51 protein-coding genes (1 of these 51 only partly in view) are annotated in these 56,835 nt (G+C 69.0%); 19 read left to right on the plus strand and 32 right to left on the minus strand.

Translation table 11 applies throughout. The features are described from left to right. Positions 1–246: 246 nt before the first annotated feature. A complete protein-coding gene (locus ABIA71_RS19060; protein WP_354287346.1) occupies positions 247–1,071 on the minus strand; it encodes an alpha/beta fold hydrolase in 825 nt (274 codons plus the stop codon). 329 nt (positions 1,072–1,400) lie between these two features. Here ABIA71_RS19060 and ABIA71_RS19065 point away from each other — a divergent pair, with 329 nt between their 5' ends. After that, complete coding sequence (locus ABIA71_RS19065) at positions 1,401–2,174, plus strand: TspO-related membrane protein (protein ID WP_159496862.1); 774 nt, start codon at positions 1,401–1,403, stop codon at positions 2,172–2,174. Positions 2,175–2,263: 89 nt separating this feature from the next. Beyond that, positions 2,264–3,241, plus strand: coding sequence for a zinc-binding dehydrogenase (locus tag ABIA71_RS19070; RefSeq protein ID WP_354287348.1), 978 nt, complete (start codon positions 2,264–2,266; stop codon positions 3,239–3,241). A 157-nt stretch (positions 3,242–3,398) separates the two neighbouring features. Here the strand turns inward: ABIA71_RS19070 and ABIA71_RS19075 are convergent, their stop codons facing one another. After that, on the minus strand, positions 3,399–4,292 hold the full coding sequence (locus ABIA71_RS19075) for a LysR family transcriptional regulator (RefSeq protein ID WP_354287350.1): 894 nt from the start codon (positions 4,290–4,292) through the stop codon (positions 3,399–3,401). A 187-nt stretch (positions 4,293–4,479) separates the two neighbouring features. On the opposite strand from ABIA71_RS19075, the gene ABIA71_RS19080 reads away from it, so the two are divergent. The 4 genes from ABIA71_RS19080 (at position 4,480) to ABIA71_RS19095 (ending at position 7,378) form a co-directional block, all read left to right on the plus strand. Beyond that, entirely contained in the window at positions 4,480–4,944 is a 465-nt protein-coding gene (locus tag ABIA71_RS19080) for a (R)-mandelonitrile lyase (protein WP_354287352.1), read from the plus strand. A gap of 59 nt (positions 4,945–5,003) precedes the next feature. Beyond that, a complete protein-coding gene (locus ABIA71_RS19085) occupies positions 5,004–5,675 on the plus strand; it encodes a class I SAM-dependent methyltransferase (RefSeq protein WP_354287354.1) in 672 nt (223 codons plus the stop codon). 63 nt (positions 5,676–5,738) lie between these two features. Next, on the plus strand, positions 5,739–6,395 hold the full coding sequence (locus ABIA71_RS19090) for an SDR family oxidoreductase (protein WP_354287356.1): 657 nt from the start codon (positions 5,739–5,741) through the stop codon (positions 6,393–6,395). 65 nt (positions 6,396–6,460) lie between these two features. Further along, positions 6,461–7,378 carry a M14 family metallopeptidase gene (locus ABIA71_RS19095; protein ID WP_354287357.1) on the plus strand — a complete coding sequence of 306 codons (918 nt, stop codon included), beginning with the start codon at positions 6,461–6,463 and terminating at the stop codon, positions 7,376–7,378. A 167-nt stretch (positions 7,379–7,545) separates the two neighbouring features. On the opposite strand, the gene ABIA71_RS19100 is transcribed toward ABIA71_RS19095, so the two are convergent. Further along, the gene (locus ABIA71_RS19100) at positions 7,546–8,409 is read right to left on the minus strand and encodes a LysR family transcriptional regulator (RefSeq protein ID WP_354287359.1); all 864 of its coding nucleotides are present in this window, start codon (positions 8,407–8,409) and stop codon (positions 7,546–7,548) included. 213 nt (positions 8,410–8,622) lie between these two features. Here ABIA71_RS19100 and ABIA71_RS19105 point away from each other — a divergent pair, with 213 nt between their 5' ends. Then, positions 8,623–8,994: a DMT family transporter gene (locus ABIA71_RS19105; protein WP_354287361.1), complete on the plus strand. Its 372-nt coding sequence runs from the start codon at positions 8,623–8,625 to the stop codon at positions 8,992–8,994. Then, the gene (locus ABIA71_RS19110) at positions 8,991–9,311 is read left to right on the plus strand and encodes an SMR family transporter (RefSeq protein ID WP_354287363.1); all 321 of its coding nucleotides are present in this window, start codon (positions 8,991–8,993) and stop codon (positions 9,309–9,311) included. The genes ABIA71_RS19105 and ABIA71_RS19110 overlap by 4 nt, the downstream gene beginning before the upstream one ends. A gap of 6 nt (positions 9,312–9,317) precedes the next feature. On the opposite strand, the gene ABIA71_RS19115 is transcribed toward ABIA71_RS19110, so the two are convergent. The 5 genes from ABIA71_RS19115 to ABIA71_RS19135 form a co-directional block, all read right to left on the minus strand. Then, positions 9,318–10,145: an isocitrate lyase/PEP mutase family protein gene (locus ABIA71_RS19115; protein WP_354287365.1), complete on the minus strand. Its 828-nt coding sequence runs from the start codon at positions 10,143–10,145 to the stop codon at positions 9,318–9,320. 52 nt (positions 10,146–10,197) lie between these two features. Further along, on the minus strand, positions 10,198–12,288 hold the full coding sequence (locus ABIA71_RS19120) for a TonB-dependent receptor family protein (protein WP_354287367.1): 2,091 nt from the start codon (positions 12,286–12,288) through the stop codon (positions 10,198–10,200). Positions 12,289–12,480: 192 nt separating this feature from the next. Next, positions 12,481–13,629: an MFS transporter gene (locus ABIA71_RS19125; RefSeq protein WP_128097755.1), complete on the minus strand. Its 1,149-nt coding sequence runs from the start codon at positions 13,627–13,629 to the stop codon at positions 12,481–12,483. Positions 13,630–13,636: 7 nt separating this feature from the next. Then, on the minus strand, positions 13,637–14,413 hold the full coding sequence (locus ABIA71_RS19130; protein ID WP_354287369.1) for a DeoR/GlpR family DNA-binding transcription regulator: 777 nt from the start codon (positions 14,411–14,413) through the stop codon (positions 13,637–13,639). Between the two features lie 155 nt (positions 14,414–14,568). Beyond that, positions 14,569–15,480 (minus strand): LysR family transcriptional regulator, encoded by a 912-nt coding sequence (locus ABIA71_RS19135; RefSeq protein ID WP_354287370.1) that lies wholly within the window; start codon positions 15,478–15,480, stop codon positions 14,569–14,571. 102 nt (positions 15,481–15,582) lie between these two features. Between ABIA71_RS19135 and ABIA71_RS19140 the strand changes: the two genes are divergently transcribed. Next, the gene (locus tag ABIA71_RS19140) at positions 15,583–16,344 is read left to right on the plus strand and encodes an SDR family NAD(P)-dependent oxidoreductase (RefSeq protein WP_354287372.1); all 762 of its coding nucleotides are present in this window, start codon (positions 15,583–15,585) and stop codon (positions 16,342–16,344) included. Positions 16,345–16,479: 135 nt separating this feature from the next. Further along, positions 16,480–16,791, plus strand: a complete 312-nt coding sequence (locus tag ABIA71_RS19145) for a DUF3817 domain-containing protein (RefSeq protein WP_354287374.1) — start codon at positions 16,480–16,482, stop codon at positions 16,789–16,791. 169 nt (positions 16,792–16,960) lie between these two features. Here ABIA71_RS19145 and ABIA71_RS19150 read toward each other — a convergent pair whose 3' ends face one another. From ABIA71_RS19150 to atpC, 6 genes are all read right to left on the minus strand, one after another. Next, positions 16,961–17,293: a thioredoxin family protein gene (locus ABIA71_RS19150; protein ID WP_354287376.1), complete on the minus strand. Its 333-nt coding sequence runs from the start codon at positions 17,291–17,293 to the stop codon at positions 16,961–16,963. After that, positions 17,265–17,744: a flavodoxin gene (locus tag ABIA71_RS19155; protein WP_354287378.1), complete on the minus strand. Its 480-nt coding sequence runs from the start codon at positions 17,742–17,744 to the stop codon at positions 17,265–17,267. The genes ABIA71_RS19150 and ABIA71_RS19155 overlap by 29 nt, the downstream gene beginning before the upstream one ends. Positions 17,745–17,751: 7 nt before the next feature. Further along, positions 17,752–18,792, minus strand: a complete 1,041-nt coding sequence (locus ABIA71_RS19160) for a ribonucleotide-diphosphate reductase subunit beta (protein ID WP_354287379.1) — start codon at positions 18,790–18,792, stop codon at positions 17,752–17,754. Between the two features lie 56 nt (positions 18,793–18,848). Further along, positions 18,849–21,221, minus strand: a complete 2,373-nt coding sequence (locus ABIA71_RS19165) for a ribonucleoside-diphosphate reductase subunit alpha (RefSeq protein ID WP_502961284.1) — start codon at positions 21,219–21,221, stop codon at positions 18,849–18,851. 368 nt (positions 21,222–21,589) lie between these two features. Then, a complete protein-coding gene (locus ABIA71_RS19170; protein WP_354287383.1) occupies positions 21,590–23,095 on the minus strand; it encodes a DASS family sodium-coupled anion symporter in 1,506 nt (501 codons plus the stop codon). Between the two features lie 27 nt (positions 23,096–23,122). After that, on the minus strand, positions 23,123–23,584 hold the full coding sequence (gene atpC, locus ABIA71_RS19175) for an ATP synthase F1 subunit epsilon (protein WP_354287385.1): 462 nt from the start codon (positions 23,582–23,584) through the stop codon (positions 23,123–23,125). 267 nt (positions 23,585–23,851) lie between these two features. On the opposite strand from atpC, the gene ABIA71_RS19180 reads away from it, so the two are divergent. From ABIA71_RS19180 to ABIA71_RS19210, 7 genes are read left to right on the plus strand one after another with little or no spacing between them, the layout of a single operon-like run. After that, complete coding sequence (locus ABIA71_RS19180) at positions 23,852–25,051, plus strand: MFS transporter (protein ID WP_354287387.1); 1,200 nt, start codon at positions 23,852–23,854, stop codon at positions 25,049–25,051. Continuing rightward, the gene (locus tag ABIA71_RS19185) at positions 25,048–26,247 is read left to right on the plus strand and encodes an isochorismate synthase (protein WP_354287389.1); all 1,200 of its coding nucleotides are present in this window, start codon (positions 25,048–25,050) and stop codon (positions 26,245–26,247) included. Before ABIA71_RS19180 ends, ABIA71_RS19185 begins: the two co-directional genes overlap by 4 nt. Before the next feature lie 8 nt (positions 26,248–26,255). Beyond that, positions 26,256–27,899, plus strand: a complete 1,644-nt coding sequence (locus ABIA71_RS19190) for a (2,3-dihydroxybenzoyl)adenylate synthase (protein WP_502961285.1) — start codon at positions 26,256–26,258, stop codon at positions 27,897–27,899. Then, entirely contained in the window at positions 27,899–28,534 is a 636-nt protein-coding gene (locus ABIA71_RS19195) for an isochorismatase family protein (RefSeq protein WP_354287392.1), read from the plus strand. The genes ABIA71_RS19190 and ABIA71_RS19195 overlap by 1 nt, the downstream gene beginning before the upstream one ends. Continuing rightward, positions 28,531–28,797: a phosphopantetheine-binding protein gene (locus tag ABIA71_RS19200; RefSeq protein ID WP_159496836.1), complete on the plus strand. Its 267-nt coding sequence runs from the start codon at positions 28,531–28,533 to the stop codon at positions 28,795–28,797. The genes ABIA71_RS19195 and ABIA71_RS19200 overlap by 4 nt, the downstream gene beginning before the upstream one ends. Further along, positions 28,794–32,741: a non-ribosomal peptide synthetase gene (locus tag ABIA71_RS19205; RefSeq protein WP_354287394.1), complete on the plus strand. Its 3,948-nt coding sequence runs from the start codon at positions 28,794–28,796 to the stop codon at positions 32,739–32,741. The genes ABIA71_RS19200 and ABIA71_RS19205 overlap by 4 nt, the downstream gene beginning before the upstream one ends. Then, complete coding sequence (locus tag ABIA71_RS19210; protein ID WP_354287396.1) at positions 32,738–33,499, plus strand: 2,3-dihydro-2,3-dihydroxybenzoate dehydrogenase; 762 nt, start codon at positions 32,738–32,740, stop codon at positions 33,497–33,499. The genes ABIA71_RS19205 and ABIA71_RS19210 overlap by 4 nt, the downstream gene beginning before the upstream one ends. Positions 33,500–34,368: 869 nt before the next feature. Here ABIA71_RS19210 and ABIA71_RS19215 read toward each other — a convergent pair. The 14 genes from ABIA71_RS19215 to pip form a co-directional block, all read right to left on the minus strand. Continuing rightward, positions 34,369–35,937, minus strand: coding sequence for a thioredoxin family protein (locus ABIA71_RS19215; protein ID WP_354287398.1), 1,569 nt, complete (start codon positions 35,935–35,937; stop codon positions 34,369–34,371). A gap of 143 nt (positions 35,938–36,080) precedes the next feature. After that, positions 36,081–36,716 carry a response regulator transcription factor gene (locus ABIA71_RS19220; RefSeq protein ID WP_354287400.1) on the minus strand — a complete coding sequence of 212 codons (636 nt, stop codon included), beginning with the start codon at positions 36,714–36,716 and terminating at the stop codon, positions 36,081–36,083. Beyond that, positions 36,709–37,767 (minus strand): sensor histidine kinase, encoded by a 1,059-nt coding sequence (locus ABIA71_RS19225; protein ID WP_354287401.1) that lies wholly within the window; start codon positions 37,765–37,767, stop codon positions 36,709–36,711. The genes ABIA71_RS19220 and ABIA71_RS19225 overlap by 8 nt, the downstream gene beginning before the upstream one ends. An 84-nt stretch (positions 37,768–37,851) precedes the next feature. Then, positions 37,852–38,589, minus strand: coding sequence for an MgtC/SapB family protein (locus ABIA71_RS19230; RefSeq protein WP_354287403.1), 738 nt, complete (start codon positions 38,587–38,589; stop codon positions 37,852–37,854). After that, positions 38,589–41,339, minus strand: coding sequence for a magnesium-translocating P-type ATPase (mgtA, locus tag ABIA71_RS19235; protein ID WP_354287405.1), 2,751 nt, complete (start codon positions 41,337–41,339; stop codon positions 38,589–38,591). Before mgtA ends, ABIA71_RS19230 begins: the two co-directional genes overlap by 1 nt. Before the next feature lie 97 nt (positions 41,340–41,436). After that, positions 41,437–41,736: a hypothetical protein gene (locus ABIA71_RS19240; protein ID WP_354287406.1), complete on the minus strand. Its 300-nt coding sequence runs from the start codon at positions 41,734–41,736 to the stop codon at positions 41,437–41,439. Positions 41,737–42,042: 306 nt separating this feature from the next. After that, entirely contained in the window at positions 42,043–42,702 is a 660-nt protein-coding gene (locus ABIA71_RS19245; RefSeq protein ID WP_354287407.1) for a DUF2894 domain-containing protein, read from the minus strand. Then, positions 42,692–43,339: an OmpA family protein gene (locus tag ABIA71_RS19250; protein ID WP_354287409.1), complete on the minus strand. Its 648-nt coding sequence runs from the start codon at positions 43,337–43,339 to the stop codon at positions 42,692–42,694. Before ABIA71_RS19250 ends, ABIA71_RS19245 begins: the two co-directional genes overlap by 11 nt. Continuing rightward, on the minus strand, positions 43,336–45,897 hold the full coding sequence (locus ABIA71_RS19255) for a DUF802 domain-containing protein (protein ID WP_354287451.1): 2,562 nt from the start codon (positions 45,895–45,897) through the stop codon (positions 43,336–43,338). The genes ABIA71_RS19250 and ABIA71_RS19255 overlap by 4 nt, the downstream gene beginning before the upstream one ends. Positions 45,898–45,907: 10 nt before the next feature. After that, positions 45,908–46,606, minus strand: a complete 699-nt coding sequence (locus ABIA71_RS19260; protein ID WP_354287411.1) for a DUF3348 domain-containing protein — start codon at positions 46,604–46,606, stop codon at positions 45,908–45,910. 67 nt (positions 46,607–46,673) lie between these two features. Further along, entirely contained in the window at positions 46,674–48,338 is a 1,665-nt protein-coding gene (locus tag ABIA71_RS19265) for a hypothetical protein (RefSeq protein ID WP_354287413.1), read from the minus strand. 111 nt (positions 48,339–48,449) lie between these two features. Beyond that, positions 48,450–49,049, minus strand: coding sequence for a DNA-3-methyladenine glycosylase (locus tag ABIA71_RS19270; protein ID WP_354287415.1), 600 nt, complete (start codon positions 49,047–49,049; stop codon positions 48,450–48,452). A 99-nt stretch (positions 49,050–49,148) separates the two neighbouring features. After that, a complete protein-coding gene (locus ABIA71_RS19275) occupies positions 49,149–49,850 on the minus strand; it encodes a hypothetical protein (protein ID WP_354287417.1) in 702 nt (233 codons plus the stop codon). 122 nt (positions 49,851–49,972) lie between these two features. Next, positions 49,973–50,938, minus strand: coding sequence for a prolyl aminopeptidase (gene pip / locus ABIA71_RS19280; protein WP_354287419.1), 966 nt, complete (start codon positions 50,936–50,938; stop codon positions 49,973–49,975). A 136-nt stretch (positions 50,939–51,074) separates the two neighbouring features. Here pip and ABIA71_RS19285 point away from each other — a divergent pair, with 136 nt between their 5' ends. Then, positions 51,075–51,506 (plus strand): GFA family protein, encoded by a 432-nt coding sequence (locus ABIA71_RS19285; protein WP_354287421.1) that lies wholly within the window; start codon positions 51,075–51,077, stop codon positions 51,504–51,506. Between the two features lie 78 nt (positions 51,507–51,584). Here ABIA71_RS19285 and ABIA71_RS19290 read toward each other — a convergent pair whose 3' ends face one another. From ABIA71_RS19290 to ABIA71_RS19305, 4 genes are all read right to left on the minus strand, one after another. Further along, positions 51,585–53,237 (minus strand): tyrosinase family protein, encoded by a 1,653-nt coding sequence (locus ABIA71_RS19290; RefSeq protein WP_354287423.1) that lies wholly within the window; start codon positions 53,235–53,237, stop codon positions 51,585–51,587. Positions 53,238–53,507: 270 nt separating this feature from the next. Continuing rightward, positions 53,508–53,759, minus strand: coding sequence for a hypothetical protein (locus tag ABIA71_RS19295; protein ID WP_038688229.1), 252 nt, complete (start codon positions 53,757–53,759; stop codon positions 53,508–53,510). Beyond that, positions 53,756–55,096: a TFIIB-type zinc ribbon-containing protein gene (locus tag ABIA71_RS19300; protein ID WP_354287425.1), complete on the minus strand. Its 1,341-nt coding sequence runs from the start codon at positions 55,094–55,096 to the stop codon at positions 53,756–53,758. The genes ABIA71_RS19295 and ABIA71_RS19300 overlap by 4 nt, the downstream gene beginning before the upstream one ends. A 21-nt stretch (positions 55,097–55,117) precedes the next feature. Further along, positions 55,118–56,266, minus strand: coding sequence for an SPFH domain-containing protein (locus tag ABIA71_RS19305; RefSeq protein WP_128096904.1), 1,149 nt, complete (start codon positions 56,264–56,266; stop codon positions 55,118–55,120). Between the two features lie 254 nt (positions 56,267–56,520). On the opposite strand from ABIA71_RS19305, the gene ABIA71_RS19310 reads away from it, so the two are divergent. Beyond that, a protein-coding gene (locus ABIA71_RS19310) for a hypothetical protein (protein ID WP_354287427.1) crosses the window boundary here: on the plus strand, positions 56,521–56,835 show its 5' portion. The gene runs 276 nt beyond the window's last position; the window shows 315 of its 591 coding nt (coding positions 1–315); it begins with the start codon at positions 56,521–56,523; its stop codon lies off the right edge, out of view.

Below are 56,835 nucleotides of genomic sequence, written 5' to 3' on the forward strand. Positions count from 1 at the left end.
CGCGCCCCCCGCCCCCCGCGCCCCCCCCCCCCCGCCCCCCCCCCGCCCCCCCCCCCCCCCCCCCCCCCCCCCCCCCCCCCCCCCCCCCCCCCCCCCCCCCCCCCCCCCCCCCCCCCCCCCGACTCCAGCGTGCGTCGTGCTGGCTTTGCGGCGCCCCTTGCGACAAGACGCTGCCCTCAGAGGGGAGAAGAGCCAAAAAAGCGCCGGGTAGAACCCGGCGCCATGTGCGGCCATGGTGGCATCGCGTTACGCCTTGGCGAAAGCCAGCAGGTCCTGGTTGAACTGATCGGCATGGGTCACCGTCAGGCCATGCGGCGCGCCCGGGTACACCTTCAACGTGGCGTTGGCCACGATCTTCGCCGACAGCCGGCCCGACGCATCGATCGGCACGATCTGGTCGTCGTCGCCATGCACCACCAGCGTAGGCACGTCGATCTTCTTCAGGTCCTGCGTGTAGTCCACCTCGGAAAACTCGCGGATGCAGTCGTACTGCCCCTTGTGACCGCCCTGCATGCCCTGCAGCCAGAAGGCGTCACGCATACCCTGGCTGACCTTGTGGCCGTCACGGTTGGCGCCGAAGAACGGCGTGGTCAGGTCCTGGTAGAACTGCGAGCGGTCGGCAGCAACCCCGGCGCGGATGCCGTCGAACACGCTCATCGGCAGGCCGCCGGGGTTGGAGGCGCTGACCACCATCTGCGGCGGCACGGCACCCACCAGCACGGCCTTCGCCACGCGCTTGCTGCCGTGGCGGCCGATGTAGTGGGCGATCTCGCCGCCACCGGTGGAGTGGCCCACCAGGATGGCGTCCTTCAGGTCCAGCGCTTCGATCAGCGAGGCCAGGTCGTCGGCGTAAGTGTCCATGGTGTTGCCGTCCCAGGTCTGGGTGGAACGACCATGGCTGCGGCGATCATGCGCGATCACGCGGTAGCCGTGCTGGCCCATGAACAGCATCTGCGGGTCCCAGGCGTCGCTGCTGAGCGGCCAGCCATGGGCGAACACGACCGGCTGGCCGTGGCCCCAGTCTTTGTAGAAGATGCGGGTGCCGTCTTTGACGGTGTGGTAGCTGCTCATCTGGGTATCTCCGGTGGAGTGGGGGTAGGGGTGGGAACGAGCGGGTGCCGCGGCAGGCGCCGGGCTCGGCAGGGCAGGCAGCATCAGCGCTGCCGACACGGCCATGCCGGTGGCCAGGAACTGCCGCCGGGCGGGATCGCCAGGGCGATCGGGAAGAAATGACGACATCGGATCGGTCCAGTGGGGGCCGCGGCGAAACGCCCGGCCACGCCAGTAAAGCGCTGGCGCGCCCCTCGCGATTGCACCGGTGTGCCCGATCATCGCGGGCCATGCCACCGCCTTAACCGGTAACCGCGTATCGTCAGCGCTCTTTGAGTGGGAGTGGATGCATGCGTTGGATCGTGTTGTTGGCCGCATTGGCCATGCCGGTGGTGTCGTGGTTCTCGCAATCCGGCGCATTCGGCCCGACCAATGGCGCGATCTCCGACCGCTATCCGACCCTGCTCGTCGCCGCCGGTTACGCGTTCGCGATCTGGGGCGTGATCTTCCTGTGGGACGTGATCTTCGGACTGTGGCAGCTGCGCCGACGCCGTCCGGACCTGCCCGGCGTGCGTGGCTGGGCGGCGGCCGGGTTCGCGCTGACGGCGGCATGGATGCCGGTGTTTTCCAACCAGTGGTTCCTGCCCGCGCTGGCGATCATCTGGGCCGCGCTGGTGTGCCTGCTGATGGCCGCCGTGCGCGCCGCGCCCACCGACGCCACCGCCGGCCAGCGCGCCTGGGCGGCGTATCCGCTGGCGTTGCATGCCGGCTGGCTGACGATGGCGGCCTTCCTCAATACGGCCCAGGTGATCGTGGCCTACCAGTGGTTGCCCACCGGCGACATGTTCGGCTGGAGCGTGGTGTTGCTGGCCCTGGCGACACTGCTGGCCTGGGCAATGAACCAGCGCCTGCGCGGGCATTTCGCCTATCCGGCTGCCGTGGTGTGGGCGCTGGTGGGTGTGTACGTGAAGCAGTCCGGCTGGCGCCTTCCGGGCGCCGATACGGTGTCGGTGCTGGCGCTGGCAGTGGCCGCGCTGCTGGTGCTGCAGACGCTGATGCTGCGCACGCGGGCGTGGCGTCATCCGACCGTGCCGGTGGTGGCCGCGCACCGCCATCGGCGTTGAAGTCACGCACCTCCGGGCACCGTGTGTGCCCATGCAGGGCCGGGTGCTGCCCGGCAATCCCCCATTGAACTGGCAACAGGAGAATTCCCATGCGCGTTGCATTGCATGACACCTTTGGCGATCCCACCGTCGTGCTGCACGGTGGTGAGGTATCCACCCCGGAACCGGGCGCGGGCGAGGTGCGTATCCGCACCGTGCTGGCCCCCATCCACAACCATGACCTGTGGACCGTGCGCGGCAGGTACGGCTACAAGCCCACGTTGCCGGCGGTCGGCGGCAGTGAAGCGACCGGCGTGATCGACGCGCTGGGCGAAGGCGTGCAGGGCCTGACGGTAGGCCAGCGGGTCAGCGCCGCATCCGTGCATGGCACCTGGGCCGAGCAGTTCATCGCACAGGCGAAGATGGTCATTCCGATGCCGGACGCGATCGATGATGAAACCGCGGCGCAGCTGATCGCGATGCCGCTGAGCGCGCTGATGCTGCTGGAGTTCCTGCAGGTGCGCGAGGGCCAGTGGATCCTGCAGAACGCGGCCAATGGCGCGGTCGGCAAGGCGCTGGCGATGTTGTCCAAGGCACGCGGCGTGCACTGCGTGAACCTGGTGCGGCGCGATGCCGGCGTGGCGGAAATGGAGGCGCTGGGCATCGACAACACGATCTCCACCGCGCAGTCGGACTGGATGGCGCAGGTGCAGGCGCGGGTGGCCGGCGGATCGATCGCCGCGGCGGTGGACTCGGTGGGCGGGCGTGCCAGCAGCGAGCTGATGACCCTGCTGGGCGACGGCGGCACGCTGGTGTCGTTCGGCTCGATGACCGGCGAGCCGATGCAGCTCAACTCGGGTGACGTGATCTTCAAGCAGGCCACGGTAAAGGGGTTCTGGGGCAGCAAGGTGAGCCAGGCGATGGCCGCGGACGACAAGCGCCGGCTGGTCGGCGAGCTGCTGCAACTGGCCGCACGTGGCGGGCTGAGTCTGCCGGTGGACGGTGTGTACGGCCTGGATGAGGTGGCGGCCGCCGCCAAGGCCAGCCTGGAGCCGGGCCGTAACGGCAAGGTGCTGCTGCGTCCGTAAGGTGTTAACGGCGGTAGAGCAGACCGTTGGTCGGCTGCCGTCGATCGGGCACCGCGACAGCCGACCAACGGTCGGCTCTACCCGGCTGGACCTGCGATAGCCGACCAACGGTCGGCTCTACCCGGCTGGACCCGCGATAGCCGACCAACGGTCGGCTCTACCGGTCTGCGCGCAGGGCGTCGATGACCACGCGCAGTGCGCTGGAGGATTGGCGGCGGCTGGGGTAGTAGGCGTAGTACCCGTCGAACACGTCGCACCAGTCGTCCATGACGCGGCGCAGGCGACCGGCCTGCAGGTGGTCCAGCACCATGTCTTCGGGCAGGTAGGCCAGGCCCGCGCCGGCCAGGGCGGCGCGCAGGATGGCGCTGCTGCCGTTGAACGTCCATTGCCCGTCCACGCGCACGTTGGCGTCCTGGCCGTCCTTCTGCAGGTCCCACACCATCAGCCCGCCATGGGTGGGCAGGCGCAGTCCGATGCAGTTGTGCTCGGCCAGGTCCGCCGGCACCTGCGGTGCGACGTGGTGGACGAAGTAGACCGGGCTGGCCACGATCGCCATGCGCTGCGGGCCGCTGATCGGCACCGCGATCATGTCGTTGGCGACGCGTCCGCCCAGGCGGATGCCGATGTCGTACCGCTGCGCCACGATGTCGGCCAGGCCGTAGTCGACGGTGAGCTCCACGCGCAGGTCGGGGTAGGCCGGCAGTATCGCGCTCAGGCGTGGCCAAAGGATGCTGTTGGCCGCGTGCTCGGCGGTGGTGATGCGGATGGTGCCGGCCGGATGGTCACGGTAGTCGCTGATGGCCACCAGCTCGGCCTCGATCTCCTGCATGCGCGGGGCGACGGTGTCGTACAGGCGTTCACCGGCCTCGGTCATCGCCACGCTGCGCGTGGTGCGGGTGAGCAGGCGCACGCCCAGGCGCTCTTCCAGCCCGCGCACGGTGTGGCTCAGCGCGGACTGCGAGACGCCGAGCTGGGCGGCGGCCCGGGTGAAACTGCGCTCGCGGGCCACGGCGACGAACACCTGCAGGTCGTTGAAGTTTTCGCGGGCCATGGCGGTGTCCGGCGCGCATGCGATTCATGCGGGTCCATCATGGGCGCGCGCCACTGGTGAGCACAAGGCGTTCCTTGGTGGAGATTGATGATTGCGGCTCATGGCTGCATGCGCGCCGGGGCAGGCAGTGACGGCTGCGACAGGGACTACAGTGGGTCGGTCCGTTTTCCACGTCGAGGAGTTCCGCATGAACCTGTTGAGCAGTTCGCTGCTGTCGATGGTGGCCGCCACGGCACCGGCCGACGCGGCCCCGATCCAGATCGCCCGCGCCGGGAGTACCGCATCGGCGGCCGGCCCGGCCGACTATTTCACCGGCACGGTGCGCATCGATGCGCCGTTCCAGCGTGCCGCACCGGCCCGCGTGGGTGGCGCCACGGTGACCTTCGAGCCCGGGGCGCGCACGGCGTGGCACACCCATCCGCTCGGGCAGACCCTGATCGTCACCGCCGGGGTGGGCAGCGTGCAGGAGTGGGGCAAGCCGGTGCAGGAGATCCGGCCCGGCGACGTGGTGTGGATCGCGCCGGGGGTGAAGCACTGGCACGGTGCCACGGCGACGGTGGCCATGACCCATATCGCCATCGCCGAAGCAGTCGATGGCTCACCGGTGACCTGGATGGAGCAGGTCAGCGAAACGCAGTACACCGGCGGGTGACATGGCGAGCGACCGGCGTTAATGTAACTGCACCAGTTACATGAAATAAGGTACGCCTAATGGATGCCTACGCCGACCCCGATGCCGTAGCCCGCTACGCAGAACGCCCACCCCGGCTGGTGCCGGGGTTCGGCGACCTGCAGCGGATGTGCACGCAGTTGCTGGCCGAAACGGTGCCGGCCGATGCCCGCGTGCTGGTGCTGGGTGCCGGCGGTGGCCTGGAGCTGCGCACCTTCGCGCAGGCGCAGCCGCACTGGCGGTTCGATGGCGTGGATCCTTCGGCGGCGATGCTGGCGCTGGCGGCCCGCACGATGGGCGAGGATGCGCACCGCGCGCACCTGCACCACGGCTACATCGACGTGGCGCCCGACGGGCCGTTCGATGCGGCGGCCTGCCTGCTCACCCTGCATTTCGTGCCGCCGCAGGAACGCGTGCCGACGCTGGGTGCGTTGCATCGGCGCTTGCGTCCGGGCGCGCCGCTGGTGGTGGCGCACATGAGCTTCGACCAGGATGGCGGTGCGCGTGCGCGCTGGCTGCGACGCTACGCTGCCTTTGCGGTGTCCTCCGGGATCACGCCGGAACAGGCCGAGCACGGTCGCGCCGCCGTCGCCGAGCACGTGCATATCTTGTCGCCGGCGCAGGACGAGGCACTGCTGCGCGAGGCCGGTTTCAGCCGGGTCGAGAGTTTCTACCAAGGCTTGGGATTCCGCGGCTGGCTCGCGCTGGCGTAAGCGCCACGGCATGGTCACGCCGCGGTGGCTACGCTGGGTGCTGGTACGTATCAGGAGAACAGCATGGCCCAGGTGTTCATCATCGGCGCCGCCGGCAAGGTGGGGCGTCATCTCGTCAAGCAACTGGCCGACAAACAGCATCGCGTGCTGGCCCTGCATCGTCGTGCCGAGCAGGGCGCTGAACTGGGCGCCCTTGGCGCAACGCCGGTCACCGGTGATCTCACCGCCACCGACGTGGGCACCCTGGCGGGGCAGATGGCGGGAAGTGACGTCGTCGTCTTCACCGCCGGTGCGGGCGGTGCCGGTGTTGAAGTAACCAACGCCATCGACGGCCGCGGTCTGGAACTGGCCGTCGATGCCGCCCGACAGGCCGGCGTGCGCCGCTTCCTACTGGTGTCGGCGTTCCCGGAAGCCGGCCGCAACAAGGCGATGGGCGAGGGTTTCGAGAATTACATGACGGTCAAGAAGCGCGCGGATGTGTATCTGGCCGCGACCGATCTGGACTGGGTGATCCTGCGCCCGGGCACCTTGAACGATGCGTCGGGCACCGGACGCGTCACCGCGGGCCTGGCGATCGCATATGGCGAGGTCCCGCGCGCCGATGTCGCCGCCACGCTGGTCGCGCTGGTGGAACACCCCGACGTGCGTCGCACGATCATCGAGCTGACCGAAGGCGACCAGCCTGTCGGTGAGGTGATCGCGCGGCTTGCCCGGCCGTAAGCGGGGCCGCCCGGTGCGGCAGTGATAAAATCGCGCTTCCACATCGCACCACAGACGAGCACGCCATGAACGACGCCCCCTTCTATCCCATCGGCACCCCCGGCCAGCCCTGGGGCGCAGCGGAGAAGGCGCAGTGGCGTGCTCGCCAGGTACCGCAGCGGCGCTATGCCGACGACGTGGTGCCGGCCGTCGAGGCGCTGCGCGACGCCTTCGACGTGACCCAGTACGGCACGCTGGCATACGCCCCGGACCAATACCCGCTGTTCGCCGTGCGCAGCCGCGACTGGAACCCGGCGCTGCCAACAATGCTGGTCACCGGTGGCATCCACGGCTACGAAACCAGTGGCGTGCAGGGCGCGCTGCAGTTCCTGCGGACCCGTGCGGCCGACTACGCCGGGCGCGCCAATCTGCTGGTGGTGCCCTGCGTCAGCCCGTGGGGCTACGAGCGCATCCAGCGCTGGAACGCCGATGCGATTGATCCGAACCGCTCCTTCATGGCCAACAGCCCGGCCGCCGAATCGGCCGCGCTGATCGCCCTGGTCGCGCCGCTGCGCGGCAGCATCGCCATGCATATCGATCTGCACGAAACCACCGACAGCGATGAAACCGAGTTCCGCCCGGCCTTGGCCGCGCGCGACGGCAAGCCGTTCGCGCCTGGGCTGATTCCGGATGGCTTCTATCTGGTGGATGACAGCGAAAACCCGCAGCCGGCGCTCCAGACCGCCGTCAATGCCGCGGTCGAGCGGGTGACCCACATCGCCCCGGCCGACGACAAGGGCGAGATCATCGGTTCGCCGGTGGTGGCCCCTGGCGTGATCGAGTACCCGCTGGAGAAGCTGGGCCTGTGCGCCAGCGTCAGTGGTGCCAGGTACACCACCACCACCGAGGTGTACCCGGACAGCCCGCGCGCCACCCCGCAGCAGTGCAACGATGCGCAGGTGGCGGCGATCTGCGCGGCCATCGAGTACGCGCTGGCGCATTGAACGAGCGTAGCGGGTGACCGCGACCGCGAAGCGCAGCACGTAGTGCCGGGCTCTGGCCGGCAAGCGTCAGATCCGGCGCGTAGTGCCGGGCTCTGCCCGGCAAGCGCGGCAGCGGGGCAGAGCCCCCGCTCTACGGGGCAAGCGCGGCAGCGGGGCAGAGCCCCGCTCTACGTGGTGCGGTGCAGGAATTCGTCCAGCAGCCACAGCGCGGCCGGCCCCAGTGTTCCGCCCTTGCGCCACACCGCGTCGCACGCCACCAGCTTCGGCCAGCCGGGTAGGGCCAGTTCCACCAGTTGCCCGCGCCCGTAGCGGGCGACCAGGGTGCGCGGCAGTTCGGCCCAGCCGAAGCCGTCTTCGGCCATCTCCAGCACCATCAGGTAATCCGTCGCCGACCAGCTGCGCCCACGGGCGGGGCCGCTGCGCTGATCGTCGCCGCTCAGGCAGATCCGGCGATGGCTGGCCAGGTGCGATTCGTCCGGGGCAGCGATCTGCGCCAGCGCGTGCTGCTTCGCCACGAACACCGCCATTTCCGCGCGCAGCGGCAGCGCACGCACCGTCAGGTCGGACGGGTACTGCGCCTGCTGCGGCACCAGCCCCAGGTGCGCGCGGTCCCGCTGCACGACCTCCAGTACGTCGCTGCCTTCGGCGTCCAGCCATTCGAGCTCGATGTCGGGAAACCGCTGTTCGAAGCGCTGCAACAGGTGGTGGTCGGGGTTGAGCTGGTAAATGTCGGAGAACACCACGCTCAGCCGGGGCTCGACCGCGTCGCCCAGGCGGATGCTCAGCTGTTCCAGGCGCTCGGCGGCGGCAAGAATCTCCTGCACGTGGCCCAGCACCTTGCGGCCGTCTTCGGTGAGGACCGGGTAGCGGCCGCTGCGGTCGAACAGGGTGAGGCCAAGGTCGGCCTCCAGGGTCGCCACCGCCGTGCTGATCGTCGACTGGGTTTTCTTCAGGCGGCGTGCCGCGGCGGAGAAAGAGCCAAGTGCCGCAGCTTCCACGAAGGCGTGCAGGGATTCGGGGCCATAGCGCATGGATGTATCGCCTTTTGGGATGGGTTCCATCTTTGGTCTGATGGAAAAGGCGATGATAATCGCCGCGTCGCTCGGGTGCCATCGGCCGGCCGCGTTCCGACCACGTGGGTGTGGCCACCCACGTTCACCCGGCCAGCAGCGACGCACGCGCATCCGCCATCCCGGCCGGTGCCCCGGTGCCCGCGCGCACCGGCCGCAATCAAGGAGCTTTCCATGCACACACAGGTGCATTCGCAACCCCGTGCCCGTGGCGGCCTGATCGCCTGGGCCTGCCTGACCGTGGCGATCGTCGCCGAAGTGGTCGGCACCTCGTTCATGGCCGATGCCGCCCGGCACGGCGGCTACGCCGGTTATGTCGTCATGGCCGTGGCCCTGGCTATTTCGTACTACTTCCTCGCCTTGTCGGTGCGCGCCATCGCCGTCGGGGTCGCCTACGCGGTGTGGGAAGGCCTCGGCCTGACCCTGCTGACCCTGGTCGGCATGTTCGTGTTCAAGGAGAGCCTGTCGGTGCAGCAGATGATCGGCCTGGGGATGGCGGCAGCCGGCATCGTCTGCGTCACCCTGGGCGAGGAGCACGCGGCATGAACCTCACCGCCTTCCTGTTCGTGGTCTGCTCGGCCTTGATCGACATCGCGGCCAACATGATGGTCGCCAAGTCCGACGGTTTCCGTAAACCGGGCTGGGGCATCGCCGCCATCATGATGGTGTGGGTGGCGTTCGCGCTACTCGGCCAGGCGGTCAAGAGCATGGACCTGGCCACCGCCTATGCGATGTGGGGCGCGATCGGCGTGATCGGCACGGCCCTCTGCGGGCGCGTGCTGTTCGGCAACCGGCTGCGTCCAATCGGCTGGATCGGCATCGCGCTGGTCACCGGCGCGGTGGTGGTGCTGTCCAGCCACTGAAGGCGCTCAGCGGAACAGCTGGTTCAGCGCCGCCCCGGACGCCGCATCGGCAAAGCCATCGAAACGCCCTTCGTCGGCCAGCAGTGTCGAGGCGCGCATCATCCCGCCCCACGCGCTGCGCGCCATCGCGCCGCCCACGCTGACCCGGCGCACGCCCATGGCGGCGATATCCTGCAGCGTGAACGGCACGGCGCTGCCCACCAGCAGGTTCACCGGCTTCGGGGCTACCGCGGCAACCACCGCGTCGATCTGCTCACGGGTGCTGATGCCCGGCGCATACAGGCAGTCCGCGCCGGCCGCGGCGTAGGCGCGCAGCCGCGCGATGGCATCGTCGAGGTCGGGGCGGCCGACAAAGAAATTCTCGGCCCGGCCGATCAGCAGCACGTCTTCGCCACTGCGGTCGATGGCGGCGCGTGCGGCGCGCACCCGTGCCACCGCCTCGTCGAGCGGACGCAGCGGCGCAGCGGCATCGCCACTGGCGTCTTCAATGGACAGCCCGGCCACGCCGGTGGCGATGGCCTGTTCCACGGCACGCTCCACCGCTGCGGCATCCGCGCCGAAGCCGTCGCCGAAATCGGCATTCACCGGCAGTGGCGTGGCGGCGGCCAGTTCGCGCAGGTGGGCCAGCGTCTCATCCAGTGAGAGCTGCCCATCCGGCTTGCCCTGGCTCCATGCCACGCCGGAACTGGTGCTGGCCAGCGCAGCGAACCCGAGCCCGTGCAGATAGCGCGCACTGCCCACGTCCCACGGGTTGGGCAACACGAAACAGCCGGCCGCATGCAGGGCGCGGAAGGCCGCGCGGCGGGGGCGGGGATCGAAGGGCAGGGTGGTCATGGCGCGGACCCGGTGGGCGGTTCGACGATGGTACCGCCCTTGCGGGGGCCGCTCAGAACCCGATCGTGCCCTGCAGGTACACGGTGCGTGGCTGGCCGACGAACTTGCCGCCGTTGTTGTCGGTGGAGCGGGTGTAGTAGCGGCGGTCCAGCACGTTTTTCACCCCGATGGCCAGCTTCAGGTCATGCAGTGCCGGCCCGAAGTCGTACCCGGCGCGGACCGCCAGGGTGGAATAGCCCGGGATGTCGCCGAGGCGGCCGGTCGGATCTTCGGCGGTCACGTAGGCCGCGCCTTCGGTCGGGGTGCCGGGCGAGCGCTGCCCGGACTGGGCGAACAGGTCGGCATTGAAGGTCCAGCGGTCGATCGCGTAGCGGGCGCCGAACGAGCCCACCTGGCGGGAGTAGAGCGGCAGGTCGCGGCCGGCGAACACACCGGCGCGGGCGGTAGCCTCGGTCCAGGTGTAGGTCATCGACAGCTGCAGGCCCGCCAGTGCGTCACTGAGCTGGCCCATTTCCACCCGCAGTGCCGATTCGGCGCCGCGGTGGCGGGTGGCGCCCAGGTCGGTCCACATGCCTTCGCCGACGATCGAGCGTGCCAGCTGCAGCTCCTTGTCGAAATCGACATTGAACAGGGTGAACTCGCCACTCAGCAGCGCACCGTTGAAATGGGTGCCCAGCTCATAGGTCGTCGCCGATTCCGGATGCAGGCCTTCGGTGGTCGAGGCCAGCTGGCTGTACTGCTGCGGCCCGAACGACTTGCCGCCGTTGGCGAACAGCGACCAGGCATCATTCAGCCGGTACAGCACCGACAGCGTCGGCAGGGTTTCCCGCGAGGTGATGCTCGGGGTCAGCACGCTGGTGACCGCGCCACTGGTGGCCAGGTTGGTCACGGTATTGAAGGTGCGGATGTCTTCCACGCGCACGCCCGGGGTGAGTGTCCAGTTGCCGATATCGATCCGGTCGTCGATGTAGAACGCGTTGGCAGTCGTACCGCCGCGGCTGGTCTGGTACGGCAGCAGCGGCAGGTCGAAACCGGCCACGGCTGCGGCGGGCCGGTAATAGCCGGTGCGCGAGGCCACTTCGCTGCTGGCTTCCTTGAGGTAGCGGTAGCCCACGCTGATTTCCTGCACCACCGTGCCGGTGGTGAACAGGCGCGAATACCGCGGCTCCACGCCCAGGTAGTGGTAGCTGCGCGGCGCGGCGGTGAGCCGGCGCTGGCCGTTGCTGGCACCGCTGCCGTCCTGTTCGATATAGCTGCCGCGGAACGAATCGACGTAGTAGCCCAGCACCTCGACGTTGTTGCTGCCGTCGGTCCAGGTGTATTTCAGCGACCCGTCGCTACGGCGGCCATTGAACACGTCGTAGGGGCGGGTGGACTGGAACGGGTCGGCCGCGTACTGAGCGCTGGTCAGCCCGCCCGGCATGCGGCCGCTGCCTTCAAAATGATGCAGCGACAGCGCCAGGTCGCCGGCGTTACCCAGCGCGTAGGACGCCTTGAGCAGCACATCGTCGATGTCGGTGCTGTCGTTGCTGCTGCGCCAGCCCTCGCCATGGGTGCCAGAATACAGCAGCGCCATGCCCAGGCCGCCATCGGTGGTGCCGCCCACGAACAGGCTGGGCACGGTCTTCAGGTGGCCGCTGCGGCCGTACAGTTCGCTGCTGAAACCCAGCGTGCCGGCGAATTCGGTCGGAATGGCGCGGGTCACGAAGTTGATGATGCCGCCCACGTTCTGTGGCCCGTAGCGCACCGAGCCGGCGCCGCGCACCACGTCCACCGATTCCAGGTTGCCCAGCGCTACCGGGGCCAGCGACAGCTGCGGCTGGCCGTAGGGTGCATACGACATCGGCACGCCGTCCATCAGCACATAGGAGCGCGGCGACAGGCGCGAGGTCAGACCGCGCACGCCGACGTTGAGCGAAACATCGCTGCCGCCGGTGCCGTTGCTTTCCTGCACCTGCACGCCGGGGATCTGGCGCAGCACGTCGCGCACGCTGGTCGCGCCGCTTTCGGCGATGCGTTGGGATTCAACGATGCTGCGCGCGCCGGGGTGGTCGAGCAGCTTGGCCTCGGTCGGGTTGTCCAGCCAGTTGCCGGTGACGGTGACCGCATCCAGGTCGGTCGGGGTGGCCGATTGCGCACTCACCACACACGGCAGGGCGGCGAGGGCAGCAACAAGCGCGCACGCGATCGGCGACGGTCGCGGGCAGGACGAACGGGGCAACATGGGCACGACACTTCCGGTAGTGGGGGCGAACGCCGGCGGATCCTACCGGAAATGCGAATCATGCGCATCGCACGGGGCGTTCAGCGTCGCCCCGCGGCGGTGCGGTGTCGGCTAGGCCCGTACCCAGCGTGCGGCGATGCCGATGCCAGCCAACGCAACAGCCACCAAGCAGAAGGCGAACACCAGGCTGCTGGCCTGCGCCACGAACCCGATGAAGGCGGGGCCTGCCAGTACACCGGCGTAACCGAGCGTGGTGATCGCCGGAATCGCCAGGCTTTCCGGCATCGCCTTCTGGTTGCCGGCCATCGAGAACAGCGCCGGCACGATGTTGGCGCAGCCGAGCCCGATCAGCGCATAGCCCAGCAACGCCAGCGGCAGCAGCGTGGCAAAGGTGACCAGCGCGAAACCACCGGCGGCCACCAGGCTGCCGAGCAGGATGGCGCGGTGCCGCCCCAGCGCGGCCACCACGCCGTCGCCGACCAGGCGGGTCACCGTCATGGCGATGGCGAACGTCATGAAGCCCAGCCCGGCGTGCGACGGCGGCACCTGCTGAACCTCGTGCAGGAATACCGCGCTCCAGTCCAGCATGGCGCCCTCGGCCAGGAAGGCCACGAAACACAGCACGCCGATGCCCAGCACCACCCCATGCGGCACCGCGAACACCGGGGCACCGGCCGGCGCCTTGTCGCGCCGCCAGTACGGCAGCGACAGGGCCAGCAGCGCAGCCATCACCGCGACGGCCAGCAGGCACACCAGCCACGGCGGCAGGTGCAGCGCGAGCAGCCCGGTCATCGCCGCGGCGCCAACCGCGCCGCCGATGCTGTAGAAGGCGTGGAAGCCGGACATCATCGGCCGGCCGCTGTCACGCTCGACCATGACCGCCTGGATGTTCATCGTGCAGTCGCACGCGCCCACCCCGGCGCCGAACACGAACAGGGCCAGGCCCAGCGTCCAGGGCGAGGGGGCGATGGCCAGCAGCGGCAGGCTGGCGATCACCATCAACAGGGTGCCGATCATCACCGCGCGGCACCCATGGCGGGCAGCGAAGATGCCGGCCAACGGCATCGCCAGCAGGGAGCCTGCGCCCAGGCACAGCAGCACCAGGCCCAGCGAGCCCTCGTCCAGCCCGGTGCGGGTCTTGGCGAACGGTACCAGCGGCGCCCAGGCGGCAGTGGCGAAGCCGGGTAGGAAGAAGGCGGCGCGGGTGGCGTGTTGTTCGACGCGGGTACCGGCCAGGGATGCGTGGGTCAGCGTGGACATATCGGGCTCACTCCGCCGCGGCGTGGTGGATGTCGACGCCGCGGCGCGCGAACGCCTCGGCCTGCGCGGGCGGGGCATCGGCCTCCAGCACCAGCACGTCGATCTGGTCGACCGCGCCGATCCGGTGCGAAGCCTGCGCGCCCAGCTTTTCGTTGCTGGCCACCACCACGCAGCGGCTGCTGGCACCGAGCATGGCCCGCTTCAACGCGGCCTCCTCGCCATCCACGGCCCACAACCCGGCGTCGGCATCCACCGCACAGGTGCCGATGAAGCACACATCCACGCGCAACGCGGCGATCGCTTCCAGCGCCTGCGCGCCCACGGCCGCGCCGATCCGCGGATCCAGCCGGCCGCCGATCAGGGTGACCTCGAACCCGCTGCGCGCCATCAGCAGCAGCGCAATGTCCGGGGCATTGGTGATCACTCGCAGGCCCTGGTTGTCGGGCAGGCACGCGGCGATGGCACTGTTGGTGGAACCGGCATCCAGCAGCACCTGCTCACCCGGACGCACATGCAGGGCGGCCGCACGCGCCAACGCCTGCTTCTGTTCGCGCTGCAGGGCATGGCGGTCGGCCAGCGGCGGGAACTCCGGGGCCGCCGGCAGCGCGCCGCCGTATACCTTGCGGCACAGACCCTGGCTGGCCAGATCGCGCAGGTCGCGGCGAATCGAGTCCTCGGAGACGCCCATCTGCAGCGCAAGCTGGGCCGAGAACACGCGGCCCTGCTCGCGTAGCAGGCGGAGGATGGTCTGTTGGCGTTCGCCGGGGAGGGCTTCAGGATTCATGCGGGTTCTCGAGGCGTTGTGTACAAAACCGGAGAACCATGCATGAACGCGCGGAGGATCACCCGATTTGTAGGGTGAATATACACGAAGGCGCAGAACAGTGCGCAATAACGCGCACAAATGTATGCGTGATTGTGCGCGATTGCGGTGCGGTGTCAGTCCGCGCGGAGCAGTTCCGGCTGGATCACTCCGGCCACCCAGTCCATGAACGCGGTGACCCGGTGGGGCAGGTGGCGGCGCTGCGCGTACAACAACGTTACCGGCATCGGCTCGGCGGCGAGCTGGGGCAGCACCTCCACCAGGGTGCCGGCCGCCAATGCCTGGCGCACGCCCAGCCGCGGCACCTGGATGATGCCCAGGCCCGCCAGTGCGGCGGCGTTGTAGCCCTCGCCACTGTTGACCGTGACCGCCCCGCGCATCGGCAGGCTGCGGTAGCCGCCCTGGTCATCGGGGTACTCGAAGCCCGGCGAGCGCTGGCCCAGCGTGCCTACGTAGTGGATCAGCGCGTGATCGTGCAGGTCGGCGAGCGTGTGTGGGGTGCCGCGCGCGGCGAGATACGCCGGGCTGGCGCAGTTGACGATCTGCATGTTGCCCAGTGGTCGGGCCACCAGCGTGTTGTCGTCCAGGCTGCCTACCCGCAGCACGCAGTCGAAGCCTTCGCGAATGAGGTCGACGCGGCGGTCGGTGCCGCTGAGCTCGATCTCCAGCCCCGGATGCTGCGCAAGGAAGCCGGGCAGGTGCGGGATCACCAGCTGACGGGCCAGGCCGCTGGACATGTCCACCCGCAGCCGACCCTTGAGCTGGCTGGTGTCGCGGCGGAACATGCCCTGCAGCTCTTCCATGTCGTCCAGCAGGTCACGGGCGCGCTGCTGGAACTGCAGGCCGTCGGCGCTCAGCCGTACCCGGCGGGTGGTCCGGTGCAGCAACTGCACGCCCACCTCCGCCTCCAATCGCTGCACGGCCAACGACACGCTGGCCTTGGGCAGGCCCAGGCTGTCGGCCGCGCCGGTGAACGAGCCCAGTTCGGCGACGCGCAGGAAGCTGCGCAGTTGGTCCAGGCGATCCATGGATTGTTCGTCGTTGGTGAACAGTCAAATCAGGATCGCGCGGTTTATGCGGCTACGCAAGATCAATAGTCTGTGCCCACACCCTACCGCTGGAGAAACATCATGAGCAGCTCCTCCCGTATCGTCCTGGTCACTGGCGGCAGCCGCGGTCTGGGCCGCAACGCCGCACTCGCGCTGGCGGCCGATGGCGCCGATATCGTGATCACCTACCGCAGCCAGGCCGACGCCGCCCGGCAGGTGGTCGCTCAGATCGAAGCGCTCGGTCGCCGTGCCACGGCCTTGCCGCTGGATGTCGCCGACAGCGGCAGCTTCCCCGCGTTCGCCGACCAGCTGCGCGACACCCTGCAGGGGTGGGGCGCCACGCAGTTGCAGGGCCTGCTCAACAACGCCGGCGAAGGCTTGTACGCGAGCATCGCCGAGACCACGCACGAACAGTTCGACCACGCCGTGGCGGTACATCTGAAGGGGCCGTACTTCCTCACCCAGGCGCTGCTGCCGCTGATCGCCGATGGCGGGCGCATCCTCAACGTGTCCAGCGGGCTGGCGCGGTTCTCGCTGCCGGGCAGTTCGGCCTACGCGATGATGAAGGGCGGCATCGAGGTGTTCACCCGCTACCTGGCCAAGGAGCTGGGCGCGCGCGGGATCAGCGCCAACACGCTCGCGCCGGGCGCGATCGCCACCGATTTCGGCGGCGGCCGTGTGCGCGACGACGAGCATGTCAACGGCATGGTGGCCTCGATTACCGCGCTGGGACGTGCCGGCCAGCCGGATGACATCGGGCCGGTGGCCGCGGCGCTGTTGTCGCCGTCCACGGCATGGATCAATGCGCAGCGGGTGGAAGCGTCGGGCGGCATGTTCGTCTGAGTGGCGGGGCGTGTGCCATCGTGCGCACGCCTTTTGGACGTCGATCGGCTGCAAACGGGTCGCATTCGCAGTTCGCGGCTATCATGGCGCTCCTGATTCCCGCGTGCCGAGCCTGATTTGAACGCCACTCCACCAATGACCCCCATGGGTCGCGTTTTCGCCACCGTTGCCTTCATCGAAGCGCTCACCTGGGCCGGCCTGTTGATCGGCATGTACTTCAAGTACCACGCCGCCGATCCCACTCCGATCGGCGTGCGCGTGTTCGGCCCGGTGCACGGGTTCGCCTTCATGGCCTACGTTGTGGTGACGGTACTGGCCGCGGTGCGGCTGCGTTGGCCGTGGTGGGCGGCAGGGCTGGCCCTGCTGGCCGCGGTGCCGCCGCTGGTGACCTTGCCGCTGGAGTGGTGGTTCAAGCGGCGCGGGCTGCTGGGCCGTCGGCCGGCGTAGCTCTGTAGCGCGGTAGAGCCGACCGTTGGTCGGCTGCACGTATCGGTCCATCATTGGTGACCGCAGCCGCGACGCCGTTTCGGGGTCATGCGTGCAATGCGCGTAGCACCGTTATCGGCAGTCGTTTGGGAACCGACCCTACCGGGGTGGCGAGCGTGTTTTCACGACGTCAGGGTGCCATGGCTGCGGCCAGTGCTTCGCCGATCTGTTTCGGCGACTGATACCCCGCCCGTCGCGCCACTTCGTGACCGTCACGGACCAGTAGAAGGGTCGGTGTCTGGCGCAGGCCCAGGCTGCGGAAGAACACCTCGCCGATGGTTTCCAGGTGCACCTTGAGCAGCACGATGCCCGACGTACTGGGCGAATCGGCGATGCTGGCCAACGACATGTCCAGCATGCGGCAGCCGGGGCAGTTGTCCTTGTGGAAATCTACCAGCACGGTGGGATGGTCGCGCAGGGCGGCGTGGTAGGCGTCAGGCGTGGCGGCGTGCAGGGTCTGCATGGGTTGAGGTCTCGATGCGGGCCAACACGGTGTCGGTCCAGTGGTGGATGGCGTGGGTGTCGGCCTGCCCGTGCGGCATCTGCTCGATTTCCAGCACCGGGTGCGGCGAGCCGAAGAAGCGCGCCAGCCGGTGCGCGGCGCCGCAGTAGTACTCCGGGCCCCATTGGGTCTCGCCGGTGCCGAACACGGCCACGCCCGGGCCGGGCGGCAGCCCGGCGGTGTCGCGCAGCGTGGCCACGAAGGCCTTCATCTCCGCCGGGGTACGGCCCGCATTGTCGGTCCAGCAGCCGAGCAGCAGTGCATCGCGTGGCTGCTCGAGCGCGGCAGCGGTAGCGCCGTCCACGTCCAGCAACTGCAGCCAATGACCGAGCGCCTGGCAGCGTGCCGCGACCAGCCGCGCCAGCTCGCGCGTGTTGCCGCTCAGCGATGCATAGGCAAGCAGGATGCGCATGGGCGGCTTACAGGTCGTCGAAGCCGTTGTCCGCGTTGGTCTTCTTGTAGCTGGCGTTGCGCATTTCGAAGAAGTCCGTCTTGGTCTCGGTGAAGTTGTCGGCGTAGGCCTTGATCCACGGCATCACGTTGACGTGGGTGTCGCTGTACAGCTTCTCGATGCCGAGCATGCCGGCCATCTTGTTGGCGCGGTATTTCACGTAGCGGATCATTTCGTCCACGTCGATGCCGTCGATACCGTCCAGCACCTCGCCGGTCCAGCGCGTTTCCAGTGCGATGGCATGCTCGAACGCATCGTGTACGTAGGCGGTGAGCTGGTCGCCCTGAAGCTGCTGGTTCTCGCCGATGATGGCGCGGATCAATTCGCTGATGAACTTGGTGTGGGCCAGTTCGTCGCGGTTGATGAAGCTGATGATCTTGCCGGTACCGGTCATGCGGTTCTGGCGGACCAGGTTGTAGAAGAAGGCGAACCCGGAATAGAAGTTGATCCCCTCCAGGATCGACGACTGGATCAGCGACCGGATCAGGGTCTCGGCGGTCTTTTCGCGCATGAAGTCGTCGTAGGACTGCATGATCGGCTGGTTGCGCGCCAGGATGGTGGGATGGGTGCGGGCGATCTCGAACACGCGGTTCTGGTCGGCCAGCCCGGCGATGGAGGCCAGCACGTAGCTGTAGCTCTCGTTATGGATCACTTCCTGCTGGCCGATGATCGCCGCGTTGGCATGCGCGGCCGGGTCGGTGATGTACTCGGCCACGTTGTAGATGAAGCGGGTCTGCGGGGAGTCGAGCGTGGCCAGCAGGCCGATGATCGAATCGTAGGCGTTCTTTTCGCGCGCGTTGAGCTCGCCGTAGCCGCGCGCGTCGCCCTTCATGTCCACTTCGTCGGGGATCCAGAAGTTGGTCGACAGCTCCTTGTAGGCCCGGTAGAAGGACGGGTAGGGGATGTCGTTCCAGTTCAGGATGCCGCTGGTGCGGCCGTTGATGATGCCGGTGGAGCGGTTGGGGTGGCGCGGTTCGAGAATCTTGATGCGTTCGAGCGGTGTTGCCATGGGGGTGTCCTGGTTGTCGGGTTGCGCATGTAGGCAGGGTTGACGACCCGCGGGCGTCAGCTACCGCACCATTCGCACTCGTCGATGTCGATGTCGTTGGAGCGGACGTAATAGGTGGTTTTCAGGCCTTCGCGCCAGGCGCTCATGTGCAGGGCGAGCAGGGTGCTGGCGCGGATGGTGCTGGGCACGTACAGGTTGAAGCTGATCGACTGGTCCACGTGGCGCTGGCGGCGCGCGTTCTGGCGGATGCTGGCGAACTGATCCAGCCGGTAGGCGCCCTTTTCGTAGTACGGGTAGGTCTCCAGCGACAGCCCGGGCGCGGCCACGGGGCGGCGGAAGTCCTTCTTTTCCTCGTAGTAGAACGCGCCGTACACCGGGTCGATGGAGGCGCTGGAGCCGGCGATCTGCGCGGTGCTCATGTTCGGCGCCACCGCCAGCAGCCAGCCGTTGCGCAGTCCGTGCACGCTGACCTGCGCGGCCAGTTCCTGCCAGGCCGGGCTGTCGTAGCCACGCGCACGGAAGTACTCGCCGTTCTGCCAGTCGCTGCCCACGAAGGTGGCGTAGCGACCCTTCTCCTCGGCCAGGCGCATGCTGGCCTGGATGGCCAGGTAGTTGATGCGCTCGTACAGGCTGTCGGCATAGTCTTCGGCCTGGGGGTCGTTCCAGTCGATCTGCTTCAGCGCCAGCAGGTGGTGCCAGCCGAACGTGCCCAGGCCGATCGCGCGGTACTTGCGGTTGGTGATGGTGGCCTGCGGTACGGGCAGCTGGTTGAGGTCGATCACGTTGTCGAGCATGCGTACCTGGATCGGCACCAGCCGCTCCAGCACATCGCTGGACAGCAGGTCCGGCGCCGCGGTGACCGCGCGGCCCAGGTTGATCGAGGACAGGTTGCACACCACGAAATCGCCGGCCTGGCGGGTGGTGACGATCTGGTCGCCACTGATCATCTCCTGCATCAGCCGGGTGGGGCTCATGTTCTGCAGGATCTCGGTGCACAGGTTGCTGGAATACACCTTGCCGACGTGCTTGTTCGGGTTCATCCGGTTCACTTCGTCCCGGTAGAACATGAAGGGATTGCCGGTCTCCAGCTGGCTGACCATGATCCGCTTGAACAGGTCGATGGCCTTGATCGTGCGGCGGCTGATGCGTTCGTCGGCTACCACCTCGGCATAGCGCTCGCGGAAGCTGCCCTGGCCGCGCTGCTCGTCGTGGAAATCCTGCAGGTACCAGCCCTTGATCCGCTTCACCTCATACGGGTCGAACAGATACCAGTCCCCGCGCCGCTCCACTGCCTCCATGAACAGGTCGGGCAGGCACACCGAGGTGAACACATCGTGCGCGCGCAGGCGCTGGTCGCCATTGTTCAGGCGCAGATCCAGGAAGCTCTCGATGTCGCGGTGCCACACGTCCAGATACACCGCGATGGCGCCCTTGCGCTGGCCCAGCTGGTCCACGCTCACGGCGGTGTTGTTGAGCTGCTTGATCCACGGCACCACGCCGCCGGACGAATTGGCCACGCCGCGGATCGCCGCACCGGCCGAGCGCACATAGCCCAGGTAGGCGCCCACGCCGCCACCGTGTTTGGACACGCGGGCCACGTCGGTGTTGGAGTCGTAGATGCCCTGCAGGCTGTCGTCCACGGTGTCGATGAAGCACGACGACAGCTGCCCGCCGGTCTTGCCGGCATTGGCCAGGGTGGGCGTGGCCACCGTCATGTACAGGTTTGAGAGGGCCCAGTAGGCCTCGCGCACCAGACGCATGCGCCGCGCCCGGGTGCGGTCGCCGCTGAGGTGTTCGTTCTGCATCAGGTACAGCGCGATGGTGAGCCAGCGCTCCTGCGGCAGTTCGTACACCGCCCGCGACGGGTCGGTGGCCAGGTAGCGGGTGGCCAGCAGGTACAGGCCGTTGTACGCGAACAGCAGGTCGCGCTCGGGCTCGATCATCGCCCCGGCTTCCTCCAGTTCTTCCTTGGAGTAGGCCTTAAGGATGTCGATCGAGTACACGTTGCGGTCGGCCAGGCTTTCCTGCAGTCCCACGTAGGAGCCGTATTTGAGGCTGGCGTCGTAGAAGCGGTTCTTGCTGGCGCGCTTGTACAGGCGGCGCAGGTACAGCCGCGCGGCGAAGTGCTCCCAGTCCGGCGCCACCAGGTCGATGCGCGACTCGGCCTCGCGGATCAGCAGGTCCACCAGGTCGTCGGCGCTGAGCTGTTCCCGCCGCTGCACCAGCGCCAGCACGGCGCGCTGGTAATCGGCCAGATCGAGCTGTGGAAACTCGGCATGCACGGCCTGGATCGAGCGCACCAGGCGGGCCTGCTCGAACGGCATGCGCCGGTTGCCGCCTTCCTTGCTGATCCACAGGCCATCGCTGCTGCTGGCGGTGGTGTCGTGTACGGGGGAGGTGGGGGTGAGGGTGCTGTCTTCAGTGCTCATCGTCAGTCCATGCAGTGCGCAGGTGTCGCGTCGCGATGCAGGCATCGCGACGACCGGGCGGGCGTCATGGAGGCAGGGGGATCATCCCCGGAGAGGTCCGGGTAATTCGCTCGCTTCCAGGCGCTGTTCGGGTGGTCATGCCGCGTGGCCAGCAAGGCCTGCAGGGGCATGACGGGGAACCGGGCCTGGCGGAAGCGGGGAGCCGATGAACACAACATAGTGTGGGTCTGCCTCATCGTCAACATCATATGTTGGGGTGAGGCGGCCACGAATGTGACCAAACGCCGCAGCCGATCGGCGGGGCGAGGCGTGTGGCGGCCGTGTGTCGATCAACGATCAGGCGGAAGGCAGCCGAACCACGGCCGGCTCTACCAGTACCCCAGCACCTTCCACCACGCGCCACCCACCACGGCAAACACCACCAGCTCGAACACGCACATCACAAACCCGACGCGCCACCACGTGCCCAGGCTGACGTAGCCGCTGCCGAAGATGATCGGCGAGGTGCCGGTGGCGTAGTGGGTGAGCGTCATCATGATTGCCGAGCCGGCGGTCATCATCAGCATGAAGGGCACCACGTACTCGGCCGGAATCAACAAGGCGCCCACGCCGAGGAAGGCCAGCAGCATCGCGCTGATGTGCGCGGTGGTGCTGGCGAACAGATAGTGCGAGAACACGAACGCCAGCACCAGCACCGCGGCGATGGCTTCCCAGCCCATGCCGCTGGCGACGATGGCCCCCTTCATGCCCTCGGAGAACCAGCCGATGACGCCGAGCTTGTTGAGCTGCTCGGCCATCATCACCAGCGCGCCGAACCACACCAGCGTGTCCCAGGCGCTCTTTTCCGACAGCACGTCGTCCCAGTCGATGGTGCCGGTGATGATCAGCACGAACAGGCCGAGGAAGGCGACCACGGTGGGATCCAGCGTCCACGCCGGCCCGAACAGCATCGCCGGCACGTTCGCCCACAGCACCAGCAGCAGGCCGAAGGTGCCCATCATCACCTTCTCCTTCGGTGCCAGCGGCCCCATCCGCGCCAGTTCGGCGCGCGCGTAGTCCACCGCGTTCGGCGTGGCCTTCAGTTGTGGCGGCGAAAGCAGGTAGATCACCAGCGGCATCAGCAGCAGGCACACCAGCCCCGGCACCAGCATGCACAGCGCCCAGGTGGTCCAGGTGAGGTGGAACTGTTGGCCGGTCGCCTTGGCCACGTAATCCACCACCAGCGGATTGGGCGCGGTGGCGGTGAGGAACATCGCCGAGGTGATCGGGTTGGCGTGGTAGTTCACCAGCGCCAGGTAGGTGCCAACCTTGCCCTCGGTGCCTTTTGCCGGGTCCGAATCGAACGCGTTGGCGATCGAGCGCATCACCGGGTGCACGATGCCGCCGCCGCGGGCGGTGTTGCTGGGCGTGAACGGGGCCAGCACCAGCTCGCACACCGCCAGCCCATACCCCACGCCGAGCGTGCGCTTGCCGAGCAGGGCGATGAACATCAGGCCGATGCGGCTGCCCAACCCGGTCTTCTTCAGGCCGCGCGAGATCAGGATCGCCACCACGATCAGCCAGATCAGCGGGCTGGCAAAACTGCTGAGCGCATCGGTGATGGCGCCCTTGGACGAGGTCGAGGTGACCTGCGACAACGACACGATGACGATCGCCATCATCGCCATCACCCCGATCGGCATCACCTTGAGGATGATCGCCACGATGGTGGTCAGGAAGATCGCCACCAGCCCCCAGGCCTTGGGCGTGAGTCCGGCCGGGCAGGGCAGCAGCAACAGGGTGACCAGCACCGTCGTGGCGATCAGCGCCGGCACCAGCCGGAACGGCACCGCCCCGTTGAAGTAGCGGAACAGGTCCTGCAGTCGCTTGAGCATCGCGGGGTCCTTGCGGCGGGTGCGGAATTACTTGAACGGCAGTGAGCGCAACTGCTGCAGGCGTTGCAGCGCCAGCTCGGCATGCACCTTGGCGTTGTCGGGGTCGGTCAGTTCGGTGGCCATCGGCGATGCGGCGGCCTCACGCGCGGCACGGGCGCGGGCGTCGTCCAGGTTTTCGCTGCGCAGGCCGAGGTCGGCCAGCACGATCACCTTGCCCGGCTGCACCTCCACATGCCCGCCCGACACGTACACGTGCAGCGGCGGCTCGGCCCCGACCGGAAACACCGACACCATGCCTTCGCGCAAGGTGGCCAGCAGCGGCGCATGCTGCGCCAGCACGCCAAAACGCCCCTCGCTGCCCGGCAGGCTGATCTCGCGCACGTCGCCGCTCCAGATCTCGCCGGTCAGGCTGATGATCTGCACCGGCAGGCCGTGGGCGATGTCGGCCACGATGCCGGGCAGGGCGGTTGCGGGAGGAAGTGACGCCATTGCAAAGACCGTGAGGGGGCTGGAGCCAGCTTAGTCGGGTCGGTGTGTGCACGGGTTGATCGACATCAATGTCCCGCGCGTAGGGACGCATCCGCGCTGTCCATCGCACGCGGATGAATGCCGCACCACCGCAAGCAGGAAACTGCGAATGCGACCTGTTATCATTTGACTGGATAGCCACGGCGATCCTCGCATCGTCGAAGCCGATCGATCCGACGCGCCGCCTTGCTGCGCTGCGCGCCCTATTCCCTGATTGGCAGTGGTGTTATGCATGAGCGTTCGGTAGTACCCGGCTTGCCGGCCCTGGTGTTCGCAGCCTTGACCGGCACCATGGCGATGATGGCCTTCGTGGCGGTAGTGGGGCCGGTGGTGCGCCTGCTGGGGCTGGCCGAATGGCATGCCGGCCTGTCGGTCACTGCCGCCGGCGTGCTGTGGATGCTGTCCGCGCGCCGCTGGGGCAGCCTGAGCGACCGCATCGGGCGCAAGCGCGTGCTGCTGATCGCACTGGCGGCCTATGTGCTGATCTACGTCGCGATGGCGGTCTTTGTCGACGCCGCGTTGGCCCGCCCACCGGCGCTGTGGCTGTCGGTGCTGGTACTGGTGGGCACGCGGGCGCTGGTGGGGCTGTTCTACGCCGCCGTGCCCCCCACCGCTGCCGCGCTGGTGGCTGACGGTGCCGCGCCGGGGCAACGCGCCTCGGCCATGGCCAAGCTCGGCACCGCCAACGCGCTGGGCATGGTGGTCGGGCCGGCCGCCGCCGGGTGGATCGCTTTCCACCAGTTGTCGCTCACCCTCTATATCGCGGCGTTCCTGCCGTTGCTGTCGCTCGCTGCCATCGCCTGGCGGCTGCCGCCGGATGCGCCGCTGCGCACGGCCGCCACCGGCCCGCGCGCGCGGCTGGGCTGGACCGATGCACGGCTTCGGCTGCCGATCCTGGCGGTGTTTGCAGCCATGGTGTCGGTCACCATCGCGCAGGTCACGGTCGGCTTCTTCGCCATCGACCGCCTGCACCTGTCGCCGGCCGACGGCGCGCGTGCGGCTGGTCTGGCGCTCACCGCGGTGGGTGTCGGGCTGATCCTGGCGCAGGTGCTGGTGATGAAGCTGGTCGGCGTGCCGCCGCGCCGCTGGATCGCGATCGGCGCGCTGGTGTCGGGCATTGGTTTCGCCTCGGTGGCGCTGGTCGATGCGCGGTGGGAACTGCTGCTGGCCTACGCGGTGGCGGCGTTCGGGATGGGCTTCGTGTTTCCGTCATTCCAGGCGCTGGCCGCTGATTCGGTGCAGGCCCATGAGCAGGGCGCTGCCGCAGGCACCGTGGCCTCGGTGCAGGGCCTGGGCATGGTGATCGGACCAATGCTCGGCACGCTGCTGTACCAGTGGCGGCCGAGCGCGCCGTACCTGTTGGTGGGGGCGCTGCTGCTGGTGCTCTCGGTGGCCGCGGCGCGCCACCGCGCCGGAGCGCCGGCATGAACGACAGCACGCAGGTGCGCGTGGTGCGCGACGACGACAGTGCTGTGGCTGGCGATGCTGCCGCGGCCACGCCGTTCCTGCTGCGGGCGCCGTTGCGCTCGCTGCACACCCAGGGGTGCCGGGCGCGGCTGCCGTCCGGCGGCACCGCCACCCTGGCCGCGCGTGTAGCGGCCTTCTTCGCTACGCCGCGCGCCGGCCTGCCGCTGCTGGTCGGCGCGTTGCCGTTCGATCCTGACAGTGACGACGCGCTGCACCAGCCGCAGGCCGTTTCGAACACGGCGCTGCCGTCGGCGTCGCCTGCGGCGCCCTTCACCGGTCGCATTGCTGCCGAACCCAGTGCCGCGCAGTACGCAGATGCGGTGGGCGCGGCGCTGCAGCACCTGCAGCAGCCGGCGCCGGCGCTGCACAAGGTGGTGCTGGCCCGCAGCCTGCTGCTGCACGGTGCGCATGACGTTGATCCGCACGCGCTGGCCGCGCGCCTGGGCCACGATCCCAGCGTGGCCACCTATCTGGTGTCACTCCCCGGTGAGGCGCAGGAATCGCCGGCATGGCTGGTGGGCGCAACCCCCGAACTGCTGGTGTCGCGTCGTGGCAACCGCGTGCTGTCGCATCCGCTGGCCGGTTCGGCCCGGCGCCATCCCGACCCGGACGAAGACGCACGGGTCGCGCAGGCGCTGCTGGGCTCGGCCAAGGACCACGACGAACACCGCCATGTCGTGGAGGCGATCGTGGCGGCACTGGCGCCGTGGTGCAGTCACATCGATGCCGAACCGCGGCCCTCGCTGCATGCCACCGCCACCATGTGGCACCTGGGCACGCGGATCGAGGCCACGCTGGCCGATGCCCGCACGCCGGTTGCCACGCTGGTGGCGGCGCTGCATCCCACCCCGGCGGTGTGCGGTACGCCGCGCACGCTTGCGCTGGCCACCATCCGTGCGCTGGAGCCGGTGCCGCGCGGCTTCTATGCCGGTGCAGTTGGCTGGACCGATGCCGACGGCGATGGCGACTGGTACGTGGCGATCCGCTGCGCCCGCGTGCAGGGCCCGCAGGTGCGCGTGTACGCCGGTGCGGGCATTGTGGCCGGCTCCCAGCCAGCGCTGGAAGTGGCCGAAACCGACGCCAAATTCGGCGCCGTGTTGAATGCCCTGGGCGTCGATACGTTGTCTTCTACGCGTGTTACCGGAGTTGCTTCCTGATGAATGACATGGCTTCCCCCGCACGGGTACCGCTTCGCCAGAGCTGGCCGCCGGCGCTGGTGGCGCGCTACCGCGCCGCAGGGTACTGGCGCGGCGAAACACTGCCTGGCGTGCTGCGCGAGCGCGCCGTGCAGTTCGCCGATGATATCGCCGTGGTCGGCGGCGAGGTACGGCTGAGTTACGCAGCCCTCTGGCAGGAGGCCGGCCGGATCGGTGCGGGGTTGCTGGCGCGCGGTCTGGTACCCGGCGATCGGGTGGTGGTGCAGCTGGGCAATACGCCGGCCTTCGTGACGGTGGTCTGCGGGTTGTTCCGGGCCGGGTTGATCCCCGTGTACGCGCTGCCGGCACACCGCATCACCGAGGTGAGCCATGTGATGCACAAGGCGCAGGCGCGCGGGTACATCGCCGCCGACAGGCAGGACGGCTTCGACTACCGCATGCTGGCGCGCGAACTGCAGGCGCTGCTGCCAGCGCTGCAGCACGTGCTGATCGTCGGCGACGCCGCCGAGTTCGGCGCGGTGGACAGCCTGCAGGGCGATGCGGCGCTGTTGCCGCCCGATCCGGATCCGCAATCGGTGGCGTTCCTGCAGCTGTCTGGCGGCAGTACCGGCTTGTCCAAACTCATTCCGCGCACCCACGACGACTACATCTATTCGTTCCGCGCCAGCAACGAGATCTGCGCCATCACCCGCGACAGCGTGTACATGGTCGCGCTGCCGGCGGCGCACAACTTCCCGATGAGCTCGCCCGGGTTCCTGGGTGCGCTGTATGCCGGTGCGCGCGTGGTGATGAGCCCGGGCCCCGGACCCGACGCGGCCTTCCCGCTGATCGCGCGCGAGCGCGTCACCTGCGTGGGCCTGGTGCCGCCGCTGGCCTTGTTGTGGGCGCAGGCCGCAGCCACTACGACGCACGACCTGACTAGCCTGCAGGTACTGCAGGTGGGCGGCGCCAAGCTGGTGCCCGAAGCGGCGCGACGGGTGATCGACAGCCTGGGCTGCCGCCTGCAGCAGGTGTTCGGCATGGCCGAAGGCCTGGTCAACTACACCCGCCTGCACGATCCGCTGGAGGTGGTGGTGGGCACGCAGGGCCGACCGATCTCGCCCGACGACGAGGTGCTGGTGGTGGACGACCACGGCCATCCGGTCGCCGAAGGCGGCATCGGCCACCTGCTCACGCGGGGCCCGTACACCATCCGCGCATACCACAACGACCCGGCCGCCAACGCACGGTCCTTCACCGAAGATGGGTACTACCGCACCGGCGACATGGTGCAGCAGCTGCCCGGGGGCTACCTGGTGGTGCAGGGCAGGGCGGGGGACCATATCAACCGGGCCGGCGAAAAGATCTCCGCCGAGGAGATCGAAGACCATCTGCTGGCCCACGCCGACGTATTCGATGCCGCCGTGGTGTCCATGCCGGATGCCTTCCTGGGGGAACGCAGCTGCGCGTTCGTCATTGCGCACGGCACCCCGCCCACCGCCGCCAGCCTCAAGGCCTGGGTGCGCGGGCGCGGCCTGGCCGCGTTCAAGGTGCCCGACCAGGTGGTATTCGTGGCGGCCTTCGGCACCACCGCGGTGGGCAAGATCAGCCGCCGCGAACTGCGCGCGCAGTTGCGCGCGCGTTACCTTGAACAGACAGGAGACCCGCGCTGATGGCGCTGCCGAAGATTGCCCCGTATCCGTTGCCGCTGGCCGGTGAACTGCCCCCGCCGCGCGGCCCCTGGGTGCCGCGCACCGAGCGCATGGCGCTGCTGGTGCATGACATGCAGCAGTATTTCCTGGCCGCATTCGCCGCCGACGCGGCACCGCTTGCGCCGGCCGTGGCCAACATCGCCCGCCTGCTGGCGCACTGCCGTGCGCGCGATATCCCGGTGTTCTACACGGCCCAGCGCGGCAACCAGGACCGCCGCGACCGCGGGCTGCAGGCCGACCTGTGGGGCCCGGGCATGAGCGCCACCGCCGAGCACGAAACCATCGTTGCCGCCTTGGCGCCGGCTCCCGGCGACCACGTGCTGGTGAAGCACCGCTACAGCGCGTTCCAGCGCAGCAACCTCGACACGATGCTGCGTGCCCGTGGCCGCGACCAGCTGCTGGTGACCGGTGTGTATGCGCACATCGGCTGCGCGGCGACCGTGACCGAGGCGTTCCAGCGCGACATCGAGGCGTTCATCGCCGCCGATGCAGTGGCCGATTTCTCGCGCGCCGACCATGACCTGGCGCTGCACCTGATCGCGCGCACCTGTGGCGTGCCCCTGACCACCGACCAGCTGTTGAAGGCCCTGGCATGAACACTCCCGTACACGACCTCCCGCTTGACCTGGCGCGCATGCGTGCCGACGTGGCCGGCATGCTGGGCGAATCGCCCGAGACCATCGGTGACGACGACAACCTGATCGACCTGGGCCTGGACTCGATGCGGGTGCTGGGCCTGGTGCTGGCCTGGAGCAACACCGGCATCGCGCTGGAATTCAGCCACCTGGCCGAGCACGCCACGCTGGCCGGCTGGTGGGGCGTGGTGCAGCGGCTGCAGGGCAGCGCTGCCCGCGCATGAAGGCAGGGCAGGGCGCGGACGCAACCGACGCACACGCGCAGACGCACCCCCAGGGCCTGAGCGAAGCGCAGACCGGGCTGTGGTATGCGCAGCGACTGGCCGCTGCGCCGGCGGCATTCAACACCGCCCATGCGTTGTGGATCGACGGCGCGTTGGACGTCCCACGCTTCGTAGCCGCAGCCAACGCCGCCGCGCACGAGGCCGAGGCGCTGGCGCTGCGGATTGCCGACAGCGCCGACGGCGTGCCGCAGCAATGGCCTGTGCCCGCGCATGTGCCACTGCTGGAGGTGGTGGACCTGTCCGCGCTGCCGGACCCGGCGGCGGCCGCGCGCACCGCGATGGACCAGGACCGCCTGCGCGCGGTGGATCCGGCGCGCGACCGGCTGGCCCAGCAGCGCCTGTTCGTGCTGGGCGACGCGCGGCATCTCTGGTACCTGCGCGTGCACCACCTGGCCACCGATGGCTACGGCATGGCGCTGTTCAGCGAACGGGTCAGCGCACTGTATGCCGGCGGGGATGCCGATGCGGCAGCGCTTGCCCCGTTGGCGCCGGTCCTGGCCGATGATCTGGACTACCGCCACGGCGAACGCCGCGCCACCGATGCCGCCTACTGGCAGCAGTACATGGCCGGTGCACCGGCCGCCGAATGCCTGGCGGGCACGACGGCGCCGGCGGCTGCCGATGCGCTGCGCCACGTCTGCGACCTGCCTGCGGCGCTGCGCCGCCGGCTGCTCGCGGTGGCCACGCAGATCGGCCAGCCGTGGCCGGACCTGCTGACCACGCTGGCTGCCGAGTATTGCCGCCGCTTCAGTGCACTGGATGAAGTGGTGCTGGGCGTGCCGTTCATGGGGCGGCTGGGCAATGCCTCCGCACGCGTGCCGGCGATGGTGATGAACGTGCTGCCGCTGCGCGTGGCCGCCCGCGACGTCGGCTTGGCCGAGGCGGTGCAGGCCACCGCACGCGACCTGCTGCGCGCCCGCCGCCACGGCCGCTACCGTGGTGAACAGCTGCGCCGCGACCTGGGTCTGGTGGGCAGCCAGCACCGCCTGCACGGGCCGATGATCAACGTGCAGCCGTTCTACCGGGCGCTGCCGCTGGCGGGCGTGCAGGTGCGGCTGGACGTACTGGGCACCGGCCCGGTGGACGACATCACGTTCGGCTTCCGCGGCGACGGCACGCACCACCTCGACCTGGAAATCGAAGCGAACCCTGCCCTGTACGATCCGGCACAGGTGGAGGCGCATGCCGCGCGGCTGCTGCATTTCATCGACGCTGCACTGGACGTGCATGACCGCGGGTTGCGCATGGACGACATCGCGCTGGCCACGCCGGCCGAAGCGCAGCGCTACCTGTTCGAGGTGAACGCCACGGCCAGGCCGCTGCCGGATGTCTCACTGGTGGCACTGCTGCTGGACGGCATGCGTGCCAACCCCGACGCCATCGCGCTGGAGTTCGATGGGCAGCGGCTCACCCATGCGCAGCTGGAACAGCGCAGCCGGGCACTGGCACTGCAGTTGCAGGCGATGGGCGTGGGCCGCGAATCCCGCGTGGGGGTGGCGTTGCCACGCTCGCTGGACCTGGTGATCGGGCTGGTGGCGATCCTGCGCGCCGGCGCGGCCTACCTGCCGGTTGACCTGGGCCATCCGGACCAGCGGCTGGGCCGCATCCTGGCCTCTGCCCAGCCCAGCGGCATACTGGCCGACGACACGGCGGCAGCGCGCTTTGCCGGGTATCGCGTGCTGGCACCGTCGCAGTGGAGCGCAGGCGATGCCCGCGAACTGCCCGACAGCGTGCAGCCGCAGGATGCGGCCTACGTCATCTATACCTCTGGCTCCACTGGCGAGCCCAAGGGCGTGCTCGTGGAGCACCGCGCCATCGTCAACCGCCTGCAATGGATGCGCAGCCATTACGGCATCGGCGCCGATGCGCGGATCCTGCAGAAAACGCCGGCCACCTTCGACGTCTCGGTCTGGGAATTCTTCCTGCCGCTGCTGTGCGGGGCCACGCTGGTGATCGCGCCGCCCGACCTGCACCGCGACCCGGTGGCGCTGGCCAACCTGATCCGCCGCGCCCGGATCAGCGTCGTGCATTTCGTTCCGTCGATGCTGGATGCGTTTCTGGCCGTGCCCGCCGCGCGCGGCCTGCAGCTGCGCCAGGTGTTCACCAGTGGCGAGGCGTTGGAACCGGCCCTGCGCGACCGCTTCCACGCGACCGTTGATGCCGAGCTGCACAATCTGTATGGCCCCACTGAAGCCGCTGTCGATGTGAGCTGGTGGCCGGCGGGCCGCGACGACCGCAGCAGGCCGGTGCCGATCGGCTACCCGGTCTGGAACACCCGCCTGTATGTGCTCGACGCGCGCATGCGGGCGCTGCCGCCCGGCGTGCCCGGCGACCTGTACCTGGGCGGCGTGCAGTTGGCGCGTGGCTACCTGGGCCGCGATGACCTGAGCGCCGAGCGCTTCCTCGCCGACCCGCACGTGGCCGGTGAACGGATCTATCGCAGCGGCGACGTAGCGCGCTGGCGTGCCGACGGTGCCGTGGAATACCTCGGGCGCAGCGACCACCAGGTAAAACTTCGCGGGCTGCGCATCGAGCTGGGCGAGATCGATGCCGCGCTGCGCCTGCAGCCCGGCGTGGAACGCGCTGAAACGCTGCTGCGCGAAGACCGCCCCGGAGAGCGGCGGTTGGTGGCGTATGTCTCCGGGGTGGCGTTGGACCCGGTGGCGCTGCGCGCCGGCCTGGCTGCACGCGTGCCGGACTACATGGTGCCTGCCGCGCTGGTCGTGGTGGCGCACTGGCCGGTGACGGCAAACGGCAAGCTGGACCGTGCCGCGTTGCCGGTGCCAACGCTGGGCCCGGTGTCGGGCCGCGCGCCCGCCACCGACAGCGAGCGCCAGCTGGCCGCGTTGTTTGCCCAGGCGTTGGGCCTGGATACTGCGCCCAACGCCGATGCGGACTTCTTCAGTCTGGGCGGTGATTCGCTGTCGGCGGTGCACCTGCTGCTGGCGATCCAGCAGCACTGGCAGCGCGATCCGGGCCTGGGCGCGGTGTTCGCCCATCCCACGGTGGCCGCACTGGCGAGCGTACTCGACGCCCCGGAACACGGCACCGACCACGGCCTGTCGCCGATGATCCAGCTGGCGCGCGGCGAGCCGGGCAGGGCACCGCTGTTCGTGGTCCATCCCGCCGGCGGCATCGCCTGGAACTACCGCGACCTGGCCCGTGCGCTGCAGCCGGCACGCGACGTCCATGGCCTGCAGTCGCCTGCACTGGATGCCGCGCAGCCGCTGCCCGACAGCATCGACGCCCTGGCCGCGGACTATGTGGCACGCGTGGTGGCCCTGCATCCGAACGGGCCGGTGCACCTGCTGGGCTGGTCGGTGGGCGGCATCATCGCCCAGGCCATGGCCGTGCGCCTGCAGGCACTGGGCCGCAGCGTCGGGGAACTGGTCCTGCTGGATGCCTATCCGAGCGAATGCTGGCGGGCCGAACCCGAACCGGACCCGATCGCGGCGCTGCGTGCGCTGCTGGCCATCGCCGGGCACGATCCCGATGCGCATCCCGAGCTGGACAGCCGCGCGCGCATCATGGCGTTCCTGCGCCGCGGCGACAGCGCGCTGGGCAACCTGCCCGAACCGGTGCTGGACGGCGTGGTCCGCGCGGTTACCGGCACCAACCGGTTGATCCGCGCACACCATCACGCGCCGTACCGCGGCGTGCTCAGCCATGTGCGCGCGGGCCGCGACCACGCCGCGCGCCCGTATCTGCAGGCGTCACTGTGGGCGCCGCACGCGGCCACGGTCGAGACAATCGAACTGCCGTTCGTGCATGCCGAGCTGACCGGCCGCGATGCCGTCGCACAGATCGCCCCCTGGGTGTCGGCGCGGCTGCAGCGCAGCGACCCCATCCATACCCCTATGCCCGCACAGGAACAGCCCACATGAAACTCACCGGATTCGACGGCACGTTGGCCGTGGTCACCGGCGCTGCCGGCGGCATCGGCGCGGCGCTGGTGCAGCAGCTGCTGGACAGCGGATGCGTGGTCGTCGCCACGGACCTGGCAGCGCCCGCGCTGCCGACGCACCCGAACCTGCACGCCAGGGCAGTGGACGTCAGCAATGCCGGTGCCGTGGACGCGCTGGTCAGCTGGGCCGAAACAACGCTGGGGCCGGTGGGCTTCGGCATCAACGTTGCCGGTGTGCTGCAGGTGGGCACGGTCGACCGGATCGACGACGCGCACTGGCGCCACGTGTTCGCGGTCAATACCGACGGGGTGTTTCACCTGTCGCGCGCCCTGGCGCGGGTGATGACGCCACGCGGCAAGGGCGCCATCGTCACCGTCAGTTCCAATGCCGCTGGGGTCCCGCGGCATGGCATGGCCGCCTATGCCGCATCGAAAGCGGCCGCCACCATGTTCACCCGCTGCCTGGGGTTGGAACTGGCTCCCCATGGCATCCGCTGCAACATCGTCGCACCGGGCTCGACGCTGACCCCGATGCAGACCGGCATGTGGGAGGACGCCGAGGGCGCACAGCGCGTGATCGAGGGCAATCCGGCCACCTACAAGGCGGGTATTCCGCTGCGCAAGCTGGCCAGTCCTGAGGACATCGCCCAGGCGGTGATGTTCCTGCTGTCCGACCAGGCTGGCCACATCGCCATGAGTGATCTGTACGTAGACGGCGGCGCCACGTTGCGCGGGTGAGAAGATGCCGGGCGATGCCCGGATTTGGTCATGCGCGCGTTCGGATGATCTGCAGCCGACCAACGGTCGGCTCTACCGGAGGGGGCGCCCGATGTCGCCGGGGGGCGCCGCGATCGTTCGACACCCCCGTGATCACCCGACACCTCCGCGGTCGTCCGACACCGCGTAGCGCCGGGCTCTGCCCGGCTGCGGTTCGCGCGCGTGTTGGGTTGCTCTGCAGCCACCCGTGGGGTGGCTCTACCGTCGGGGCGCCCGATGTCGCCGGGGGGCGCCGTGATCGTCCGATACGTCCGTGATCGTCCGACACCGCGTAGCGCCGGGCTCTGCCCGGCTGCGGTTCGCGCGCGTGTTAGGTTGCTCTGCAGCCACCCATGGGGTGGCTCTACCGTCGGGGCGCCCGACGTCGCCGGGTTCGCCCGACATGTCCGGGGTCGCCCGATGTCGCCGTGATCGTCCGACACCTCCGCGGTCGTCCGACACCGCGTAGCGCCGGGCTCTGCCCGGCTGCGGTTCGCGCGCGTGTTAGGTTGCTCTGCAGCCACCCATGGGGTGCCTCTACCGTCGGGGCGGCCGATGTCGTCGGGGGGCGCCGCGATCGTCCGACACCTCCGCGGTCGTCCGACACCGCGTAGCGCCGGGCTCTGCCCGGCTGCGGTTCGCGCGCGTGTTGGGTTGCTCTGCAGCCACCCATGGGGTGGCTCTACCGTCGGGGCACCCGATGTCGTCGGGGGCACCGCGATCGTCCGACACCCCTGTGATCGTCCGACACCCCCGTGATCACCCGACACCTCCGTGATCACCCGACACCTCCGCGCTCGTCCGACACCGCGTAGCGCCGGGCTCTGCCCGGCTACCGTCCGCGCAGGCGGTCAGCCCTTCAACCAGCGGTTGCACGCCGCGCCGGCGTCCGCGCCCGGTGCGGCCTTGGCGCACGATTCGCCCATGCGTGCCTGCAACCGGCCCAGCGTTTCAGCGCCATGGTGCGCACGGCTCCATGCCTGCAGGGTGGTCGCCAGCCGCTCGAAGCGCTGCCGCGTGCGCTGGTGGTAGCCCGCCGGCTGCGCGTCCAGTTCGGCGATCACCTGCGCCGTTGCCTGCTCGATGGCCTTGCCATCGTCCGGCGTCAGCCGCACCAGGCCTTCCACATACAACACGCCCCATTGCACCCGCGTGGCCGGTCCCTGCGCGCCCTCGTAGGCCTTGCGCAGCCAGTCCACCGCAGCCGCCTTGTCGCCGCGTGCCTCGGCCAGTTCGGCCAGCTCGGGCATGTAGTAGTACGGCGTCTGGCTTCGGTCCAGTTCGGCCCGCAACAACGCCTCGGCCGCTGCATCATCGCCGGCCTCGCGCAGCACATACACCGCGCTGCTGATGGTGGCCTGGCGCTCGTGCGCGGTCGTGGCCGCTGCATCGGCGGCGGCCACGCGTTCGTGCGCCTTTTCCTGCAGCGTCGGCGGCACGGCGGTGTCCGGATGCTGCTGTTTGAACAACGTCAGCTCGGTGGTCACGATGGACAGGCGCGCATCGGCGGCGTTGTCCTGGCTGGCATCGGCGCGCTCCAGTGCCGCCAGCAACTGGGTGCCCAGCTGCTGCGCCTGCTGCGGCGTGGCGGCGGCCCGCGCCACCAGCGCGGGCCCCTGGTAGCCCAGCAGATCGCGGTTGGCACGCACTTCGGCCGGCGCGGCCAGTACCGTGGTCAGCAGGGTGCGGGTTGCGTCGCGTTCGGCAGCACTGGGTGCAGGCGCGTCCTTGCCGGGACTGCCGACGCCCAGTGCCAGCAGCCCGAAACGGCGCTGCAGGGCCGGGTCCGGCGCGGAGGCGGCCAGCTGCCGCAGCAGCGCCACCGGATCGCGTTGGCCGGCCAGACGGCTGGCGTCCACCTCCCAGCCGTAATCACCCAGCACCCGCCAGTCGTCCTCGGACACGCGCTGCGGCGACACCACCGCCACCCGCAGCACGTCGGCCACGGCGGTGCGCCGGTTCACCGCCAGGCGCAGCGCCCGGGTCAGTTCGGCGCTGTCGTTGCCGCCGGCCAGTCGGGTGATTTCGTGGCGCTGCGGGTCCAGCACGATCAGCGTGGGGTAGCCGCGCACGCCGAACTGCTCGCCCAGTGCCTGGGCACCTTCCGAGTCGCCATCCAGGTACACCGGCACGTACTGCCGGGTCAGCGCGATGAACGCCGGGTCACGGAACAGGGTGGCCTTGAGCTTGTTGCACGGCGGGCACCACACCGCACCCCAGTACAGCAGCACCGGTTTGCCGCTCTGCTGCGCATCGGCGAACGCGTCTTCGACATCGCCGTGCCGCCAGGCGATTTCCTCGGCAACGGGCGCGGCCTGCGCACTGGCCACCGGGCTGGCGGACGGGGCCTGCTGGCAGGCGGGAAGCGCGGTGCACAGGGCAAGCAGGGTGAAGGGCAGGGCAGCACGCATGGTCAGCATCCACGGCAGGAAGGGGTGCCGCAGCAGCGGCCATGACGCATTCTAGGAAGCGACGGTGCCCGCATCGCAGGCGTGCTGATGCCGATTGCTCATCTGCCCAGTCGCGCTGGTGATGACGGCCACCCTGGCGGACCGGGCGGGCCTCAGCCGATCCCCAGGCGGTCGTACATGCGCACCAGATCCACCAGCGTGCGCGCCTGCATCTTGCGCATCACGTTGGCGCGGCGCACCTTCACCGTGATTTCGCTCACCCCCAGCTCGGCGGCGATCTGTTTGTTGAGCCGGCCGCGGACCACGCCGCCCACCACGTCGCGCTCGCCGTCGTTGAGCGATGCCCAACGTTGCCGCAGCACGTCCACCGCAGCGTCATCGCGGCGCCGCTCGCGGTCGCGCTCGATGCCCAGGTGGATCGCATCCAGCAGCTCCTGGTCACGGAACGGCTTGGTCAGGAACTCGATGGCCCCTTCCTTCATGGCCGCCACGCCCATCGCGATGTCGCCGTGGCCGGTGATGAACACCACCGGCAGGTGCAGGCCATGGCTGGCCATCTGCCGGTGGAACTCCAGCCCGCTCTGGCCCGGCATGCGCACGTCCAGCACCAGGCAGGCCGGCGCGTCCACGCGGGGATGCTGCAGGAAGGCCGCCACCGAATCGAAGGCACGCACCTGCATGCCCATCGAGGCCAACAGGTCCTCCAGGGCGGCGCGCACCGAATGATCATCGTCCACCACGTACACGATGGGCGCCGGCGAAGCGTCCGGCGGCGTCGGCCTAACCATGCGAGCCCCCGTCATCGATCGGCAGTTCGAACACGAAACAGGCGCCACCGTCGGCCACCGGCTCGGCCCGGATCTGGCCGTCGTGGGCCTCCAGGATGCTGCGGCTCAGGCTCAAGCCCAGGCCCAGCCCGCCGGACTTGGTGGTCCAGAAGGCATCGAACACCCGCTCCGGTGCGTCCAGTGGCAGCCCGCTGCCGTGGTCGCGCACGCTCATCGCCACCCGCGTCGGGCTGGCGCGCCAACTGCGCAGCACCAGCCGACGGTTGCCCGCCGGCACCTCGGCCATCGCATCGACCGCGTTGAGGATCAGGTTGCCGATCACCTGCTGTACCTGCACGCGGTCGCCGAATACCGGCGGCAACGCGTCATCCAGCTGGGTACTGAGCGTGACCGCATGCTGTTCCAGTTCACTGTGCGACAGCGCCAGCATTTCCAGCAACGCCTGGTTGAGGTCGAACCCCTGCCGCTCCGGCACCGCGCCGCGGGTCAACCCGCGCACGCGGGCAATCACGTCGCTGGCCCGGTGCGCATCGGCGAGGATCCGCGCCAGCGTCTGCCGCGCCTTCTCCACATTGGGCGGATCCTGGGCCAGCCAACGCTGGCTGGCTTCGGCGCTGCTGGCGATCGCCGCCAGCGGTTGGTTCACTTCGTGCGCGATGGAGGTGGTCAGCTCACCCACGGTGGAAGCGCGGGCCACCCGCAGCAACCGGGCTTGCGCGTCCTGCACGGCGGCCTTGGCCGCTTCCATCTTCAGCGCCAGCCAGGTGGTGATGCCGATCACCAACATGCCGATTGCCGAGTTCACCAGGCCAATGCGGTACGTGCCGAAGCGGGTCAGGAAGAAGCTGAGCCCGGTCAGCCCGATGCAGAGGGCGGCCAACCGCACCAGCCCCCGAGCCGACAGCACGCGCGAGGCGGCCAGGATCACCGCCGCGTAGAAGCAGGCGGCGGCCACCGCATAGTCGGTGAGCGTATCGGCGGCGAAGATCGCAGCCATCACCACGCCCAGCACGAGCAGGGCAACGGTGCGACGCGACGAGGAAGACAGCATCGGAACGGCTCCGTGGAAAACGTGGACAAGCGCCGCGTGGTTCGACGCGGCCGAGCATAGCATCGGGGCCGTGGCCGGCCGGTGTCAGTCCTCCAGCGTGGCATTCCAGAAGGCCTGGAGTACGCCGGGCAGGCCCGCAAGCGTGGCCAGCACCGCGTCCAGTTCGGCGGCGTCCACGGCTGTCGCGTACAGCACCGCTTCGATCTCCACGTCGCGCTCGCCGAACGGGCGCGGGTCGACCGCGCGCACCGGGTAATGCGCCTGTTCCAGCAGCACCAGCAGCCGGTCCAGTACGTCGGCCTGGTGCTCGCGCTGGCACACCACCGTGACCGCGTAGGTCGCCTCGCTGAAGGATTCTTCCACCGGCTGGCGCTGGATGCGGTTGACCACCGGCCGCAACAGCGTGTTGGCCGCCAGCACGAACAGCGCCGCCAGCAGCGCTTCAGGCAGCAGCTTGATGCCGGCGCAGGCACCCACGGCTGCCGAGCCCCACAGGGTGGCAGCGGTGTTCAGGCCGGACACCTGCGCACCGTCCTTCATGATCGCGCCGGCGCCCAGGAAGCCCACCCCAGAGATGACGTACGCCACCACGTGCAGCGGCGAGGGCGGGCCGCCGTACAGGTCGTGAAAGCGCACGGCCAGGTCCACGAACACCGCCGCGCCCACCGCCACCAGCGTGTTGGTGCGTAGGCCGGCAGTGCGCTGGCGCAGCTGCCGCTCCAGGCCGATCGCCGCGCCGAGCACGAAGGCCGTACCCAGGCTGATCAGGGTGCTGATCGTGGCCCCGGCGTTGAACGCCGGCAGGTGCGGGTTGAAGTCCATTACTGCCACCCGTAGCGACGGATGTAGACCTTCTTCAGCAGCGTGGTCAGCACCGCATACCCGAACAGAATGGCGACCAGGAACGGCCAGTAACCGGGCGGCAGTGCCTGCAGCTTGAAGTAGCCGGCCAGCGGGCTCATCGGCAGCAGCACGCCGATGGCCATGATCAGCCCGGTCATCAACAGCAGCGGCGGGGCAGCGATGCTCTGCACGAACGGCACCTTGGGCGTGCGGATCATGTGCACGATCAGGGTCTGGGTCAGCAGGCCCACCACGAACCAGCCGGACTGGAACAGGCTCTGGTCGGCCGCCGTGCGCGCATCGAACACGTACCACATCAGCGCGAAGCAGCTCAGGTCGAAGATCGAGCTGATCGGGCCGAAGAACACCATGAAGCGCCCGATGTCGGCCGGGTTCCACTTCAACGGCTTGCGCACCAGTTCCTCATCGACGTTGTCGAACGGAATGGCGATCTGCGAGATGTCATACAGCAGGTTCTGCACCAGCAGTTGCAGTGGCAGCATCGGCAGGAAGGGCAGGAACGCGGAGGCCACCAGCACCGAGAACACGTTGCCGAAATTGGAACTGGCGGTCATGCGGATGTACTTGAGCATGTTGCTGAAGGTGCGCCGGCCCTGCACCACGCCTTCCTCGAGCACCATCAGGTTCTTCTCGAGCAGGATGATGTCAGCCGCTTCCTTGGCGATATCCACCGCGCTGTCCACGCTGATGCCGATGTCGGCAGCACGCAGGGCCGGCGCATCGTTGATGCCATCGCCGAGGAACCCCACCACCTTGCCCTGTGCACGCAGGGCGCGCACCAGGCGCTCCTTGTGCAGGGGCGTGAGCCGGGCAAACACGCGGTGGCGGCCCAGCGCGTCGGCCACCGCAGACTCGTCCATGCGGTCGATCTGCGGCCCGGTCACGATGCCGTCGGCGTGCAGCCCCACCTGGGCGCACACCCGCGCGGTGACCAGTTCGTTGTCGCCGGTGAACACCTTCACTTCCACGCCCAACCCGGCCAACGCCTGCAGCGCCTGCGCGGTCGATTCCTTCGGCGGGTCCAGGAAGGCTACGTAGCCAAGCAGGGTAAGGTCCTGCTCATCGGCCTGCGAATACACCTCGCGCGTGGCGGGGACTTCCTTCATGGCCACCGCCACCACGCGCAGGCCCTGTTCGTTGAGCTCCTCGGTGGTCTGGCGCACCCGTGCCAGCCGCTGCGCATCCAGGGGCAGGTCCTGCCCGCCTTCGCGCACGCGGCTGCACACCGCCAGCATCTCTTCCACCGCGCCCTTGCACACCAGTTCGTGGTGGTCGTCGCGCTCGGACACCACCACCGACATGCGGCGGCGCTCGAAGTCGAACGGGATTTCATCCACTTTGCGGTAGTCCTGCGCCAGGCGCAGCTCGGTCTGCAGTTCCACGTGCTCCAGCACGGCGCGGTCGAGCAGGTTGGTCAGCCCGGTCTGGAAGTGGCTGTTGAGGTAGGCGAACGCCAGCACGTCCTGCGAGTCGTTGCCGAACACATCGGTGTGCCGCTCCAGCGCGATGCGGTCCTGGGTGAGGGTGCCGGTCTTGTCGGTGCACAGCACGTCCATCGCGCCGAAGTTCTGGATCGCATCCAGGCGCTTGACGATCACCTTGCGCCGCGACAGCAGCACCGCGCCCTTGGCCAGGGTGGAGGTGACGATCATCGGCAGCATTTCCGGGGTGAGCCCGACCGCCACCGACAGCGCGAACAGGAAGGCTTCGGTCCAGTCGCCCTTGGTCACGCCGTTGACCAGCAGCACGAACGGCACCATCACCAGGGCGAACCGGATCAGCAGCCAGCTGACACTGTTGACCCCGGCCTGGAACGCGGTGGGCGCGCGTTCGGTGGCGGTGCTGCGTTGGGCAATGGTGCCGAAGCAGGTGCGGTTGCCGGTGGCCAGGACCACGGCGGTGGCCGAGCCGGACACCACGTTGGTGCCCATGAACAACAGGTTGGGCTGCTCCAGCAGGTTGGCCTGGATGGGGTCGGGGGCGGCGAACTTCTCCACCGGCAGCGATTCGCCGGTCATGGCCGCCTGCGCCACGAACAGGTCCTTGGCGTTCAGCACGCGGCAGTCGGCGGGGATCATGTCGCCGGCCGACAGCACGATATGGTCGCCGGGCACCAATGCGCGGATCGGCAGCGAACGCTGCTGCGCGGGACGCGGCGTGCGCGGCTCGGAGCCGGTGTGCTGCGCGGTTGCAGCATCGCCGTCGGGACGGCGCAATACGCGGGCGTTGTTGCCCACCAGCGCCTTGAGCCGCTCCGCCGCGCGGTTGGAGCGGCCTTCCTGGACGAAACGGATCAGCGTGGACAACACCACCATGGTGCCGATCACCACCGTGGCCTTGACGTCTTCGGTCAGCCAGGACACCACCGCCAGCAGGCTGAGCAGCAGGTTGAACGGGTTGCGGTAGCACTGCCACAGGTGGCGCCACCACGGCAGCGGCTTTTCGTGATCGATCTCGTTGGGGCCCACGCGGGCGAGCCGGGCATCGGCTTCGTCGGTGGCCAGCCCGTCGGGGTGCGACGCCACCGCCGCCAGCGCAGCTGCCACGGGCACCTGTGCCAATCGCCGCAGGGCATCGCTGAAGTCGGTGGGGACTGCGCCTGCCGCGCCGCGACCCACGCCGGCGTCGGGCAGGGCGCGGCGACGGAACAGGCTGGCGGCGCGGCGGCTGCGCAGAAAAGCATCGAACCATGCGTTGAGCAGGGTCATGGGGAACTCCTTGAGAAACAGTCGGCGCCGTGCAGGACGGCACGGGTCGGGACGCAGGGCTGCGCGCGGCCGTCAGGACAGGCCGTCGCGGCGGGGATCAGGCGTGCTGGACGTGCGCGATGGGAAACGACCAGCGCGGGCGCGCCGGGCCGGGGCTGCCGCGCGAGCACAGCGGCAGCAGCGCGCTGCGCAGGGCGGCGGGCAGGTGGCGCAGCACGTGCAGGCGTTCGGAGATCGGCAGCAGGCTCAGGGCGTCAGCGATGACACGCTCGGAGCCCAGGGCCAGGGCGCGTGCGAACAGCGGGGCACCGTGCTGCAGCAGTTGGCTGCGCAGGCCGGCCACGTCGCGATCGAGGATCAGGCGGCGCAGGGTGATGTAGAGGATCTTGTAGTGCATCGGAAGGCCTCCGGGCAGGCAGCGCCCGCCGGCCGCCCGGCACTCAGACGTGCGGACGCCGCCGGCCGGACGCCGGGGTGGAACAGGGCAGGGGCGGAACCAGGGGCGCGCGGCACCCGGCAGGATCGGGGTCGGGATCCATGGGAATGTCCGGTAGTGGAAGGGGCGATGCCGGCGACGCAGTGCGCCTGGCCGGTGTGCGTATTGTCCGCGCCCGCTGCACGCAGGCCTAGATGCCCGTGGGTTAGCGGCGATATACCTTGGTATATCCAGGGCGGCGCAGGGCGCGCCGTGCCGGCAGGGCGATCAGGCCTTCGGGGTGCGGGCGCGGCGCGGCTTGGCGATACGCCCCACGTCACGCGCCGGAGTGGCGGTGCGCGGTTGCATCTGTTCCAGCCAGGCCAGGTTGTCCAGGTACATCAGGAAGTGCTGCAGGTAGCCCGGCGACAGTTCGCTCATCAAGGTGAGCGAGCGGTGCACCAGCACCGCCGAATTCAACGGGCCACCGTCGCCCGGCCCCTGCGCCAGCGAGATGCGTTTCTGGCTTTCATTGCGCACCGTGGCCCACAGGTCACGGAACTCGCTGATGGCCGGCAGCGCGGGGAATGCCGGTGTGGGCGCGGTGTCGAGAGGTGCGTCGTGCGGCACCGACGGTGCCTGCGTATGCGCATGCGCGGACAACGTCGCCAGCAGGCCCGACAGCGGACGTGCGCGGTCGGTGGCTGCGGCGGGCGCGGGTCGAGTGTGGCGTGGCGCGCGCGCAGTCTGTTCGGCAATGCGCGCCGCATACGCCGCCACCCGCGTGGACAGCCGCGCATCCAGCAGCTGTCGCACTGCGCCCTGGTATGCCTGCGCACGCGCCTGCAAGGCCTCGATCACCGCAAAGCCCACCGGGTCGAGCCGGTCCAGCTGCTGCCCGCGCCACGCATCGAGCTGTGCGGCCACCGGCAACGGCTTACGGGGCATCGGCTGCCGCCGTGGCTTTCGGCCGCGGAATCGGTGCCATTTCAACGCGGCGATTACGCGCGCGCCCGGCTTCTTCGGCGTTGGAATCCACCGGCTGCTCGGCGCCGAAGGCGGCGGCAAACACCGCCGAGGCGGGCACGCCTTCGGCAATCAGCGCCCGGGTGACGGTGAGCGCGCGTTCGGCCGACAGCGCCCAGTTGTCGGCGAACTGGCGGTTGCCTTCGCGCACCTGGCGATCGTCGGTGAAGCCGCTGACCATCAGGATTTCCTCGCGCGAGGACAGGTACTCGGCCAACGGGCCGGCCAGGCTCTTGAGCAGTTCACGGCCTTCGGGCTGCAGCTGGTCGGAATTCAAGGCGAACAGCACGCTGCCGCGGATGCCGATGCGGCCATCCACGATGGTCACCCGCCCGGCCGCCAGCGGCACCGCCAGCGCCTGCTCCAGCGTCTTGCGTCGCTGCGCTTCGGCCTGGCGCTGCTTGACCTCGTGGTCCAGCCGGTTGGACAACTCCAGCTGCAACGCCACCACGCCGACCAGGATCAGCACGAAAGCGCCCAGCAGCACCGACATCAGGTCGCCGAAGGCGGCCCAGATCGGTGCACCGGATTCGCCATCGACCTCGATCTCGTCGCTCATGCGGTGGCGGTCCCGGTCGCATCGGCAGCGCGGCGCGCGCCCAGCTGCTGCAGTTCTTCGATGATCTGCTTCTGCGACAGCACGCTCAGGTCAATCACTTCGCGCGCCTGGGCCACGTAATAGGCCAGCTGTTCGTCGCTGCGTGCCAGCGAGGCATCGAGCGCGCCGCTGATCTGCGCGAGGCGGTCGCCCAGCCCGCTGCTGGCGCTGCCGAACACCTCCATGGCACCGCCGAATGCGTCGGCCAGTGCCGCCACTTCCACCGCGCTGCCGGTGACCTGCGCGGCAACCTCGCCCAGCTTGCCGGTTTCGGTGGTGAGGTGGTCGGTGAAGCGCGTACCCACCCGGTCGAGCAGGTCGGCCGAGGTGGTCACCAGTGCGTCAACGGCGGTGCGCTGCTCGGTGGAGGCATGGTTGACCGCATCCAGCAGCGTTTCCAACGTGGCCAGCAGACGGCTGCGCTCTTCCAGCATGGCGGTGTCGCGGACCATGCTGTCAGACAGCTTCTGGCGCAGCTCGGCCACCACGTCGGCGGCGGCCTTCGGTGCTTCCGAGGCCACCTGCACCAGCCGCGAGATCTCGGCGATGGTGTCGCTGGCGTGGGCCTGGGTCTGGGTGGTGATCTCCTGCGCGGTCCGCGACAGGGTCTCGCAGATGTCCTGCTGACGGCGCGCCACCTGTTCGCCGGTCTGCGCCCACTGCTGGGCCAGCGCAGTGGACTGCGTGCCGAACGCCTCGCTCCAGGCAGCGAGGCGCTGCCCGTCGCGCGCTTCCAGCGCGTCCTGCAGGGTGGTGTGCGCGTGCTGCATCGTCTCGGCGAGGGTGCGCGCATGTGTATCGAAGCTGCCAGCCACGGCGGTCAGTGCCTGCTCGTTGCGCGCGGCGCTGCTGGCATGCGTGGCCGCCTGCTGGGCCAATGCATCGCGCCACGCGTCGGCGTGGCTGCGCGTGCTGGCGTCCAGGCGATCGGCGAGCGTCTCAAGCAGGGCGCTGGCACGTGCGTCGTGGGTCTGGGTGAAGCCCTGCAGCGTGCTGTCCAGCCCGCCGATCAGCGCGGCATGGGCCTGCTGCTGGCTTTCCTGGCTGGTGTTCCAGCGCTCGGCTGTGGCGTCCAGACGGCTGGCCAAGGTGTCGGCCAGGCTGCCAGCCTGCTGCTGGTGCTGGTCGGTGAAGCGGGCCAGTGCGTCGCGCAGTTCCACCACCAGCGCTTCGTTGCTGCGCTGTTGCGCAGCCTGGGCGGCGGTCCAGCTGCCGGCGCTGGCGTCCAGGCGCTGCGCCACCCCATCCAGCAGGCGCAGGGCATGCTGGTCATGGCTGTCGCTGAACTGCTGCAGCGTCTGCCGCAGATCGGCGGTGAGCGCCTGATGGGTCTGCTGCTGCGCCGCCTGTGCGGTGGCCCAGTGATCCAAGTTGGCCGCCAGACGCGACGACAGCGCATCCAGCAGGCCAAGCGCGCGTTGGTCGTGCTGCGCGGTGAGGTGCTCCAGCGCCGCGCGCAGGTCGGTAGTGAGCGCCAGGTTGGTCTGCTGCTGGGCGGCGATCGCGCTGTTCCAGCTGTCCGCGCTGGCCGCGCGGCTGGCCTCGAAGCCGGCGTTGAGGCCCTCCAGCTGGCGCTGCACCGCGTCGCCGACACCGCGCTGCAGGGCGGTTGCTTCGGCGGCGATGCCGCGCAGGGTGCTGTCCATGATCGGCTGCAATGCTTCGCCCACGGCACGTGCGCTGGCGGCGATGCTGTCTTTCAGCGCCAGCTCCACCGCGCCCGCCAGGCGGACGTGTTCGGCATCAGCCTTGGCGTGGAAGGTCTCCTGGCTGGACAGCAGCTGCTGGTTGGCCTGAAGGCTCTGCTGCTCGATCGCCGCGGTCATCGCCTGCAGGCGCTCGACCAGCGCCGGCATCAGCGCGGCCTGCGCCTGCGCAAGGCGGAAGGTCTCGCTGCGCTGCCATGCCTGGGAATGGGGATGCAGGTCGGAGGCCACGCGCGCATCGAGCTGCTGCACGGTCTGCAGGCGCTCGCGGCGGCACAGCGCCGACAGCAGGCCGAGCATCGCCGAGGTCGCCACGCCGGCGATGGAGGTGCCGAATGCCACCGCAAGGCCTTCCACCGGCGCCCCTAGCGAGCCGCGGATGGCCTGCAGGTCGGTGGCGCTTTCCAGTGCCAGCCCGGTGCCACGCAGCGTAGCCATCATGCCCAGCAGGGTGCCGAGCATGCCCAGCAGGACCAGCAGCCCCACCAGGTAGGGCGTCAGCACCGGGGCGGGCAGGGCAACACGCGCGCCGTCCACGCGCAGGCGCACCGCATTGCGCAGGCTGGCCGGTACGCGCTGCAACCAGGCGCCCAGGTCCTGCTCGGCCGCCGATACATCGGCCAACGCGTGCCCCAGGCCAGCGGTGGCCTGGCGGTAGCGGAACAGCTCGACGCCCCCGGCGGTGTAGCAGGCGGCAATCACCAGTGCGACCGCGAAACCCACCGGGTTCGACCCGATGTATCCCACGCCGATCCAGCACGCGGCAAACAGACCTGCAAGGAAAACGACGAGATAAAGACTAGTTCTGAACATGACGTCCCAGTTATCGGGGGCGAAGCGCTGCAAGCAGGCCTTCGATGGGTTGAAAACGAACATCCAGTTCGGCCAGCAGCACGCTCTCCATCGCGTGGTTGAACCGCAGCCGCCAGCCCTCATCGGGCGGCACCGCGTCGGCGTCGGCGGCCTCGCCTTCGACGGGCGTTGGCAGCGCCGCGCTGCGCAGCCGCTCGAAATGCTGGGCAAGCAGCGCGGGCACCGTGGCCAGCAACGCCTGCTCGCGCGGGCTCAGCGTCTGTTCCATCACCGCATCCACCTCGGCCAGCCGCCCCAGTTCGGGGCCGGCCAGGCTGAGCATGTCGCGCAGGCGGCCACGCAGCCGTCCGGTGTTGGCCTGCATCGAGCGCTGCAGGGCAACGACGCGTTGGCGGATCGCCGCCGCATCGTCCGTGGCGCCGGGCTTTGGCGGGTCAGGTTGCTGAACGATGGCGGCGGCCAGTACCGAGCGCACCCGCACGCATTCGGCCGCCTCGGCGGCATCGAACGCGACCGCCTCGGCAGGCGGGGGCGGCACCCTTCCGTCCAGCGCCCGCGACAGCGCCACCGCACGGTTCCAGTCGACCCACTGGCTCAGGCGGTCGGACAGGTCCGGGCTGGTCGGGGCCACCTGACCGTCGGCAAATTCCGCCAACAGGCGGATGAAGGCCGGGCCGGGCAGGGGCGGGCGGTGCTGCGGTTTCGCCATTGTTCCGGTTAAAACGCTGAATTTTACACCGGAAAGACAACGGGCCTGTCTGAACGAGGCGGCCGTACTAGTCGGCGCCACCCTCTGTGTCCGCCTCGACCGCGTCCGGGGCAAGGTAGCGGAAGGTCCATTGCCGCGGCTGGCGCTGCCAGCGCTGGTGACGCAAGCGCAGCGCGGCGATCGGCGCCGCCGTGGCGATCTCCAGTCGTTCGGGCTGGCGGATGCGCTCCCAATGCAGCGGCGACTGGGCCGGGTCACCCGGGTGCGCATCGGCCAGCGCGTGTGCACCGTGCACATCCACCATCGCCGCCGGCATCTCACGGCCCTGTGCATCCAGCGGCACCGCGGTGGTCCAGTAGCCCTCGGTGCGCCCGCGCCAGGGCAGCGCCTGCTGCACGGTCACCCGGGTGGGCGAGGTCCACTGCACCTGCGCGTTCGGGTTGCGCCGCGAGAGGGCGCCCGGGGCCAGTGTTTCCACCTCGGTGCCAAGGTAGGTGTCCACATCGACATCCAGTCGGATCCGGCGGATGGCGTCCACCTGGCTGCCGCGCGTGTTCAGTGGCAGGCGGAACGGGAACGCGATGTCCTTTTCGTCGGCATGGAAGTCACCCACCAGTACCCAGGGATCCAGCACCGGCTGCGCGGACAGATTCGCCAGGCGCCTGCCCTTGGCATCGAAGAAGTGCACGGCGCGCGGGGTTGCCGCGGTGAGGGCAAGCGCGTCCGGATCGTTGTTGGCCGAGGCGCCGGTGCCGACGCGCCCGGCAATGCGGATCAACGGGCGGCCGTCGCGATGGTCGCGGTTCACCGCGAACTTCAGGCTGCCTTCGGTCTGCTTCAGTGCCGTCATGTCCAACAGCCCGGGCACGCGCTCTTCCGGCGGCGACGGTGGGTAATCGTCGGCGTTGGACGACTTCGCCGAGAAGGGCGGTGCGTCGAGGTGGGCCTGGATCATCGCCGGATACGTCTCCAGCAGGGTCTCGCTCTCCAGGCGCTGCAGCGGGTCCAGATCCATCCGCGCCAGGTACATCCGCTGCTCGGTGGCGGGCAGGTCGTCGCGGGGTGCCAGTGTCAGCTGCATGCGCGCCTCGATCGGCATGCCGTCGGCACGCTGCAGCACCTGCCGGCCACGGCCCTGCACGTCGGTACCGGTGAGTTCCACGCTGACCACCACCTCGGCCGGCGTCAGTAACTGCACCTGCATCTGCGAGGTGAGTTCACCGAAGTCCCGGGTCTGGGCGCGACGGGTGATGCGTTGGCCAATGGCCAGCTGGGACGGAAGCGCCAAAGGCTGCAGGCCGCCCAGCTGCTGTTCGGCGTTGAGCAGGCGCGCGGCCTGCGGCTGCAGGGTCACGGTGTCCCGCCAGGCCGCCTGGTCGACGGCGCGCATGCCCGTGCTGGTGCCGTCAGCGGCCAGGGTCAGCTCGAAGCCGCCGTCCAGCAGGGCCAGCATGGCCCGCTCGTCGCCCACCTCCGGATCCAGGTCCAGCACCGTCTGCGTTTCGCCGGGGGCGCGCTGTTCGGTCCACAGGATGCGCGTGCGCAGGTGGGCGCTGCCATCGGCTGCGGTGTCGACCGCCAGGCTGTTAAGACTGCGCTGCCGGAACGTGCCGCGGTCCTGGCCGGCCAGACTGATGTCCAGCCCGACGTAGTAGACGTGCTCGGCCGCCAGCAGCGGCGCTGCGCCGCACAGCAGGGCAGCACCCAGCAGCAGGGTGGGGAGGGATTTCATCGGGGGACATCCTTTTCGTGGTGCAACAACGGGCGACGGCGCTCGATCACGACGCGTGCGTCAACCGGTGCCAGGCAGCCGAGCAGGATACCAGTGCAGCAGCCGGCAGAATCAGCGCCGCGCGGATCGGCCCGATACGTGCGCATGCGCGGGCACGTGCCAGCGCCACGGAAAATCCTTCGCCTTGCTGATACCAATGCGCGGGCCAACCACCGGCTCGGTGGGCGGCGCCATCCCATCGGAGACAATACGTACGCCACGATCGTTGCGCACCAGATCCGCGCCATCCAGTGCCTTGGTGATGCCCATTGCCTGCGACAACCGGCCCGGCCCACTGGCCAGGTCGCGGGCGTGGCGAATGGCCGGGCGCGCCTCACGTATCAGATCCAGGCCCTGCACCGGCTCCAATGCCCGCAGCAGCACGCCCCAGCCCTGACCGACCTCGCCGCAGACCGCGTTTGACCCCCAATGCATGCCGTAACTGAAATACACATACAGGTGGCCGGCTTCACCGAACATGGTGGCGGTGCGCGGCGTCTGCCCGCGGAACGAATGCGCGGCGGGGTCTTCGCTGCCCGCGTAGGCTTCCACCTCGACGATGCGGCCCGCGCGCCCGTCATCGCGTACCAGCAGTTTGTTGAGCAGCGCCGGTGCCACGTCGGTGGGGTGGCGCTGGTAGAACGTTCGCGGCAGTGTTGCCCAGTCGTGCATGCAGAGGCCTGATCAAAGGGGCGCCAGTGGCACGCGCCGTTGCCTTGAATGGTGAGCCCTGATGCGTGGTGGCGGCATCAACGCCACGCGAGTGCGACGCTAGTGCGTCCAGTGCACGGCAGCGAGCATGGATGCCAGCGCCGCCTTGGCCTGATCCTGCGTGAACGGTGGCGTGCGCGGCGGGTCGTACACCTCCGGGCGGGTGCCGGCGATGATCAGGTCGATGGCATAGCAGGCACCGCCGTGGACGACGCGATAACTGTCGGCGGAGAGGTAGTGGCTCATGGCGGCATCGCTGCTGTTGAAGTGGGTCGCTCGCACGCCCCCCACGTCGGCCGTGCCGGCGGTGCCTGTGGCTTCGGCGGGCGGCGTCGTGCACGCCTGTAGGTCGGAAGCAGTATCGCTGCGCCCGATGCGCATCTCTGCCGAGGTGACGTCATTGGAACCGTCCAGCACCAGCGCCACGAGCGGCCGGCCGGCGCTGCCCGCGGCGGGATACAGCGTCCACGCATCCATCGCCAGGTAGCTGCGCTTGAAGTCCCGGTGCACGGTGGTGCCTGTCACCGGCCGGACCGCGATGCCGGGCACCGGTTCGGCGAAGGCATCGGCCGCCTGCGCGGCAGTCGCTGTGGGGCCGCTCACCGGTGTCGGCGTCGACGACGCAGGGCGCTGAGCGGTGGCAGTCGGTGCTGCCGGTTTGGCTGCTGCCGGGTGTGCCGGATCGGCATCGGACAGACTGCAGCCGGTGACCAGGGCCGCCAGGGCGGCCCCCGCCAGAACGGTGCGAAGGGTGCATTGCATGTGTATGCCTGCTCGGTTCAACGTGGAGGCGAGCGTGCACCGCACGACGTTAACACCGCGCCATGGACGTGCGAAGCGGCGCGCCCCCGGGAGCGACGACGCCGCCACCGCATTCGACCCTCTCAGGTTTGCACAGCGCCGGTGACGCGGTCGGCGAAGGCATCGGTCGCCCGCACCAATGCATCGGCGGTAGCCGGTTCGGTTGCGCCATGGCCTGACAGCACCATCTCCAGCTGCGCCTCCGGCCAGGCAGAGGCGAGGTCCCAGGCGCTGCGTGGCGGGCAGATGATGTCGTAGCGGCCCTGCACGATCACCGCCGGAAGGTGGCGGATGCGATCGACGCCCTGCAGCAGCTGGCCATGGTCCAGGAAGGCATGATGGCGGAAGTAGTGGGCTTCGATGCGCGCCTTCGCCAGCGTCGCCAGGGGGTCGGCGTGCGAGCGCGCGTCCACGTCATGCACCAACGTGGCCGCATGGTCTTCCCAGCCCAGCCACGCCTGTGCCGCGGCGATGGCTACATCCTGATCGGGGCTGTCGAGGCGCTGCCAGTAGGCGGCGATCAGCGCGCCGCGTTCTTCCTCGGGAATGTGCGCTTCATAGCGCGCCCAGCGCTCGGGGAAGATCCAGCGAGCGCCGCCGTCGGCTTCGTTGAACCAGCGGTTCTCCTCCGCACGGCCCAGGTAGACGCCGCGCACGATCACGCCGGTGGCGCGGTCCGGGTGCGCCTGCGCGTAGGCCAGCGCCAGCGTCGACCCCCACGAGCCGCCGAAGACCAGCCAGCGGTCGATGCCCAGGTGCTCGCGCACGGCCTCGACGTCGGCCACCAGGTGGGCGGTGGTGTTTTCCCGCAACTCGCCGAACGGGGTGGAGCGACCGCTGCCACGCTGATCGATCAATACGATGCGGTAGCGCGCGGGATCAAAGAAGCGACGGTGCGTGGGCGATACGCCCGCACCCGGACCGCCGTGCAGGAACACCACCGGAATACCGTCAGGCGCGCCACATTCCTCCACATGGAGCGTGTGCACGGCATCCACCGCCAGACGGTGCTCGCGGTAGGGTTGGATGTCGGGATACAAGGTGCGCATGGCGGTGCTCGTGGACGGAGAACGCAAGCATAGCCAGCCTGGTCTGAATCCGCAGTACTGCCGCGTGCAGGGCAGTGCTGCGCGGGCGGGCCGCCATTACCGGTAACATGCCGCCTCAACGAACGCCGAGACACGCATGATGCTTCGCGCCAACTGCCTGTGTGTAAGTACCACCCTCACCCTGAAGGGCGCGCCGGTTGCGCGCGCCATCTGCCACTGCAGTACCTGCCGGGACTTCTACGCCTCGGCCATGCTCTCGGCCACGGCCTGGAACGCGGAAGCGGTCGAGGTGGAGCAGGCCACGACAACGGTGTTCCAGCATCCGCACAAGCAGCTCTCAAAAACGTTCTGCAGTGGCTGTGGAGACGTTCTGTTCGGCACCAATCGGCTGGGTATGCGTGTGGTGCCCAATGCGCTGGTGGCCCGCGCTCTGGGGGGCGCGCTGACCGAGCCCTTCGCGCCCACGATGCACCTGTTCTACCGTGACCGCATTGTCGACGTCACCGATGCCCTGCCCAAGTTCCTGGACGGTTGGGATGGCCCTACCTACGACGCCGCGTCGGCCTGACGTAGGCCAGCTGCCACCCCAGGCAGGACCGCGCGGCGGCCCTGCCTGGGTGATGCACTACAGCGCCTGGCGCGGCCCTCAGGGCACCACCAGCACCGCCGCGTCCAGCACCGGGAACGCTTCGGCGGCCTGTCCGGTGGAGGCCACCACCCTGAACTCCAGCGCCGTGCTGCCGCTGGCGTCGGCCGCACCGGCCCTGAGCAGGTTGAGCCGTTGCGGCAGCGGTACGGCGAACGTGGTGGGGTGCGCATGGTCCATGCCGGTCATCGGCGGACCAAAGAAGGACACCGTGCCCACGTAGTAGGGGCTGTCGGCGTCCACCGCCTCAACCCCCGCCGGTGCGTTCACCAGGACGTCGAACTCGCGCGTGTTGTGCAGGCCGCGCGGCCGCTCCACGGTGACTTCGGCAATCAACGCGGGCGCTGCCGTGGCGCCCAGCTGGCCCCGGGTCGTGGCCGGCAGCGACACGGCGACCGCGGCACCGCGACGCTTGCCCCGCACCAGCGTGGCCGGCCCCGCGGCCTTCACCGCCAATGCCGCACTTTGCAGCGCACCGGTGCCCTCGCCCACATAGTCGTAGTCGAACGCCTGGGTACTGAAGAAGTCGGCAGCACGCTTTGGCCCGGCGAACCTGCCGTTGCCCAGGACGAAGAACCGGAACGGCTCGCGCATGAATGCGTCGCGCGCTTGCCCCGGCGGCGGCATGATCTCCAGTCCCTGCCGCAGCTGCTTGCGTGTCCATACGTCCCACAGCCGGTCCATGTTGGCGTGGTGCAGGTAGAAGATCGGGTCCAGCGGGGACAGGAAGTTGGTCATGTTCCCGTAGGGGCCCGGATCGATCGCACCGACGCCACCGATGCAGTTGTGCACCTTGTTGTGCGGGAAGCCTTCCAGCACCGAGAACTGGGTGTTCTTGTCCGGCGAGTCCACGTGCGAGGCCGTGCGCGAACTGGTGAAGCTGCGGCTGACGTCGGCGTTGTAGAACTCCACCGGCGACAAGCCGGCGTGGATGGTGTCGGGCGATACCGCGGCGGCGGTCTTGGCATCGAGGCGGGCATTCTGGCGCCACAGGTAGCGCGCCCCGCAGGTGATGGCATAGCCCGCGTTGCCGGAAATGCCGGTCTTCGCCTCGGCGTTGTAGCCGGTGACATCGTTCCACAATGCGCCGAAATCGGCATAGCCGCGCGCGGCCAGTTGCTGGCGTTGGTAGGTATCGAGGCTGCCCCAGTACTGTTGCAACGCCGGCTGGATGAAGCTCGTGAACCGCGCCAGGTTGCCGGTGTACGGCGCGTACGCCGGGTCGGTGGGAGAGAGCACGCCGTCGAACATGGTCGCCGGAATCTCCGGCTGCGAGGTCCAGTCCCAGTAGGGCATGGCGAACTGCGGATCGCCGCTCAACGTGCGGATGGTCTGTTCGAAGTAGCCCACATAGCCACGGTGCCAGACATAGAACCACCAGTTGCCGTGCGGGCAGTCCATCAGGTGCACGAAGGCGTTGCGGAACCAGTTGTGCGGGTGATCGGCCGGCAGCGCCAGCATCTTCTGGATGCCGCGCGCGTAGCTGGCCAGCATGCGCTGGCCCTGCGGCGTGTTGACGTTGTAGCGATGGAAGGTGGTAGCGGCAGTCGTGTCGGTGCCGGTGGCGCCCCCGGCGAAAGCAGTACCCGCTGCCCAAGAGGCGACCGAGGCACTGGCGGCGGTGGCAAGGAAATCACGGCGTGTGTAGCGCATGGTGGTACTCCCTGGTGATCGATGGAACCGCATGGGTTACGAATCACTGCGCGGACATGCCACTACACAAAGCCATGCCCGACGGGGCCTCCAGGCCCCGTGCCAGCACGCGTCAACGGTTGGGAAACCCGCCCCGGCGCGGGATGGCGGGGCAGTAGTAGCACGCCGCGCACACCGGACGCTGCGAAACAAGCCCCCGGTGCGGGCATCAATCTTCGGTTATGGGAGGCACCGCACATATCCATGTGAAACGGTGGTGCCCGGGTGGGCTCAGCCCGTGTCGCGCTGCACCCGTGACCGGTACGCCCCGACGTTGTTGCCGGCAATGCTGGTGGTCTGGGTGCCGGTGATCGTATCGATCTTGCGGTCCGAGCCGGTCACCGGCTTGGCCTCGATGGTGGTTTCACGCTCGAACGCGTGCGACTTGTCGGTGTTCCGGTAATACCGGTACAGCGCCCAGTACAACGCCGACGCACCAGCCGGGCCGGCAGCCAGCAACCACAATCCACTGTCATCGCTCATGAGGACGCTACCAGGAAGAGAAGCACGAGGGCTTCGATAATGGTGCCGGTGGTCAGCGCGGCCAGCAGCATCTTCCACTGCTGCACCGGCACGCTGCCCATGGTTTCGCCGGTGCGGCCATTGACCGCGATGTAATGCAGCATGCCGCCGTTCTTTCCAGGCTGGTGATACGAATACAGCCACACCGGCAGGTACATCGAGACCCAGCGCGTGCCGTGCACGTCCAGGCGTTCTTTCTCCCAGCGGACGCCGCGGGTGTAACGGCGCACGGAGTCTTCGACCTCGGCACGGGCGATCGACAACAGCTGGTCTTCCAGCCGCGGACGCAGCTTCTCGACGTCGAGGTTGCGCTTTTCCGACGTGAAACCGGTCAGGAACGAGGCATTCCATTTCAGCGCGTTCTTGGTGTCGAACGGCAGGATGGTATTGATGATGTTGTTGGTGTTGGCCCGGGCGTCAAGGTTGCCGCGCTCGGCGGAGGATTCCAGCGTGAGGTCGTCCACGGTGAAGTCGACATGCCGCTCCACCTGGTAGACGTCGGCATCGTAGTAGGTCTGCTTCTTGTCGCCGGTGCCGCGGGTGTATTCGCGCGTCTTGATTTCGCCGCGGCCTGCAACGCTGGCGCTGACATTGCTGTCCACGATCATGTACGGCAGGTACACGCCGACGACGTTCTCGGGCGTGAACTGGTCCTTGAACGCCTTCAGCGCAAACAGGCGGCGCTTGTCCACGAACTGGCGGATTCGCGCGACCGCATCGTCCTTGGTAATGCGGAACGGCAGCACCGCATCGGGTACGGCGCCATTGGCGACCTGCTCATTCACCCCGAATACGTGACGGCACCAATGGCAGCGGGCCGTCATCGTGCTTTCGGTATTGATCGTGACCTCGGCACCGCAGCCGGTGCATTTGAAACTCATCAGGCTGGCGGTGTCGGCCTCGATGTCCCGTGCGCCGGAGGCGACGACGGTACCCCGCAACTGGTCCAGGCCGTCACCCAGCCCGAAGGCCTCCTCGGCGCGGGTGCCGTGCCATTCGTTGCGGCAGAACTGGCAGACCAGGACATCGGTGCCGAGCTTGAGCCGGACATCGGTGCTGCCGCATTTGGGGCAGCGGTTGAGGCCGTCCTTCAGCTCGGCGGCACGGGTATCCAGGGCCACCGGGTCCGGCGCCTCGATCTCGTCGCGGATGGGCTGGGGCAGGGTGGCTGGATCGACCGGAAAGCTGCCGGGCAGGGGCGGAACCTCCTGCGGCGAACCGGGGCCGGTCACCGGCTGCGCGGGCAGCGGTGGCGGTCCCGACGACGGCAGGGGCGGCGGAGTGCGGGAGTCGGACATGGTGGTTGGGCGCCTTGCCTGTTACAGGCCCAGCGCCTTGGCCTTCAGGGCGTCATAGTCGTCCTGGGTGATCAGCCCCAGATCCAGCATTTCCTTGGCCTTCTTGAGCTTGGCGACCGGATCGTCGGCGGCCGGTGCCGCCGGGGCAACCGGCTGCTGCAGGCTGCCGGCACCGAACATGCCCGAGGCCATGCCCACGCCCACCAGGCCGGCCGCGCCGCCGTTCTCACCGGCGGACTGGATACCCTGGGCAACGCTGGCCTGCAGGTTGGAATTGCCCCGTGCACCGGCCAACGCATCGGCGCGCTGCACGGTCTTGAGCAGTTCGCGGGTGTTGGCGTCGTACTCGATGGAGACGATGGCGGTCTTGACGATGGCCAGGCCACGATCGGACTTCCACTGGTAGGCCTGCTCCACCGCGTCGGACAGGCTCTTGGCGAAGCCCAGCGAATCCTGCTGCAGCTTGGTGATGCGGTTGCCCTTGCCCGGGTCGTTGGTATACAGGCTGAAGGCCGGCGCCAGGGAGCCCACCACTTCGTTGAACAGCTGGCTGGCGGCGGCATTGTCCAGGTCGGTGAAGTCGAACACCTGGCCCGGCTGCAGGTAGCTGGCCGGCACGAAGTTCTTCACGAACAGGATGGGATCGACGATCTTCAGCGTGTACGAGCCGCGCGTGACCGCGCCCACCTGGGTGCCCAGGAAACCGTCGTCCCAGTAGATCTCGGACTGGGTGCCGAAGCGGTTGTCGGGCAGTTCCTTGAGCGAGACAAAGAACGCCGCCTGCTGGGCGCCGGGCTGGCCGCCGAACTTGAAGCGCTCCCAGCTCTGCTTGATCAGCGGGGTGACCACGCCATCGCCGGCGAAGATCGACTGCGAATTCAGGTCATCCGACCGCCATTCGTAGCCGCCCGGCTCGGCGACGAAGCCGGTGATGGCCCCGTCCTGGAACAGCAACAGGCCATAGCCCTCGGGCACCACGATTTTCGACCCGTTGCTGATGATGTTCGACGAACCGCTGGTGTTGGACCCGCGCCCGGCGTTGGTGCCACGCGGGACCGCCGCGAACAGCGCTGCCGTGGATGGCAGGCCGGCGGGCACGGTGAAGAAATCCTTCCACTGGTCCGCCAGAACGCCGCCGACTGCACCCTTCACCGCCTGTACCAGACCCATGGCCAACTCCGTGTCGTTCGTGGGCGGGCAGGGTGCCCGCCGTACCTGCCGGACTATATCAGGCGGCGGGAAGAGGGCTACAGGAGCGCGGGAGGGCACGTGGAGGCAGCCATCGCCCGGGTAGGCGGGCGACCGGTCCGCGCCAGGCCGCGGCGGCGGTACGCACGGAATTGCGAAGGGCGCGCCGCCGATGCCACGATGGCCGGCCATCAGAAACGCAGGGCCGCGCGCCTGCGGCATCGAGGCATCACCGAATGAGCGGCGTGGACATCATCAAGCAGTTCGTCGAAGGCCGGATCTCACCCGGTGCGTTCGAGCAGCACTTCCGTACCGACACGGCGCTGCAGGCGCTGCTGGAGGGCGAGCGGAACCTGCCGGCCTACGTGGCAGAGCCCGATCTGTACCTGTACCTCATCAGCCAGGACTACCAGAGCCTGGAAGGCATCTACAACGTCCAGACTCTGCTTTCCGAGTGGCTGGACAGGCAAGGCGTTGCCCATGTCGTAGACAACAGGCACCAACATCGCTTCACGCTGGCCCTGAAGGCCCAGCCGAAATGGGTGTCGCTG

This window comes from Stenotrophomonas sp. 2619 (assembly GCF_040548725.1).
GTDB classification, from domain to species: Bacteria; Pseudomonadota; Gammaproteobacteria; order Xanthomonadales; family Xanthomonadaceae; genus Stenotrophomonas; species Stenotrophomonas maltophilia_AP.

Coding starts and splice junctions, on each gene's coding strand:
- ABIA71_RS19300 (WP_354287425.1), bottom strand. CDS start 55,096: ATGTCCGACTCCCGCACTCCGCCGCCCCTGCCGTCGTCGGGACCGCCA.
- ABIA71_RS19205 (WP_354287394.1), top strand. CDS start 28,794: ATGAAGGCAGGGCAGGGCGCGGACGCAACCGACGCACACGCGCAGACG.
- ABIA71_RS19075 (WP_354287350.1), bottom strand. CDS start 4,292: ATGGCCCGCGAAAACTTCAACGACCTGCAGGTGTTCGTCGCCGTGGCC.
- atpC (WP_354287385.1), bottom strand. CDS start 23,584: ATGGCGTCACTTCCTCCCGCAACCGCCCTGCCCGGCATCGTGGCCGAC.
- ABIA71_RS19110 (WP_354287363.1), top strand. CDS start 8,991: ATGAACCTCACCGCCTTCCTGTTCGTGGTCTGCTCGGCCTTGATCGAC.
- ABIA71_RS19220 (WP_354287400.1), bottom strand. CDS start 36,716: ATGGTTAGGCCGACGCCGCCGGACGCTTCGCCGGCGCCCATCGTGTAC.
- ABIA71_RS19190 (WP_502961285.1), top strand. CDS start 26,256: ATGGCTTCCCCCGCACGGGTACCGCTTCGCCAGAGCTGGCCGCCGGCG.
- ABIA71_RS19090 (WP_354287356.1), top strand. CDS start 5,739: ATGGCCCAGGTGTTCATCATCGGCGCCGCCGGCAAGGTGGGGCGTCAT.
- ABIA71_RS19240 (WP_354287406.1), bottom strand. CDS start 41,736: ATGCACTACAAGATCCTCTACATCACCCTGCGCCGCCTGATCCTCGAT.
- ABIA71_RS19210 (WP_354287396.1), top strand. CDS start 32,738: ATGAAACTCACCGGATTCGACGGCACGTTGGCCGTGGTCACCGGCGCT.
- ABIA71_RS19200 (WP_159496836.1), top strand. CDS start 28,531: ATGAACACTCCCGTACACGACCTCCCGCTTGACCTGGCGCGCATGCGT.
- ABIA71_RS19180 (WP_354287387.1), top strand. CDS start 23,852: ATGCATGAGCGTTCGGTAGTACCCGGCTTGCCGGCCCTGGTGTTCGCA.
- mgtA (WP_354287405.1), bottom strand. CDS start 41,339: ATGACCCTGCTCAACGCATGGTTCGATGCTTTTCTGCGCAGCCGCCGC.
- ABIA71_RS19145 (WP_354287374.1), top strand. CDS start 16,480: ATGACCCCCATGGGTCGCGTTTTCGCCACCGTTGCCTTCATCGAAGCG.
- ABIA71_RS19060 (WP_354287346.1), bottom strand. CDS start 1,071: ATGAGCAGCTACCACACCGTCAAAGACGGCACCCGCATCTTCTACAAA.
- ABIA71_RS19290 (WP_354287423.1), bottom strand. CDS start 53,237: ATGCGCTACACACGCCGTGATTTCCTTGCCACCGCCGCCAGTGCCTCG.
- ABIA71_RS19245 (WP_354287407.1), bottom strand. CDS start 42,702: ATGCCCCGTAAGCCGTTGCCGGTGGCCGCACAGCTCGATGCGTGGCGC.
- ABIA71_RS19115 (WP_354287365.1), bottom strand. CDS start 10,145: ATGACCACCCTGCCCTTCGATCCCCGCCCCCGCCGCGCGGCCTTCCGC.
- ABIA71_RS19065 (WP_159496862.1), top strand. CDS start 1,401: ATGCGTTGGATCGTGTTGTTGGCCGCATTGGCCATGCCGGTGGTGTCG.
- ABIA71_RS19150 (WP_354287376.1), bottom strand. CDS start 17,293: ATGCAGACCCTGCACGCCGCCACGCCTGACGCCTACCACGCCGCCCTG.
- ABIA71_RS19255 (WP_354287451.1), bottom strand. CDS start 45,897: ATGTTCAGAACTAGTCTTTATCTCGTCGTTTTCCTTGCAGGTCTGTTT.
- ABIA71_RS19170 (WP_354287383.1), bottom strand. CDS start 23,095: ATGCTCAAGCGACTGCAGGACCTGTTCCGCTACTTCAACGGGGCGGTG.
- ABIA71_RS19285 (WP_354287421.1), top strand. CDS start 51,075: ATGATGCTTCGCGCCAACTGCCTGTGTGTAAGTACCACCCTCACCCTG.
- ABIA71_RS19140 (WP_354287372.1), top strand. CDS start 15,583: ATGAGCAGCTCCTCCCGTATCGTCCTGGTCACTGGCGGCAGCCGCGGT.
- ABIA71_RS19100 (WP_354287359.1), bottom strand. CDS start 8,409: ATGCGCTATGGCCCCGAATCCCTGCACGCCTTCGTGGAAGCTGCGGCA.
- ABIA71_RS19230 (WP_354287403.1), bottom strand. CDS start 38,589: ATGGACTTCAACCCGCACCTGCCGGCGTTCAACGCCGGGGCCACGATC.
- ABIA71_RS19155 (WP_354287378.1), bottom strand. CDS start 17,744: ATGCGCATCCTGCTTGCCTATGCATCGCTGAGCGGCAACACGCGCGAG.
- ABIA71_RS19265 (WP_354287413.1), bottom strand. CDS start 48,338: ATGAAATCCCTCCCCACCCTGCTGCTGGGTGCTGCCCTGCTGTGCGGC.
- ABIA71_RS19070 (WP_354287348.1), top strand. CDS start 2,264: ATGCGCGTTGCATTGCATGACACCTTTGGCGATCCCACCGTCGTGCTG.
- ABIA71_RS19250 (WP_354287409.1), bottom strand. CDS start 43,339: ATGAGCGACGAGATCGAGGTCGATGGCGAATCCGGTGCACCGATCTGG.
- ABIA71_RS19085 (WP_354287354.1), top strand. CDS start 5,004: ATGGATGCCTACGCCGACCCCGATGCCGTAGCCCGCTACGCAGAACGC.
- ABIA71_RS19165 (WP_502961284.1), bottom strand. CDS start 21,221: ATGAGCACTGAAGACAGCACCCTCACCCCCACCTCCCCCGTACACGAC.
- ABIA71_RS19130 (WP_354287369.1), bottom strand. CDS start 14,413: ATGAATCCTGAAGCCCTCCCCGGCGAACGCCAACAGACCATCCTCCGC.
- ABIA71_RS19125 (WP_128097755.1), bottom strand. CDS start 13,629: ATGTCCACGCTGACCCACGCATCCCTGGCCGGTACCCGCGTCGAACAA.
- ABIA71_RS19295 (WP_038688229.1), bottom strand. CDS start 53,759: ATGAGCGATGACAGTGGATTGTGGTTGCTGGCTGCCGGCCCGGCTGGT.
- ABIA71_RS19185 (WP_354287389.1), top strand. CDS start 25,048: ATGAACGACAGCACGCAGGTGCGCGTGGTGCGCGACGACGACAGTGCT.
- ABIA71_RS19135 (WP_354287370.1), bottom strand. CDS start 15,480: ATGGATCGCCTGGACCAACTGCGCAGCTTCCTGCGCGTCGCCGAACTG.
- ABIA71_RS19160 (WP_354287379.1), bottom strand. CDS start 18,792: ATGGCAACACCGCTCGAACGCATCAAGATTCTCGAACCGCGCCACCCC.
- ABIA71_RS19215 (WP_354287398.1), bottom strand. CDS start 35,937: ATGCTGACCATGCGTGCTGCCCTGCCCTTCACCCTGCTTGCCCTGTGC.
- ABIA71_RS19270 (WP_354287415.1), bottom strand. CDS start 49,049: ATGCACGACTGGGCAACACTGCCGCGAACGTTCTACCAGCGCCACCCC.
- ABIA71_RS19105 (WP_354287361.1), top strand. CDS start 8,623: ATGCACACACAGGTGCATTCGCAACCCCGTGCCCGTGGCGGCCTGATC.
- ABIA71_RS19305 (WP_128096904.1), bottom strand. CDS start 56,266: ATGGGTCTGGTACAGGCGGTGAAGGGTGCAGTCGGCGGCGTTCTGGCG.
- ABIA71_RS19080 (WP_354287352.1), top strand. CDS start 4,480: ATGAACCTGTTGAGCAGTTCGCTGCTGTCGATGGTGGCCGCCACGGCA.
- ABIA71_RS19195 (WP_354287392.1), top strand. CDS start 27,899: ATGGCGCTGCCGAAGATTGCCCCGTATCCGTTGCCGCTGGCCGGTGAA.
- ABIA71_RS19275 (WP_354287417.1), bottom strand. CDS start 49,850: ATGCAATGCACCCTTCGCACCGTTCTGGCGGGGGCCGCCCTGGCGGCC.
- ABIA71_RS19095 (WP_354287357.1), top strand. CDS start 6,461: ATGAACGACGCCCCCTTCTATCCCATCGGCACCCCCGGCCAGCCCTGG.
- ABIA71_RS19225 (WP_354287401.1), bottom strand. CDS start 37,767: ATGCTGTCTTCCTCGTCGCGTCGCACCGTTGCCCTGCTCGTGCTGGGC.
- ABIA71_RS19260 (WP_354287411.1), bottom strand. CDS start 46,606: ATGGCGAAACCGCAGCACCGCCCGCCCCTGCCCGGCCCGGCCTTCATC.
- pip (WP_354287419.1), bottom strand. CDS start 50,938: ATGCGCACCTTGTATCCCGACATCCAACCCTACCGCGAGCACCGTCTG.